This is a genomic window from Methylocystis borbori (genome assembly GCF_036576025.1).
Taxonomy (GTDB): Bacteria; Pseudomonadota; Alphaproteobacteria; order Rhizobiales; family Beijerinckiaceae; genus Methylocystis; species Methylocystis borbori.
In genome coordinates this window covers 56,320-99,338 of the sequence record NZ_JAZHYN010000007.1, presented here as the reverse complement: position 1 = coordinate 99,338, position 43,019 = coordinate 56,320, and the positions used below count along the sequence as shown (strand labels likewise).

The following is a 43,019-nucleotide window of genomic DNA, read 5'->3' as shown; positions in this document are numbered from 1 at the left end:
GCGGCGACGCGCTGGCGCTCCATGACGTCGCCGCGTCGCCTTCCGAGCCGCAGGCGCTCATCGCGCCCTGGCTCGCGCCGAGCGACGCGGCGATCCGCGTGCTGCTCGGGCCCCAGGACGATTATTTTGCGCATGAGGCGATCGAGGCTTTTCTGAACGCCCGCTGGCGCCTCGGCGCGCGCAGCGACCGCATGGCTTACCGCCTCGAAGGCCCGCCAATCGCGCATCGGCGCGGACATGACATCGTCTCCGATGGGGTGGCGATGGGCGCGATCCAGATTCCGGGCGACGGCATGCCGCTCGCGCTCATGGCCGACCGCCAGCCGACTGGCGGCTATCCGAAAATCGCGACGGTGATCGGAGCCGATCTGGGGCGGCTCGCGCAATTGCGGCCGGGGGAATCGCTGCGTTTCGCGTCCGTGACCTGGGAAGAGGCGGTCGCCGCGCGGCGCGCCTATCGCGCCGCGATCGAGGCGGGCGCCGAACGCGCGCCGCTCATGCGCGATCTGACGAGCGAGTCGCTCCTCGCCGAAAATCTCGTCGGCGGCGTCGTCAGCGCCAAAGACTGATGCAGACGGAGCAATTTATCTCGCCGCGTCATTCCCGGCAGGCCGAAGGCCTGACCGGGAATCCAGAGCGACATCCGAGATCTTCGTCATGATTCTGGATTCCCGATCGCGCGCTTTGCGCGCGTCGGGAATGACATTCGGGCAAGTCGGCGCGAGAGACTAATTATTCCGCAGGCTCCTTGACCTCGGCGACGAGCGCCGCGGGTTCGACCGGCCCCGCGAGCGCCAGGGCGGCGGCTTTCGCCTTCGCCGCTTTGCGCCGCTTCCACCATTTGTAGAGCATCATCCACCAGGGATCGCCGACATGCAGGTGATAGCGCAGCGGCGTCTTGATGATGGCGAGCACAAGGCCGATCGAGAAGAGGCACCAGACCGCCGGCCATTCGTTGATGTTGCTCGTCGTCAGGCTCGCGAGGAACGGGCCGGCGACCCAGGAGAACAGGATGAAGCGCCAGCTTCCATAAAGCGAGGGAATGAAGAAGGACATCACCGGATAGCCGAGATAGCCGCGTCCGAGATAGGCGTTGTCGGCCATGGAGTTGCCGATGCCGTTCGTCGGCAGCAGCCAGGCGATATGCCATTCGCCGCGCACCGTGCAGAGCACGTCGCCGCATAGCGGCCGGCCCAAGGCGCAATGGCCCGCCCAGGAGAAGGGATAGAGCTGGATCAGCATGGCGATGGCGACGACAAAACAGCCGAAATAGGCCCAGGGCGCGATGATCCTGGCGCTGTCCTTGGGCATGAAATAGAGCGCGACGGCGTTAATGAAAAAAGGCTGAAAAGTTATATGGAGATAACCGAACATGGTCATCATCTGATTGAGCGGCGAGTCGCATTGGTCCAGGACCGAATAGGCGACCGCCTGCAACGACTCCATGCTGGCGAAATAAAGAAGGCAGATCCACAGCGCGGGCGGCTCGGGATTTTTTTTCAGCGCCGAATAGGCCGCGCCGGCTATTCCCGTCGCCGCCAATACCGTCGACGCCTCTCCGCTCCAGCACATTGGGGTGTTTCCTCATTATTGTCTGCGACCCGATACACTATCCGCCGGGCGGGTCAAAGTCCCGGCGGGTCGCGCCGTCAGGGCTCGAAGGCGCGCTCCACGGGCGCGAAATCCGCTCCGGCGAGTTCGAAGCCCGCGAATTCGAAGGCGGGCGCGACGGTGCAGCCGACAAGCGTCCAGCCTTGCGGATGCGCACTGAGGCTCCGCGCCGACTGCCAGACGCGCGCCGGGACGATCGCCTGCGGCCGCTCGCCCGCCGTAAGATCAGGGCCGAGGCGCAGGATTTGCGCTTCGGCGTCATCCGTCGAGAGCTTCAGTTCAAGGCTTGCGCCGGCGTAGAAATGCCAGATTTCGGCGGCGTCGACCCGGTGCCAGGCGGAAATCCGGCCGACGGGCAAGAGATAATAAATCGCCGTCGAGGCGGCGCGCCGGCGGTCGATCAGCACGGCGTCGCGGAAGGTCTCTCGGTAGAAGCCGCCCTCGGGGTGCGGCGCGAGATTGAGGAGCCGCACGACCTCTTCGGCGGAAAGATCCGGGTTCATGCGGCGAAATTATTCTTGCGTTCGCGCATTTCGGAAAAGACCGCGAGCGGATTGGCGTTTCCCATGCCCATGGCGGCCTTCACGCGCGCGTCGTCGACGCGCAGGAAAGGATTGGTCGCGTTCTCCAGCGCGATGGTCGTCGGCAAGGTGAATCTTCCCTCGCGCCGCAACGCGACGACATTGTCCGCGCGTTCGCGCAGCGCCGGATTGTCGGGATCGACGGTGAGCGCAAATCTGGCGTTGGCCTGCGTATATTCATGGCCGCAATAGATGCGGGTCTCGGGGGGAAGATGAGCGAGCTTTTCGAGCGAGCGCCGCATCATCTCCATCGTGCCCTCGAAGACGCGCCCGCACCCCAGCGAAAACAGCGTATCGCCGACGAAGAGAACGCCGTCCTTCGCGAAATGATAGGCGATATGGCCGAGCGTATGGCCGGGCGTTTCGATGACGCGCGCGCGCGTGGCGCCGACCTCAACGACATCGCCGTCTTCGACGGCCGCATCGAGCGGCGGCAGGCGGTGCGCGTCCTTGGCGGCGCCGATGATCTTCATTTGCGGAAAGCGCTCCTTGAGCGTCCGCGCGCCTTGCACATGGTCGGCGTGATGATGCGTCAGCAGCAGATGCGTCAAGGGCCAGCCGCGCCGGTCCGCCTCGCGCGCGATGGCGTCGCCGTCGGGCGCGTCGACGCTCGCCGTCGCGCCGGTTTCGGAGTCATGCGCGATGAGGCCGAAATTATCGTTGAGGCAGATGAACTGCGCGACGTCCAAACCCATGGGCCCTCCCGGAGCGAGCCTCCATCATAACGCCTGACGCAAGAAGGCGATAGGCGCGCGCGCTTTTGCGCTGGCGTAACGCGGCCGGGCGTCTTGCGCCGCCAACCGATTGCGTCGATGATCGCGCCATGCTGGACGTCGTCGATCTAAGAGCCTTTTACGACACTCCTTTGGGCCAGGTGGCGCGCCGGCTGGTGTCGCGGCTGCTGCGCAGCCGTTGGGAGGACCATGCCGGCCTTTGCGTGCTCGGCCTTGGCTACGCCACGCCCTATCTCGACGATTTTCGCGAGAAAGCGCAGCGGGTTCTCGCCTTCATGCCGGCGACGCAGGGGGTGGTGCATTGGCCGCTCGACGGCCGCTCGGCCTCGGCGCTCGTCGAACCGTCGATGACCCCGCTTCCCGACGCCAGCATGGACCGGATTCTGCTCGTCCATGCGTTGGAGATCGACGAGCATCCGCGCGATCTGATCGAGGAAGTCTGGCGCATTCTGTCGCCTGGCGGGCGCCTTATTATCATCGCGCCGAGCCGCACCGGCCTTTGGGCGCGGGTGGACACGACCCCCTTTGGCCAGGGCCATCCCTATTCGCGCGGCCAGTTGCAGGAGCTTTTGCAGCAGACGCAATTCCTGCCGGTGTTCTGGGGCGAGGCGCTTTATGTGCCGCCGTTCCAACGCGTCTCCTTCTTAAGCTCGGCGCCGGCGTTCGAGCGCATCGCCGGCCGCTTCTCGCTCCCGGGCGGCGGCGTGCATGTGGTGGAGGCGACGAAGCAGCTTTACCGCCCGGTCGCGCGCCGCGCCGTGCGCCGCGTCCCGATCGAGCTCGATCCGGCGCTGGAGCCGGCGGGCGCCGAAGCGGGTCTGGAGGGCGTTTAGGAAATCAGCGCCGGGCGAAGGCGACTTTCACGCCGAAGGATTGCGCCAGGAAAAGGCCGCCATGGACGAGCCCGGTCTCGTCGATGCCATGGCCGATATGCGCCGAGAGATGCCATTGCGCCGGGACGCCCTGTTCGGCGAGGGCGTTGGCGGACATCATCAGCGCCTCGACCGGAATCACCTCATCTTCTTCGCCATGGGCGAGCAAAATCGCCGGCGGCTTTTCGTAAGGGGAGGGCGCTTCGCCGGCGTGCCCCGGCCCTGTGACGAGAATGCCTGAATAGCCGAGAATCGCGCGCGGGGGCCGGTTGCGGCGCAGGCCCGTATGCAACGCCATCATCGTGCCCTGGCTGAAGCCCACGAGAGCGAGCGCGCTGTCGTCGAATCCGCGTTTGGCGAGTTCGGCGTCGAGAAAGGCGTCGAGCGTCGGCTTGGCGGCGACGCAGCCGCGCCAGCGCTCCTCGGTGTCGCGCATGGTGAGGGGAAACCATTGCCGTCCCATGGGCGAGGCGGCGCAGCGGTCGGGCGCGTGGGGCGCGACGAAATCGGCGTCGGGGAGAAAGGCGCGCCATTGGCGGCCGATCTCGATGAGATCGGCGCCGTCGGCGCCGTAGCCGTGCAGAAAGACGACGAGCTGTCTCGGTTTGCCGGATTTCGCCTGAACTCTCGGACCGTCGATCGTCGCCATGCGCATCTTCCTCGTTCGTTTGAGGAAAAGCTTATGCGCGAAGGCTTGCGGCGGCGCAACGGCCCCGGCCGGCTACATTGTTTTGGCGAAAAAGGCGACGATTTTATACGCGTAGATGCAGGCCGCGGCGAGCGTTCCGTGCTTCACCATCGTCATGGCGATATAAATATGGTCCGGCCTCATCAACAACCCTCTTAGTCGCGCGCAAACGCTGCGCGCAGGCGATCGCTTCCGCTGCGACGGTCAAGACGGAGACGTGTGCGTTGAGCATTTTCGCGCGGCCTGCGTCTCGGACAGGCTCCGCAAGAGGCGCGCCATGCGCCGCCAATCCGACGAGATTGCGTCGCTTCGCCGCAGCCTGCAGCGCGTAACGAGCGTTTAATCCAATCGTCGAGCGCAGGTATCCGCGCGGCCGCCGTGGGTCAAGCGCCGCGCCTTGCGAATCCCCGCTTCGCGACAATATGTCGCCTGACGCGCCGGGCGCGAAACGGCGCGCCGTTCGCCCTGGCGGATCCGCGCGAGGGCGCGAAATAACGCCTCGAAGCGCGAGCGCGCCACAAGTCCGCCATGAGATCGGTCTCGACGGAAACGGCGCGCGTTTTTATCTCGAGCGATCCTGTCTAAGGAGTGCGGCAATGGCCAAGATTTTTATTCTCGCCGGCGCGCTGCTCATCGGCGTCGGGCTTGTTTGGATGGTCGGCGAGCGATGGGGGCTGGGACGTTTGCCGGGCGACATCGCCATCGAGCGCGGCAATTTGCGCATCTATCTGCCGCTTGGAACGTCGCTGCTGCTCAGCCTGATCGCGAGCCTGCTGTTCTGGCTGTTCGGCCGATAAGGCGCTTTGACAAATCGACGCAAGCCCCGTTCAAATGCCGCAAAAAAAAGGAGGCGCGCTTGCCGGCGTTTTTTAAACATCTCTCCGTGATGGAAATGGCGGCCTTGTTTTGCGGCGGCTTTCTGGTCCTGACGTGGATCGGGGTCGTTCTGCATCACGGCTTCGTGCGGAACTGGCTCCATGGCCGGCGCAGCGCCAATGAGATGATCGGCCTCACGCTGGCGGCCTTTTCGACGATCTACGGCATTCTGCTCGGTCTGCTCGCGGTCGAGGCCTATCAAGATTTCTCGAACGTCGGGGACATTGTCTCGAAGGAAGCTTCCACCCTCGCGGCGCTCCATCACGACTTCGAGGGCTATCCGCGGCCAACGCGCGACGAGCTGCAGGAGAAGTTGCGCCAATATGCGCGCGAAGCCGTCGACGCCGTGCATCCGGCCCCCGACAAGCCGAAGGAGTCTCTTTCAGTGTCGCCGCGATTGATGGCGCTCTTTGCGCAGGTCATGGAGTTTCAGCCGACGCGAAAGAGCGAGGAGGCCGTTCAGACCGAGACCTTCACTCGGCTGAATACGCTCGTCGAACATCGCCGCTATCTGATCGCCGCCGACGACGCCGGCATACCGCCGCAGCTATGGCATGTCGTCTGTCTCGGCTCTCTCCTGCTGCTCGGATTAATGTGCCTCTTCGACATGGACCTTCATGTCCATCTCATTCTCAGCGGCGCGATGGCGCTGTTTCTGGGCTCGGTCGTCTTTCTCATCGTCGCGCTCGACAATCCCTTCAACGGAGGGATAACGGTCAGTTCGGAGCCCATCGAATCGGCGGTCGGACTATTGACCACGGAACGGTGAGCGAAAGGTCGCTTCTGGCGTTCCGCAGCCCATGAAAATCGCGCTATTCCTTGCTCGTGCGCCGCGCGACTTCGCTTTTGAGCCATTTCCATAGGTCGATGACGCGCGGCTTCGCCCATTCGAAGAAAGCCTTGCCCCATTTCAAGGCGAGGCAAACCGCTGTTTTCGTCAATTCGACCGCGCGGTCGAACCAGGGCAATAGCGCGCTGTCGGGCGGGATTTTCGCCCGCGCCCAGGCGATCCAGTCGCTGAGGATCTGCGAAACCGCGCCGCATAAGACGCCCCAAGGATCTTCAACCGGCGCGTGTTCCGCCGCATCGCGAAAACGGGCCAATTCCGCGGCGATCTCGGCCCTCTTGCGGCGCTCTTCGTCGAGCTGGCGCGAAAGCTCGCTGGCGTGCGTCGCTTCCTGCTCCGCGTGATGCTCGCTCGCCTCCGCCTTCTTGGCGTTGCGCTGCGCCTCCAGCAGATCGGCGGCGATTTCTCGACTCGACTCGTCGACTTGGAGCGCCATGCCTTCAAATTGGGAAAGCAGTTTGTCGCGCTGCTCGGTCACATCCCGCAGGAGAGCGAGCAATTCTTCGCGCCCCAGTTTTTCGCGCTCAAGGTCAGCGCCGGCCTTGAGACGGGGATTGTCGGACAATTTCACCTCCAAGCGATTCTCTCGCCAGTCACACGCCGCGACTTGCGAGAGCAAAGTTACCCGATGCGACCAGAATTGTCAGATAAGGCGACGGAGATTGCCGTCCATGTATGGCGAGCGTGTGTATGGCGGTTCGGCTTGAATTCGCTTTACGTCAGAAGCCGACTTGGGCGCGCCTGTTTTGTGGGGACCTGATCGGACATGGCCCAGGTCCGATCGACTTTCAAGATTCCAGGCGCCGGCAAAAGCGCGCGCCGCCCGCCGCTCTTGCCAGAACGCCGGAAAAAGCGCCAAATTTCTCCCGCTCGGGATTTATCCGGGCGGTCCGGGTTCACATGATCGGGGCGCTTCGGGGGGCTCCATGCGCTACGCGGATTGCTATCCATCGTTTCAAAGCTTGCGCTTATGGTCGAGGCCGCCACGCAATCCCTTGAGCTTGCTCAAGGGGCGTAAGAGGGGTGGCGGATTCTTGAGCCCGATCTTGCATGGCGCGGTCGCCGTATCGATGGCGATCGCGGCCGCGACCGGCGGTTCCGCGGTCGCGGCCGAGCAAAGCGTAACGCCCCTCGCGGCGAATGATTGCGAAGCGATCGCCGGGAAGATCGGCGAGGCTGCAAAAATTCCGGTGACGACGAAGACGGGGCGGCCGGATTTCCTCACCAGCATTCGCGGAAACGCCTGCCTGATATCGGGAACGGCGACCGGCCTGAAGGCGAAATTTCTTGACGATGTTCAGAAGCGCCTCGATGCGACGCTGGCGGACTGGACATATATTCCCGATTTCGACGCCGACGGTCCCGACAGCACGGTCAAGGGCTTCTCCAAGGGATCGCAGCGCCTCGTCTATGCGCTCGAGACCCGTCCCCCCAACGGAACCTGCGGCGACGCGCCGATCGGCGACTGCAAGGTTCCCCGCCAACGCTGGACATGGAGCCTCAAGGTCGCTGCGTTCGTTCAATAGCGGATCGAGCGCGACGCCGCGTTGTTCGACGAGAAAAGGAAGAACGGATGATCGTTGGATCCGAAATCGTGCGGCGTGCGGCCGTCTGTTATTGCTGCGCGGCGATCCTGTCGGGCGCGGCCGGGCCGGCGTCCGCCCAAGAAGACGAAAAGGCGACTCCTAAGGATCGCGCCGCGGTGGCGACATGTCTGAAACTCGCCGTCGAGGCCGACAAGAAGCGCCAGGCCCAGGATACGGCGGCGCGGGAGGCGGCCGTCCCGCCCAAGGAAGAAAAAATAGACGCCGCCGGCTGGATTGCCGCGCTGGCCGCGAAGCCGGCGCGAATCAATCGTTCGAGCTGTATCGGCGTCGTCAGCGACCCCTGCCAGGACGTTCCCGACAACGGGTCGACAATGGGCCTCGCGGAGTGCGCGCGGCGCGAACTGAGAGTCTGGGAAGAACGTCTCAACGCCGCCTACAAAGCGTGGATGGCTAAGTGCGGCGGCGCCTCGATCTGCGCAGGGCGCCGCAAGCTCGAGCGGGCATGGCTCGCCTATCGGGACGAACTCTGCGCAAGGCAAGAGCCGAGCGGGACGATCGCGATCATAGAAGGCAGCGAGTGCATGAAGAGCGCGACCGCGGAGCAAGCGATCTGGCTCGAGCAGCAGATCGCAGACTCGAACGGCGGATGACGCGTCTTGCGGTCGCTCGGAAAGACGTCGCTCGGCGCTCGGGACGAAAATCGGCTTCTCGCTGGCCGGGGCGAGGCGCCCGTCGGCTCGGAATGGCGGTCCCGAAGGGATTCGAACCCCTGACCTTCGGTTTAGGAAACCGCTGCTCTATCCTGCTGAGCTACGGGACCGCGCGCGTCCCTCTCTAGCATAGCGCGCGCATTTGAAAAATTCCGCCGCGCGCCTTTGGGCTGGGGCCGGCGGGGAGGGGCCCATGTTCGAATCCGCGCGGCTGCCGCACGCCATGACCAAGGAGGATTTCGCTCTCTTCGAGACGAAGCTGCGCGAAAGCCTGCTCAACGCCCAATTCGAACTCGCCGAGCAAAAACGCGCGGCGACCGTTGTCCTCATCAACGGCTCGGACGGCGCCGGCAAGGGCGAGGTCGTCAATCGCCTCTATGACTGGCTCGACGATCATTTCGTCGAGACGCTTTCCTATGGGCCGCCGACGGACGAGGAGCGGGCGCGGCCCGGCGCTTGGCGCTATTGGCGCGACGTGCCGCCCAAGGGGCGGATCGGCCTCGTGCTCGGCTCGTGGCATCACCGGGCGCTGCGCAATCGCGCCCTCGGCCGGCTCGATCGGGTCGCCTACGGCAACACGCTGGAGGAGATGAACCGCGTCGAGGAAATGTTGCGCCTCGAGGGCGTGTATCTTTTGAAAATCTGGCTCTATCTCGACGATCGCGAAGCCCGCCGCCGCCTCGCCGGCCTACGGCAGGCCGACGGCGCCATGCGCCGCCCCGTCGTGCTCGAATGGGAGGAGATCGACACCGCCAAGGAGCGCGCGCGCCTCAACGAAGCGGCGCTCGAAATGATCGAAATGACCTCGACAGGGGACGCGCCCTGGGCCGTCGTGCCGGCGGACGACCCGCATTATCGCGACGCGGCGGTCGGCGATCTGCTGTTGCAGACATTGGCCCGCGCCTCTTCGACCGCGCAGGCGATCGCCGCGCGAACCCTCGCCGTGGCCGCGCCCGATCTTGCCCTGCCGCGCCCGAGCGTCGCCTCCGCGCTCGATCTCACGCAAAAGGCCGATCCCGACGCCTATGGCGCGGAATTGCGCGCGCTGCAGCGCCGGCTCACCGCCGCGACGACGGCGAAATCCTTCCGCGACAAGGGGCTCGTGCTCGTTTTCGAGGGCAATGACGCCGCGGGCAAGGGCGGCGCCATCCGCCGCGTGCGCGAGGCGCTCGATCCCCGCCGCTTCCGCGTTCATGGCGTCGCGGCGCCGACCGACGAAGAGCGCGCGCGGCCGTATCTCTGGCGCTTCTGGCGCAATATTCCGCGCCGGGGGGACGTGGCGATTTTCGATCGAAGCTGGTACGGGCGCGTGCTCGTCGAGCGCGTCGAAGGCTTCGCCTCCCGGGACGATTGGATGCGCGCCTATCAGGAGATCAACGATTTCGAGCGGCAGTTGCATGAGGCGGGCTATATCGTCGTGAAGCTCTGGCTCGCCATTTCGCAGGACGAGCAGTTGCGGCGTTTCGAGGATCGCGAGGCGAAACCCTTTAAGCGCTACAAGCTCACGCCGGACGACTGGCGCAATCGCGAGAAATGGGCGCTCTACGAACAGGCGACGACCGACATGGTCGACCGCACGAGTTCGCGTCACGCGCCCTGGACGCTGATCGAGGCGAACGACAAGAAATTCGCGCGGCTGAAAGTCTTGCGCGCCATCGTCGAGCGGCTGGAGAAGTAGCGAGGTGCGCTGGTCGCGGTCATTCCCGATCAGGCCTTCGGCGCGTCGGGAATGACGCGACAAGCAGGCAAATGAACTGCATTGCTCGTCAGGGAATATTCCGCGCCACCTCTTCGAGCTGCGTGATGCATATGCCCCAGCCGTCGAAGAATCCTAGTTCCTCGTGACGCTGGCGCTCGGCGTCGTCCTTGTGCATGACGCGCGCGACATAGCGCGTGCCGGCGCCTTCGTCTTCCATGGTCACGATCGCCGTAAAGGCCATCCAGGGCGACGCAGGACGCCAGCCGCCCTTCAACATCGAAGTAAAGACGATCCGTTCCTGCGGCGCTATGTCGAGAAAGCAGCCCGGATTGTCGCTCTCGCCGCCGTCGGGTCCGCTCATGAAAGTATGAAAGGCGCCGCCGGGCCGGAGTTCGAAAGCGCGCAGTTCAGTCTTCCAGGGTCGCGGGCACCACCATTCCTGGAGCAGCGCCGGATCGGTCCACGCCTTCCAAACGCGGGCGCGCGGGGCGTTCACAAAGCGGGAAATTTCCAGATCGAGCCTTTGATCAGTCATTTTTTTCCTCACCCTTTTGCAAGAAGGCGTCCAATCGATCGAAACGCGCCTCCCAATGGGCGCGTTGCTGGGCGAGCCAAGCCTGCGCGACGTCCAGCCGTTTCGGCTGGATGCGGCAGGTGCGCACGCGCCCAACCTTTCGGCTTGTCACGAGCCCGCTCTGTTCGAGCAACTGCAAATGCTGAACGACCGCGGGCAGCGATCTTTTCAGCGGCTTGGCCAATTCGCTGACGCTCGCCGGCCCATGCGCAAGGCGTTCGACGATCGCCCGCCGCGTCGGATCGGCGAGCGCCGTGAACATGAGATCGAGCTTCGCCGAATGCTTAGGCATTCGTTTAAGTATCGCGACCCGCCGGCGCGCGCAAGAAAAAACTTAAATGATGCCTTAAGCGTTGTGGCGCGGCCCGTAAAAAGCCATGCTGGTCGCGCCGAATATTGAAGAGGCGCTTAAAGAGGGCGCTCCTGGAGACGCCGTTCCCAGGCGAGCGCCTGGCGCACGATCTCGTCGAGATCGTCAAATTGCGGCGTCCAGCCGAGCGCCGCGCGGATGCGGTCGTTGGCGGCGACGATCGCCGCCGGGTCGCCCGGCCGACGCGCCGCATATTCGACCGGGAAATCGACGCCCGAGACGCGCTTCACCGACTCTATGACTTCGAGAACCGAAAAGCCCCGCGCATAGCCGCAATTGGCGGTGAGATTGGCGCCGCCGGCGCGCAGATAGCGCAGGGCGTCGAGATGGGCGCGGGCGAGATCGGTGACCTGGACATAGTCGCGCAGACAAGAGCCGTCCGGCGTCGGATAATCCGTTCCGAAGACTTCCAGCTTGGGGCGCAGCCCGATGGCGGTTTGCGCCGCGACCTTGATGAGATGCGTCGCCCTCGCCGACGATTGTCCGGAGCGTCCCTTCGGATCGGCGCCGGCGACGTTGAAATAGCGCAGCGCCACATAAGAAAGGCCATGCGCGCGCGCCGTATCCTCCAGCATCCATTCGACCATGAGCTTGGAGCGCCCGTAAGGCGAGACGGGTTTTAAAGGCTCATCCTCCGTCACCGGCTGGCGCAGCGGATCGCCATAGACGGCGGCGGTCGAGGAGAATATGAAGCGCGTCACGCCGGTCTTCACCGCGCTCGCGAGCAGCGTGCGCGCTTTCGCCGTATTGTTGAGATAATAGCCGAGCGGATCGGCGACGGAGTCGGGCACGACGATCTTCGCCGCGAAATGGATGATCTCGTCCACGTCATGGCTGGCGATGGTCTCGGCGAGAAGGCTGTCGTCGCCGAAATCGCCGACGACGAGCGGAACGCCGGCGGGAACCGCCCAGCGGAACCCGGTCGAAAGATCGTCGATGACGACGACGCTTTCGCCGGCGTCGAGGAGTTCGAGAACCGTATGACTGCCGATATAGCCCGCGCCGCCCGTCACCAGAACCGTCATCGTCGCCTCGCCCGATCCTCTCCGCGTCCTTACCCGAAATTGACGCCGCAAACCTAAGATTTGCGTCCGTCCCGCTTATCCGCTACCGCCGGGGCGGCGTGGCATGGCGTTTCCGCCGTCCAATCTCCTAAACGGATCCTCAATGAGCAAGCGCATACGCAAGGCTGTGTTTCCCGTCGCCGGTCTCGGCACGCGTTTCCTTCCCGCCACCAAGGCGGTGCCCAAAGAAATGCTCACCGTCGTCGATCGGCCGGTCGTCCAGCATGTCGTGGATGAGGCGCGCGAGGCGGGAATCGAGCATTTCGTTTTCGTCACCGGGCGCGGCAAGGATGCGATCGAAGACCATTTCGACATGGCCTATGAACTCGAGGACACGCTGCGTCGGCGCAACAAGACCAAGGAATATGACGCGCTGATGTCCGATCTCCCGGCGGCGGGCGCGACAAGCTTCACCCGCCAGCAGGCGCCGCTCGGCCTCGGTCACGCGGTGTGGTGCGCGCGCGACATTATCGGCGACGAGCCTTTCGCGGTGCTGCTGCCCGACATGATCACGCTGCCCGCCGCCGGCAAAAGCGCGCGTTGCCTTGCCGAGGCGGTCGCGGCCTATGAGAAGCATGGCGGCAACATCATCGCCGTCGAGGAGGTAAAGCCCGAAGAGACGCATCAATATGGCGTCGTCGCGCGCGGAAAGGATTACGGCGCGACTTTTGAGATCACCGGCATGGTCGAGAAGCCGCCGCAGGGAACGGCGCCGAGCAATTTCATTATCTCCGGCCGCTATATTCTGGAGCCGGAGATTTTCGCGCTGCTCGAAAAGCAAGAGAAGGGCGCCGGCGGCGAGATTCAGCTCACCGACGCGATGATCGCGCTCGCCAAGACGCGGCCCTTTCATGGCGTGCGCTTCGACGGGCGGACCTATGATACGGGCTCGAAGCTTGGATTTCTTACCGCCAATGTCGCCTTCGGCCTTGCGCGCGAGGACGTCGCCGAGGGCTTGCGCGCCGAACTCAAAAAGCTCCTCGGTTAAGGCCGATGTGTATAAATATATGAAAGACAATGATTTGAGAGATCATTTCACAAGCTCTGGCGCGTTGCGGGCGTCGCAGGTTTGACGGCGGCGCGCGCCTCTCATTAAACCATTGAAGGACTTTCGAATCGGCGCGCGGCGGCGCGTGATTTAATTTAAGGAGATTGAACGCTGATGCCGAATCACAACGCCGCGCCCAGAATTGTCATCACCGGCATGGGCGCGGTTTCGGCCGCCGGCGTCGGCGCGCAAGCCTTATGGCGCGCGGCGCGCGACGGCGTTTCTTGCGTGCGGCCGTTAAAGCTCGAGCGGCCTTACGCCGGACGCATCAAAATCGCCGCGCAGGTTCCCGACTTCGATCCGGCGGCGCATATCGAAGCCGAATGGCTGCCCTATTGCGATCCCTTCACGCAATTCTCCATAGTCGCCGCCGACGAAGCGCTGGCGCAGGCAGGATTTGCGCGCAAGGAGGCGGGCGGGCCGCGCACGGCGGTCGTCATCGGCACCGGCATTGGCGGCGCGATGACGATCGATAACAACGCCTATCAGGAATATAAGCTCAACCGCCGGCCGGAAACGCTAACCGTTCCGCGCCTCATTCCGAGCGCTGCGCCGACGACGCTCGGCATGCGCTATGGCGCCAAGGGGCCGACTTTCGCGCTCGCCTCCGCCTGCTCCTCGGCGACGCAGGCGATCGGCGAGGCCTTCGAGATGCTGCGCGCCGGCCGCGCCGATCGCGCCATCGCCGGCGGCGCCGAGGCTTGCGTCATCAATGGCTCCATCCACGCTTGGGAGGCGCTGCGCGTGCTTACTCCCGATTTCTGCCGGCCGTTTTCGCAAAAGCGCAATGGCATGACGCTCGGCGAGGGCGCCGCGGTCTTCATGCTGGAGACTTTGGAGAGCGCGACGGCGCGCGGCGCGACGCCGCTATGCGAACTCGCGGGCTATGGCACGACGAGCGACGCTTTCGATCCGCTGCGCGCCGATGTCGAAGGGCCGACGCGCTGCATGCGCCTTGCCTTGGAGAGCGCCGGGGTGAAGCCGGAAGACGTCGATTATCTCAACGCTCACGGCACGGCGACCTACGCCAATGACATCACCGAGTCCGAGGCGATGCGTCAGGTCTTCGGCGACGCGCCGCCGCCGGTTTCTTCGACGAAGCCCGTGCATGGCCATGCGCTCGGGGCGAGCGGCGGGCTCGAACTTGCGATCGTCATCAGCGCGCTCAGGGAGCAGATCGCGCCGCCGACGATCAATTTTCTCGAAGCCGATCCCAAATGCCCGGTCGATCCCATTCCCAACCAAGCGCGCAAAATGCCGATCCGCGTCGCGCTGTCGAACTCCTTCGCCTTCGGCGGCATCAACGCGACGCTCGCGGTTCGCGCGATCTGATCCGTCACGCCCCGCGCAATTCCTTATTGAGCCCGTCGACGCCGTCCGAAATGGCGGTTTCTATGAGAGCGATCAATTCGTCGCGATGTTCGGCGTCGACGTCGAAGCGCACCGTCCAGGACAGCACGCTGTGCGACGCGCCGTCTTCGCGAATCTCGACGACGCCCGCATAGTCCTTCGCCGGAAAGGGATGTTGCGAACGCTCATAGCGCAGACGACGCGCGTCGGCGTCGATTTCGACGATGCGGTCGCGCATTTCTTCGCCAGTCGTCAATGTCATGATGCGCGCGGCGCCGACGCCGGCGCCTTCGACGCGGCAGGCGGAGATGATCGGAAACCAGCGATCGAGTCCGCCGATCCCGGCGATCGCCGCCCAGGCGCGTTCGGCGGAGGCGTCAAGCCGCTTGGTTATATTGACCGTCGCATTCATTTCGCCCGCTCCCTTCTCGCGCTTTCCGCAATCTGTCGCGCCAGATATTGTTCGGCGCGCCGCCAGGATTCGTCGTCGTCGCCGCGAAAGGTGAGCGTGCGGTCGTCGATGAGGAGATTTTTTTCCACATCCACCATTTGCGCCTGCGCCCATTGCACGAGCGTGCTCATCTTATGCACGCCGCCGTAAAGAATGAATTGCGCGCCCGCCTTTTTCGCCGCTTCGAAAAGCGCTTGCGGCGTCATGCGTCCCGCCGAGCAGGGAACGGGACCGCAATCGAGCGTCACGACCCTGTAAGCGCCGTCGGCGCCAAGATCCTGGCGCAGCGCCGCGCCGAAGGCGCGCAGCCGCGCTTCATGCTGATCCTTCTGGTCTCTTTCCTCGCCGGAAGTGTCGACGTAATCGAAATCGAGGACGGCGATCGTCGCCGGCGCGGCGGCTTGAGCCCATGCGCCGGCAAGCGTTGCGATGATGAGCGTCGTTGCGGCGATCGCGGTCTTCCGTGCGTGCGGCATATGCGATTCCTTCCTGCGCCGACCCTCGTCAGCTCGAAACGGGCCAGAAGGCCCCGGTGAGCAGCGCCAGCGCGATCCAGAAGCCGATCTCCAGCGTCTCGATAATAGGCTGAACGCGCTGGATCGCGCCGACGATATGCACGACGATCATCGTTCCCCACACCATCGCCATGAATTGGAATGTCGGCGTTAAGGCTTCTCCCGTCAATGCGGCGCGAAGCATGAAGAAATTCAAGATGAGCGCGAAGGCGCCGAGACAGCGGCCAAAATAGACCGCGAGATCGCGCTCCAGCGGAATTGTCCAGCCGACGAGTCGCGCCCAAAAGAGCGGCGCGAGGGCGATGGGGATCGAGAAAAGAACAAGGGTCAAGGCGCCGAGCGCGAGCAGGAATGTTTGCGCATGGGGCGCGAGAGAGCCGATCATGGCCCGCCTCCTTTCGAAAAGTCAGTCGCGCCGAGGTTAGGCGCCGCAGAGCGGAAAACTTGCCATTTCGCGCCAGCGGTGGAAGTTTCGCGCGAGACGCATTTTTCGCCGGAGCAGGAGAGGTCGTGGGCGCTCTCGGATTCACCAAGGCGCGGTCGATGGGGCCGGTCGCGGAAGCGGTCGCGCGGGCCGGCGGCTCGGTCGCGCGCGTCTTTCGCAAGGCCGAACTCCCCCTGCGCCTCATCGACGAGCCCGAACAGCTCATTCTGCTCCGCGACCAGCTCGCGCTTGTCGAACATGCCGCGCGCGAACTCGACGACGAAGCCTTGCCATTACGCCTCTCCATGCAGGCGGGGATGGAGGGGCTCGGCCTCTTCGGCTTGCGCGTGAAGAAAGCGCCGACGCTTTTCGACGCCATCGAAAGATGCAACTGCGGCATGGAATCGATGCTGCAATCCATGACGCATATGAGCCTGACGCGATGCGGCGCGCGCCTTGCGGCATGGACCTATGAAGTCTGCGACGACGTTCCCGTCGGACGCCAGAAGAATGAATTGCTCGCCTTCGGCTATATGGTCGAGGCGCTCAAGCGTTTCGGCGCCGGCGCGCCGCTGCGCGCGACGTTGCCGCAAAAGCCCCCGGCGCGCGCCGCCCTTGAAGACATTCTGGGCTGCGAGGTCGTCGCCGGAGAAAAAGCCGCGCTGATCTTTTCCGCCGAACTCTTGCGCAATCAAAATCCGACGGGCGCCGATCCGATCGACCGCCGCGTCGACGACCTCCCGGCGCCTGACGATTTTTCGGCGAGCGTCGAACATCTCATCCGCCTCGCGCTCCTCGAGCGGCGTCCCACGATCGATTATGTGCGCCGGCGGCTTGCTCTCTCCGCGCGCAGCCTGCAACGCCGTCTTTCGTCAGAAGGCGAAAGCTTCGAGGCTATTCGCCGGCGCGTGCTTCTCGCCAAAGCCAGGACGCTGCTCGCCGCGCGGGACGCGCCCATTACGCGCATCGCCTATGAGCTCGGCTATTCGGACGCCGCGCATTTCTCCCGCGCCTTCTCGGCCTGGACCGGCGAGAGCCCGCGCGCCTGGCGGCGCGGCGCGCTCGGCGCCGTGCGGGAGATGTGAGGCGGCCTTGTTTCGCTTAACGTAAAGCTCTAGGAAAAGTGAATATTTACGGGCGACGATCAAAATGACGGGCGAAAGCGAGGAGCGGGGGCGAGGCGCCCCAAAAGCGGCGGATTCTGGCCCGAAACCTAAAGGCCAAGTTGCGGGCAAGAAAGTCGCGGGCAAGAAAAACGCGGAGGCGCTCGCCGCCGCATTGCGCGCGAATCTCGCCCGCCGCAAGGCGCGCGAGCGGGCGCTGCGCGAAGATGCGCAAAGGGCGGGCGGCTCTGACGGGAAAACCGACAGCGAGGGGTAATGGACAAAATCAAGATCGTCGGCGGATCGAAGCTCAATGGCGTCATTCCGATTTCCGGCGCCAAGAACGCCGCCTTGCCGTTGATGATCGCTTCGCTGCTGACGCGCGAGACGCTCACGCTCGAAAACATGCCGCTGCTCGCGGATGTAATGCTTCTGGAGCGCATTCTCGGCAATCACGGCGTCGATTACGCCATCGCCGGCAAACGTCCGGGCGAGACCGTCGATTCCGCCCGCACCGTGCATCTCACGGCGCGCGAGATCGTCGACACCACCGCGCCCTATGAACTCGTGTCGCGCATGCGCGCAAGCTTTTGGGTGCTCGCGCCGCTCGTCGCGCGCATGGGCGAGGCGCGCGTATCGCTGCCCGGCGGCTGCGCCATCGGCACCCGTCCCGTCGATCTGTTGCTCATGGCGCTCGAAAGACTCGGCGCCAAGATCGAGATTGAGAATGGCTATGTCGTCGCCTCCGCGAAAGATGGGCTTATCGGCGCCGAGATCGAATTTCCCAAAGTCACCGTCGGCGGCACGCATACCGCCCTGATGGGCGCGGCGCTCGCGCGCGGCGCGACCGTTCTGCGCAACGCCGCGCGGGAGCCGGAAATCGTCGATCTCGCCGATTGCCTTGTGAAGATGGGCGCGCGCATCACCGGCGCGGGTCAGTCGACGATCGAGATCGAAGGCGTCGGCTCGCTTCATGGCGCGCGCCATGCGGTGATGCCCGACCGTATCGAGGCCGGCACTTACGCCATGGCGGTGGCCATGACGGGCGGCGACGTTCTGCTCGCCGGCGCGCGCGCCGATCTCTTGCAGGCGGCGCTCGATTCGCTTGCGCGCGCGGGCGCGAGCGTGAGCGAGACGAATGAGGGCCTGCGGGTGACTCGCAATGGCGCGGGACTGTCGCCTGTCGATGTCGAGACCGCGCCCTTCCCGCATTTCCCGACGGATTTGCAGGCGCAATTCATGGCGCTGATGACGCGCGCCAAGGGCGTTTCGCGCATCACCGAGACGATTTTCGAGAACCGTTTCATGCATGTGCAGGAGCTTGCGCGGCTCGGCGCGCATATCAAGCTCGAAGGCGATACGGCGATCGTGACGGGCGCCGACCATCTCGAAGGCGCGCCGGTGATGGCGACCGATTTGCGCGCCTCGGTGTCGCTCGTCATCGCCGCGCTCGCCGCGCGCGGCGAAACGACGATCAACCGCGTTTACCATCTCGACCGCGGCTTCGAGCGGCTGGAGAAGAAACTGCGCGGCTGCGGCGCCGAGATCGAGCGCATCAGCGGGCAGGGGTAAGATCAGGCTTCTCGCTCAGGCGCGAAAATCTTGCGGATTTCTGGCGGCGTTCCACATGCGCAGGACACGAACCATGCGGGACTCTTCGTCGATCCTGTAAGCGTCGATGTTCCGTTGCGCGCGGGCGGCGATCACGACGCGATAGTTCATACGCGATCAGATCGCCATGAACCGCGCCTTGAAACTTTTCTTGTCGAACGACGTGACGCGGCCCGCCGCGACATCGGCTTCCGCTTCCTTCAGGGAGGCGATCAGCTCTTCGCGTTCCTCATCGCCAAGAATCGAGTTTTCTGCCATGGCGGCCATGGAAGAAAAACCCGGCTCGGGCTTTGACGCAGGCGTTTTCATGTTTCGATCATAGCAGGAATCGCAGTCGCGTCGACCCTCACGAAATGCGGCCTATTCCACCACGATCTTCACCGGCCGCGACGCGCCCGGCGCCAGCGCGAGCCGCGCCTGAATGCGATGCGCGCCGGGCGTCATCGGCCAGAACACGGTCTCGTCTGCCTGCGCCGTTGCGAAGGGCGCGCCGTCGATCGTCCAAAGGATTTGCGTATCGTTTCCGATCGGCGCGAGCTTCAACGCGAGCGTGTTGAATTTCGCCGGCTGTTCCGGATTGCGCCAGATATGCGTATTATGTTCGGGCGTCGCGATGACGAGCGGCGCTGAGGCTAATTGCGTCTCGAGGGCTGTCGGCGCAGGGGGCGCTTCGCTTGCGGCTTGCGCTGCCTCTTCGGGCTTCACCCATTCGCGCAGCGTTTGCGCGCAATCGGCGCCCGCGTCGCTGCGGCAAAGGTCGATGGCGACGCGCCCGGGCGGCGGCGCGAAATTTTCCGGCGCGATCTCGCCTGGCTTGGCGTCATGAAGCTTGACGAGCGCGGCATGCGCGAGCCGCGCGGCGGAGGCGACGCCGGTCAGGGCGCGCGTCGCGCCGGCGTCGCCGCGTCCGAGCCACACGCCGACGATATATTTATGCGAAAAGGCGAGCGTCCAGGCGTCTCTATAGCCCTGGCTTGTGCCCGTCTTCGCCGCGACGGCGAAGGGATATTCGAGCGGTCCGTAACGCGCAAAAGAAGGGAGTCGCGCCTGCGGATCGGCAAGCATCGACGTAACGAGCCGCGCGCTATCGACCGAGAGCATGCGGCGCGGCGCGCCCTTGGCGTCATTGCGCGTGAAAGCGAGATCGCGCATGACGCCGTCGTCCGCAAGCATGGCGTAAGCGCGCATCAGATCTTCAAGCCGCGTCGGCAGCGCGCCGATCGCCATCGAGACCCCAAAGCTCTCCGCCGGCGTTTCGAGATCATGCAACCCGAGTTCGCGCAGGAAATGGAAATTCGCCTCAAGCCCGACCCGGCGCAGGAGATTCGTCGCCGGCACATTGCGCGAATTGGCGAGCGCCTGGCGCGGCGTTAAGGGCCCGAGGAAAAGCCCGTCGGCGTTGCCGACGCCCGACGCCCCTTCGGGAATGTCGTTTAAGAGATCCGTCGCCTTGAGAAGGCCGCGCTCGAAAGCGAGCGCATAGATGAAGGGTTTCAACGTGGAGCCGGGCGAACGGCGCACGCGCGTGAAGTCGAAAGCGCCGGCCTGCGGATCGCGATAATCGGACGAGCCGACATCGGCAATCACGGCGTTCGTTCCCCGTTCGACGACCATGACGGCGACCTGCCGCGCGCCGCGCGCGCGAAAGGCCGAAAGATAGCGGCGCGCGAGATGCGCGATGTCACGCTCGACATTCAAGTCGATCGCGGCGTTTATGCGCGGATCGTCGTCGGAGAGCGGACGCGCGCGGCCCTCGCGCGCGAGCTTTTCGTAGCGCAGCGCGAGATGCAGCGTCTCGGGACGGCGCTTGGCGTCGAGCGGCCGTAAGCGACCCAGTTCGCGGCGCGCCAGCGCCGCTTGCGCCGCGTCGAGCGCGCCTTCTTCTTCGAGACGCGCCAGCGCGTAACGCGCGCGCGCGACGGCGAGCGACAGGCCGCTCTCGCGCGTGACGTTCATGCGCCCCGGCGATTGCGGAATGGCGGCGAGCAGCGCCGCCTGCGCCCAGGAAAGATCGTCCACCGGTTTGTCGAAATAAAAGCGCGCCGCATGGGCGACGCCATGTCCGTTGAGGCCATAGGGCGCGAGGCGCAGATAATGCGCGAGCGTCGCCTCATGGCCGTTGCGCGCGACAATGGCGAGCGCCGTCGCGGCCTGCATTAGTTTATCAACGAGGGAGCGGGGCCGTTCGCCCTGCATGCGCGCGACCTGCATGGCGATTGTCGAGGCGCCTTCGCGCCTGCCGCGCGTCGTCAGATTGCGCCAGGCGGCTCTGAGCAGCGCGCGGGCGTCGACGCCGGGATGATCGTAGAAGCGGCGATCCTCCAGCGCGAGCGTCGCGCGCGCGACGCGCGCCGGAATCGATTTGATCGGCCAATAGCCATAGTCGACGCGCGGCTTTCCCGTCGCGGGATCGTGGGTCTTCTCGCCGATCTGCGTGAGGAATGCGCCGTTGCGATCATAGACGATGGCGCTGGCGCGGGGCGCGACGAGATCGGCGCGCGCCAGCGCCTCATGCGAGAGCCAGGCGATCGTGGCGATGAACGTAGCCGCAAAGGCAAGAGAGATTCCGCGCGCAAACCCTCTCCCATAGGGAGAGGGCGCCTGCGAAGCAGCCGGATGAGGGGTTGCGACATCTGTTGGCATGCGATTGCGTCGAACCTACAAAGATTTTTTCCCCTCACCCGACCCGGCTTCGCCGGGCCACCCTCTCCCAAAGGGAGAGGGTTTGCGCACAATTCTCTAGATCAGGGCATTATTCACTTCCCGATCTCCACGCGCGTGCCCGCGCTCGTCGCGCGCAGGCCCTTCTTATACATCGCCTCGACAAGCGCCGGCGGCTGCGTATAGGCGCCCGCCGTTTGCGCGCGTAGGCGAAAAGCGAAGCGATAGGTCCCCTTCGGCAGCGAGTCATAGGCGTAGAATACGCGGTCGTCGCCATAGGAGACCCATGTGGGCTGAAGCGTCGGCGCGCTCGAAGGCTGCGCTTCGGCGGGCGCCGTGGCGATATTGGGATTGAGGGGCTCGAAGCCGGCGGCGAGCGGGATCGAGATCGCGATATGCGTGCGATCCTCCGGATTGACGATCTCCGCCGTCTCTTCGATCACGTCGCCCTGCTTCACCCGCAAGGCGCCGTCGCTCAACTCGATCTTCTCCGGCGCCTTCCCGCTCTCGACGCGCCAGCTCTGCCGCGTGATCGCGAAGCCGTCGCTCGACGGCTGCGCCTTGGCGCCCGGCTCGGCGGGCATGTAGCGCGTCTCGACCATCGCGACGAGCGGCGCATTGGAAGCGTTGGCGATCGTCAGCGCGCCATCGCTTTGCGTCACATGGCGCGCGACAGGATTATTGGCGTCAATCGTCAGCGCATGTTTCTCGCCATCGTTGAGCGTTATGGCGATCGGCGCGACGGGCCGGCGCCAGCCTTCGGCGAGCGCCTCGATCGCCGCCGCGTCGGCGTTGGTCGTTCCCCAGCCGTCGCCTTCGCCAAGCCGCAACAGCGCCGCGCGCAGAACATTGGCGCGCGGATCGCCGGAGGCCGCGAGCGCCGCCGCGCGCACCATCTCGGCGAGGCTGCGCGTTTCCGACGGCAGGATGATCGGCGACGCGCTTTCCGCAGCCTGTCCGGCATAGACCTGAACGCCGTTGCGGCTGGCGAATTTCACGCGGCTCCACATGGCGTCGATGAGCGAAGCAAGAGCGCGCTGATCGACATTGGGGAGGCGCACGGCGGCCGAGGCCATTTGCGCGACGCTTGCGTTCGGCAGGAAATCCGCCTGGCGCGCGAATTCGGCGACGTAAGATTCATCGAGCTTTCCGCCTTCGGCGAGCGCCGCAAGCGCCTCGACGCGTTCGCGCATCTCCTCGCCGGATAAAAGGCGCGGATAGTCGGAGCGCAGCGACAATTTAAGAATATTGGCGAGACGATCCGCGAGGCTCTTGTCGATCGGCTCGCCCGCCCGCTCGGCCCGCGCCAGGAAATCATAGGCCCAGGCGGTGAGCGAGACCGTGCCGCGCGAGCGCGGCCAGAAGGCGACGAGCCCGTCGGAGTCGATGGACTGATCGATGATCTGCGCCGTCGACTTCACATTGGCGGAGACGCGGTCCTCGAGTCCCGCGGCCGCGAGAATCGGCGCGAAGCCCTTTAGCGCCAGCCCGCCGCGCGCGAGCGACAGCCGCTGCTCCGTGCAGCCGTAGGGATATTCGACAAGGGCGTTGAGGCCGGCGACGAGCTTCACGAGCGAGGGATCGGCGGCGATGATCGTCTCGCGCGAAAAACTCCCTGGCCGCGCCTTTTCGCCCGATGCGGCGAGCGTCTTTGTCTCGCCCGGCGCGATCTCGATGAGTTCGAAACGCCGCGTCGCTTCGCGATCTTCCTTCACCGGCAGCGCGACCTCGACGGCGTCTTTCGCGCGGTCGGCGTCGCGGTCGATGCGGAAGGAGAGCGTCGCGTCACCCGCGAGTTCGGCGGGCGCCTGCGCGCGCAGATCGACGCGCACAGGCCTGTTTTGCGTCCACTCAATCTTGCGGGTCGCGTCGCCCGAGAGCGTCAGCGCCGGCGCGGCGATCGACGCCTTGCCGGCGCCGCCCGGGCCCTCGACGACGCGGGCGACGAGGCCGATGTCGAAAGCGTCGCCCGGCCTGATGAAGCGCGGCAGGGCCGGCTGCGCGACGAGCTCCTGGCGGATCAGCATTTCACCGCCCGCCGCGCCGAAGCGATCCGGTCCGCTCACCGCCTTGGCGCGAAGCTTGAAGACGGTCAGCGTGTCCGGGAGCCGCACCTTGATCTTCGCGACCCCGTCGGCGCCGATCTTCACGCTCGGCAGATAGATCGGCACGGGCGTGAAATTCTTGCGCACGGAAATATTATTTTCAGCGCCCCATTCCTGCAGCTCATCGCCGTCGCCGCCGGCGATCTCTTCGAGCGGGATGACGCCGAAAGCCATGTTACGCGTGTCGCGCGCCGCCATTTGCGTCGGGCGCTCGACGATGAAATCGGGAAGCGGATCGAGCGGACGCTCTTTCGCCAGCGACAGCACCGCCTGATCGACCATCCAGAAGGTCGCTTCGCCCGAGAGCGGGCGTCCCGTGTCGTCGGAAAGCCGCAGAGCCACTTCGATCTCCTGAGCGGGGCGCGCTTTGGCGGGATGTTCGATCTTCACATTGACGATATTCTTGACCGGCGTGACCTCGATCCATTTCGTCGCGGCGATGGTGACGGGCTTGCCCTGATCGAATGTCGCGGTGGGCTGCGGCGGCGCGTCTTTCAGACGCCCGCGCATGATGAGGAAATGCACGGCGAGCTTGGGCGTCTGCTCCTTTCTGACGGGCAGCGCATAGCGCCCGAAGCCATTGGCGATGTCGACGAAATTATAGTCGTAGACGCCGTTCGGCTGTTCGACGATGGCGAGCGCGCGCGCGTTCTGAAACGGCGACTGGATGATGAGCGTCGCCGTTTCGCCGGGCGCGTATTTGTCCTTGTCGGTCGTGATCGTCGCGGATTCGGCGGGCGGGCGCGCGAAGGTGACGGGCGTGTCGCCGCCGACGAAGAAATCGACGCTCACCTGCTGACGGCGCTTCAGCCTGTCATAAGCTTCCAATTGCACGATATAGACGCCGGCTTCGCGGGTCTCCAATTCGATCTTCTGCGCCTCCTTGGCGCTCGCCACCTTGCGCTCGATGAGCGTCTCGTCATGCGCCTGCGTCACATATTTCGCCGCGCCTTGCGCGAAATCGCTCGCCTGCAGCGTCGAAATCCAGTTCCGCCGGATGAGCCGCAGCGTCATCTCAAGCCCGACCACGGTCTCGCCCTTGCCGTCGATGGCGATGAGCTCCGGCGTCACCGCGCCGGGACGCTCGACGTAGCGCGGCGTCTTTACGCCGAGCACGAAAGGCGGCAGCGCGATGACATTCTGCACATTGCGCACCTCTATGCCGTCGTCGCCCGTCACCGTCGCTTCGATGGAGTAGCGGCGCGGCTGCGCCGTCGGCTCGATCGTCGTGTCGAAGGTCATGCGCGCGGCGCCGCCGGCGTCGGTGCGCTGGTCGCGCTCCAGCACGGCGGTGGATTTGAACTTGCCGTCGCCGGAAAAACGCGCGTCGGTCGAGAAGAGAAAGCCTTCGCGCCCCGGCGGCTGGAACACATGCGGAAATTGCGCCGCGCGCCATTTGACCGGGCGCTCCGCCGCGAGCCCGCCGGCGAAATAACGCGCGAGAAGATCGACGTCGAAAGTTCCGTCGAGCGCGACGGTCTGCGGCGCATTGAGCACGACCTCGAACGTCGGCAGGCGGTAAGCCTCCTTCTTGAAGGAGAACTGCCCGCAGGAAACGTCCTGCGCCGCCTCGGCGCCTTCGCCTTCTTCCCCGGCCTCTTCGGCCTCGTCCTTCGGCGCGTCGGGCTTCTTGGATTTTTTCGGCGCGTCCGGCTCGAATTTCACGAAATAATCGCCAGTCGCCTGCGTCTGCGCGTCGAATTTATGATAGAAGCCGCCGCTCGCGTCGAGCTTCGTGGGAATGCGCCATTCCTGATTGCCGGGGCCCGAGACGACGAGCGTGCCGCCCGTCTTTGTTAGACTCAACGCGCCGCCGCGATAGCTGCGCACGAAGCCCTTGATATGCGCGCTCTCTTCCGGCCGATAGATCGGGCGCTCGGAGAAAAGATGGCAGAGCGTGCGCGGCTTTTCCGCGCGTGGCTGATCGGCTTCGCTTGTCCAAGCGAGCCATTCGGATTCTGGCTTCGACCATATTTCTCGCGAATATTCCGAAGGCGCGCTGTCGGGGTCGATGACGAGCGTATCGAGGCCCTTGCTCGCGACGATGCGGCGCGCTTCGCCGCCCCCGCGCTTGTCCGGCGTCCAGGAGAAGAAGCCCGACGAATCCGTCACGCCGCTGACGAGCGTGACGAATTTTTCGTCCTTGACGCCCTCGACGCGAATCTGCGCGCCGCTCACCGGCTGCGCCGTCGAAAGCGAGGTGACCGCGAAGCGCACGCGCGTCGGCTCTTCGATCGCCGAGAGCGTGAGATCGGTGACTTGCACGCGCAGCCAGCGCCGCTTGTCCCCATCGACCGCGCGCAGGCCGACGAGATAGGTTCCGGGCTGGCCGCGGCCTCCGATGCGGGCGAAATCTTCTTTCAGATCGATTCCGAATTTGGCGTCGGCGCCGTCACGGCGGATCGGCAGATCGACAAGCCGCGACACGGCGGGCGAGCCGAGAAATTTGATGCGTTCCTTGATGGCTTCCGCTTCGATATTGGCGCTTTCGTCCCAATGTTTCGGCTCATTGCCTGAGAGCGGCGGCGCATCGGAGTCATTCGTCTCGACTCCATGCGCCGGGAAGGGGAAGAAATCGCGCGACAGCGGGTCGATCGCATGAACGCGAATGTCGGCGCGGTCATAGCCGCGTCCGCGCGCCGGCAGAAGCTGCGGACCGAAGCGCTCGGCGACGCCGTAGCCCGCGTCCCATTGCAGCGCCGGCGCGTCGCGCGTGAAGGCGAAACGCTGCGTGAAAGCGCTCGCGAGCGGGCGTCCCTGCGCATCCTTCAGCGCGCCGGCGGCGATAGAGAGCTCATAGACGCGGTCCGACAGGAATTTCGCGGCGATGCGCAGGCGCTTGCCCTCGGCTTCGACGCTGAGATCGTCGACCGGCGGCGTAATCCGCAGCGCTTCGCGCGCGCGCAAAATATCGAGCGTCTCCGGCGCCGCGTTGAAGGAGAGCGAGAGCCGCCTTTTGGCCGTCGGCGAATAGGTCGAAGCGGCGTCGCCGCCTTCCTCTTCGCCGCTCTCAGCCGCCGGCTCCATGAGATAGGAGGCGCAACGCAGCGCGCCGTCGAGGGGATCGTCGTTCCAGCCGCGTCCGCAGCTCGCTTCCGTCGCGGCGAAGGGCGGCGCGGTGCGCAGCCGCAATTCGTAGGTCTCGTCGTCGAGGCCAGGCTCATCGGAAAGACGCAGCCGCAGGATCGCGACGCGGCCGTCTCCGATCTTTTCGCGGAAGCGGATGACGTAAGTCTGCTCGTCGGCGCGTTCGCCGCGCTCCAGCGCGCGTATCTCATAGGCCGAGGGGCTGAGAATCTGCCCGCCCTGCGGAGAGACGCCGGGCGAAGGACGCAATTCGATCGTCATGAGCCGCGTGAGCGCCGCGACATCGACAGGTTCGGAAAAGACGAGCGCGATTTGCGTCAGTTCGAGCTCCGGCTCGGCGCCATCCGCGGGGCGCGTCGAGCGCGGCGTCGGCAGAAGCGCGATAAGCCGCGTCTCCGCGCCGCCGAGCTTCACATTCACGCGCGACAGCGGCTTCCAGGCTTCGGCGGGGCGAAACTGCAGAGCGCGCGGGCCAAGCCAGCGCCATTCGCCGGCGGGCTGCGGCGTCAGTGTCGCATATTTCTGCGGCGAATCCTCCGGCCCGCCATTCTTGGGGCCCGCGTCCGAGGCGAAGAAAATCGTCACCGGATCATAGGCGCGCAAAAATCTGTCGGGCGCGACGCGCGCGCCGTCGGCGCGTTGCGCCTGATCGAAGACGGGCGGCGTCTCCGCGCGAAGCGGCTGCGCGACGCTAACGAATGCGCAAAGAGCGAGGAGCAGAACTTTTTTCATGGCCGCGCCTTTCAAAATCATCTCGTCTTGCTTTTCTTCAAACCGGCCTTGTCGAGCAGTTCCGCGACGACGTCCGCCGGCGGCGCCGCGGCGGGCGGCGACAGCCCGACGATCGCGGCGCGGATCGTGGTCGCGGTCGAATCCGCCGGCGTGCGCGCTTCGATGAAGTAGCGGCCGGGCTGGAGTTTCATCGTCTGCGCGACCCCTTCGCCAAGCGTCTTGCCTTCCGCGTCGAGGAGCAGCGCGCTTACGCGATCGGGCTCGGCGCGCACGCCAATGCCGATGTCGCGCGCTTCCTTCACCTCAAAGGTAAAGAGCGCGCTCGCGCCGGGCGAAATCGCGACCGCCTCGTTGACGCCTTCATGCGCCTCGATCGCCGGCTGCGCCGAGACGTCGAGAACGCCGGAGAGCTGGCCGTCATAAGGCGCGTAAATATCGAGCGTCGCGTCGCCCGGCGCCATGTAGCGGCTGAGATCGACGCCATTGGCGAAAGCGCGTGTCTCGCGCCTGCCGTTTTGCGTGAAGCTGACGATCGCCGGCGCGGCGCTCGTCGCTTTGAGAAGCGCGGGCCTGTCGCTTTTGAGCGCGAACCGCGCGGCCGCGCCATCGAGCGTCACGCGCTGCGGCAAATCGAGCGCGCGCGCGGCGGGCGCCGGCCAGGGCGTCGCGCCCGCGCGTTCGATCCAGAAGGCGACGAGGCCGGGCCCATGCTCGATGACGGCTTCGCCCGCGCTGTCGAGCGCGATGTCTTTGCCGCGCGCGACTCGGCCGCTGTTGGAGACGACCGTCGCCCGCGCGCCGCTGACGATCAGCCGATCATTGTTCTGGGCCTCAAGCGGGATCGAGATTTGTCCGGCGGCGGGGAAGAAGCGGGTGAAGGCGTGGCTTCCGTCGAGCTTTTTGCTCTCGCCGGCTTCGCGGGCGATGCGCGCGGGAAGCGGCGTCTGCGTAAGATTGACGAGCAGCGCGCGCGACGCCGCGCCATGCAAGACGCGCGAGGTCGCGGCGCCGTCGCCAAAGGCCGCGCGGGGTCCCGCGAAGGCGGCGAGGCCGCCGGCGAGATCGAGCGCGAGCGGGCCGGCCGCTTCGTCCATATCGACGGGCTGCGCGCTCATCGGCGGAATGACGCCGCTAAACAGGGCGCCGCCTTTCATCGCCGGGCGCGTTTCGAGATCGATCGCGCTCACCGCGACGCGCATCGGCGCGCTTCCTTCCGCGTTCCACAGCGCGAGCGGCTTTTCGCCCGCAAGCGCCAGCGCCGCGCCGGGCGAAACGCCCATCCCGCTTCCGCCGTCGAGCGCGGGCTGCGCGAAAGCCGAACGCGCGAGCCAAGCCCTTGTCTTGCCGGCCGCCGGCGCGAGCGGCGCAAGATGCGCGCGTTCGCCTTCGCCGATGTCGAGCGAAATCTCTTCGCCCTTCCAGTCGAAGGAGGCGACGCCGACGCCCGCCCTGCAGTCGCCGCGCGCGACGAGCCACATATCCTGGGCTTGCGGCGCGAGCGGGCCTGAGCGCGCCGCGCGCAGCAGATGTCCCGGCGTCGAGCCGGCGGCGATCTCCTCTTGCGATGCAAGCGTTACGAGCGCGGCGTCCGGCGTCGCGACTTTGGCGGCGCAGACTCCCGCGACGCCGTCGACGGGGTCGAGGGCGATCTCGCCGAGCCTGCGGGCGCGTCGCTCGACCGCGCGCGCGATGAGCGTCATAGGCGCGTCGCCTGCGCCGATCGGCCAGGCGACGACGCGATATTCTTCGGCCGCGGCCGGCCAGGCGGCGAGGGGCGCGCGGCCGCGCTCGACGCCGATGGCGCGCCATGTTCCGTCGGATTCGCGCTTTTCGATCGAGAGCGCCGCGTCGGCGTCTGCGCGCGCCGCGACGAGGGCGAGGCTTCCCGCCGGGGCAGGCGGCAGCGCAAGAAGATGCGCGCCCGCGCCCGTCAGCCGCGTCTCGCCTCCGAAGGCGAGCGCGCCATCGTCCTTTTCGGCGAGCAGAGACAGGCGTAGCTCGACGCCGGTTTCGGGCGCTTCCTCTTCCGCGCCCTCTTCTTCGTTCGAGGCTTCTTCTGGCGCGTCGCTTGCGCCTTCCTCTTCCGAATTGGCGCTCTCCTCCCGGCTCGCCTCTTCCTCCTGCCGATTGGCGTTCGGATCGGCGCCAAGCTCCTCGAGTTCGAGGCGATAATTTCCGGCGGGCAGGCGGCGCGAGAGCGCGACGTTCCAATCGTCGGCGCGCGGCTGCAGACGTTCGATCACATCGCCCTTGGCGTCCTTCAATACGCCGATCGTCTCCTGATCGCCGAAGCTTGCAAGATCGACGACGCCATCTTTCGCGAGCGAGAAATCGACGCGCGCGGGGAGATCGACATTGCGCGAGGCGTCGGGTTGCAGCTCTGTCGAATCGAGCGTCACCTCATAGTCGAGACGGTCGTCATGGGCGAGGCTTCGCGCTTCGAGACGATAGTCGCCGGCCGCAAGCTTCGATTTGAACGGCCTGTCGGGCGCGACCTTGCCGACGCTTTCATTCTCGCCTTTGAAAATCTCGCCGACCATACCGTCGCCGATCGAGAGGTCGATCTCGGCGTCGCCGTAAAGCGAAAAGCGCCAGACGTCTGGCGCGCGCGGCGCGTCGCGCGCCTGTGGCTCGCGCCATTGCAGCTTTTGCGTCTTGCCGAAGGGCAGCGTATGCGGCCCATGGCCTTCGAGCCTCGGCTCTGGGACGATCGGCGTCAGCCGCGCGACCATGCGCGCGTCGACATCCCTCGGCAGAACGACGAGCCTATATTGGCCTTTCTCGAATCGCCGCGTCATGCGCCGCAATTCGCCGGGCGCCGCGAGCGGCCAGCCGTCAGCGTCTTCTAACCGCGCGCGCCATTGCTGCTTGAGGCCGAGAAGGTCGAGGCGATAGTCACCCTCGCGCGTAATCTCGATCGGAACGATGGCGCCCTTGCCGGGCGCGAGCGTCGCGCGCGCGATTCCGGAGTCGGCGAGCTTCACTGTGGGCGCGAGCGACGCCGGCGAAATCGCGAGGCCGAGATGGCCGGCGGACTCCTTCGCGGTGACGGCCGCGCGATAGGCGCCCGCGCGCAGAAAACCCGTCACCAGCGCATTGTCGCCGGGCCCGTTCGCTTCGCCTTCGCCAAGACGCGGCGAGACATTGGCGCCGATGCGCAGCGCCGTCTTCAACCGCCCCAATGTCTCGATGCGATAGAGGCCGCCCTCCGCCACGTCGAAGCGTAGCCTCTTGGTTTCGTCGCGCGCGAGATCGAAAAAGGCCGGACGCGCGGCGGAAGCGGCAAGCGGACTTTGCGTCGGCTTGCCTGGCTCATCCGGCTTTTTCGGCTCGGCGCCCGGAAGGAAGATGAGGCCGAGCGCGCGCGGCTTGTCAGAGGGCGCGACCTTGATCGTGACGAGACGCTGTTCGTTCTCCTCGCGTTCGTCGGCGAGCGTGAGCTTGATGTCGGCGCCCTTGGAGTCGCGCGCAATCACTTTGCCTGTCTTGGGAAGACGCGCCGGCAAGGCGATCTCCTTGCCCGCCTCCTGCCACAGCGCCAGCGGCGCCTTGCCCAGTTCGGCGGGGAGCGCGACGACGCGCGGGCCAGTGAGCAGGCTCGGCGCGACATTGGCGAGTATAAGATAGGAGCTGTCGCTTTGAAGTGTCTGCGCGCCAAAGGAGATGGTGCTGCGCGACGGCGCGGGGGTTGGCGCGGGCGCGGCGAGGCCGGGCGGCCCGAGCGTCACGTCGATGACGCCGCCGGCGTCGCCCTTGGGCTCCAGATTGAGAAAATAATAGCCCGCCTGCAGATCATAGCGCCCGGGATTCTTCCCGTCCGCGCGCGGCGCGAGCGCGCCGAGCGCCGGTTCGATCGTGGCCTCGACCTTCACCCCCTTGGCGTCGATCGCGACGGGGCCGTCGCGCGTCGCCTCGAACAAGATCGAGACGGGGCCGAAGAGATTGAACTTGCCGCGCCAGGCTTTTCCGGCGCCGATGCGCGGCGCGTCGGAGGCGATGACGCGCGTCGCGCCGTCCTTTTCGATGCGCGCGAAAAGCGCCGTCGCCGGCGCGTCGTCGCCGCCATCGCCGGCGAGATCGACGCCGACGAGATAGGGTCCCGATCCTTCGAAGGTCTCGCGGTTCGACTGGCGAAGGCCGCGCAGCGTGAACTTCTCTCCCTCATAGCCGGAGATTTCGACGCGGGCGTCGGTCTTGCCGTCCGAGGAAAGCCGCAGCGTCGCCACGGGCGCGCGGCTCGCCTTGGAGATCGTCTCGACGGCGCGCTGATCGCCGCGCCGCGCCTCAAGCCGCGCCGGCGTCTGCTGCGCGAGGTCGAGACGGAAGGCGTCATAGCTCGCCGGCGCGTCGTAGCGCGCAGCGCCGAAGGGGCCGATCACGCCTTCCGCGACGCCCGCCGCGAGCGTCTCCGGTTCGTTGAGCCGCAACATGAAGGGCTGCGCGTTTCCCCCCTGCGCCCAGACGAGCTTCTCGCCGCCATAGGCGGTGACGATATAGCGCCCCGGCTCCAGCGCGCCTTCGAGGCGCAGCCTGCTCATGGCGCGGCCGGGCTTGGTTTCGACGGTCTCCTGCTCGAAGGAAAGCTCGACGAGCTCGCCGTCATTGCGCCAGACGCGCAGATCGCTGAGCGCGCGGCCGATCGCCTCAAGACTGACGCGGCCTTCGGCGCCGACCTCGAAGGCATAGGAGCGCTGTTGAAGATCGCCGAGTTCGCCGCTTTCAATGCGCCCCGGCGCGAGCGTCGGCCGTGTCGGGTCGGCTTCGACGAAAGCCTGCGCGGAAAGCGTCGTCTTGCCGCTTGCGCCCTTGGCGCCAGAGACGCGCAGCTTATAGACGCCCTTATCGAGCAGCGCGTCGATGCGGCCGTCGCGCAGGCCCGGCGCGCCGCTCGAATCGAGCGGGCCGGCGATCATGTCCACGAGTTCGATGCGCGCGCCCGAGGGGCTTTGCGCCCGGATCGAATAGCGGCCGGGCGCCGGAATGGCGATGAGACTCGCGCCATCGCGGTCCGCCGGAAGCGATGGGGGCGAGAACTGGCCTTGCCCGGGTTTCGCGGCCGCTGCGCTCTTCGCCGATTCCGCCGCGGCGCGAAGGGCGGGCGGCGGCGCGAACGCCAAGGCGCAAGCCGCCGCGAGTAAGGCGAGGGGCCGGGACTTCATGCGACCTCCGGAACGCGCGGCGGGTCCGTAACGCCGCGCCGCATTGGGGAAAAGGATAGCGTCATTTGTTGCGCCGCCACGACGGCGCGGGCGGATTTTCCCGGAACCTTTCCTAGTTCCTCTCCGCAGCCGCATGAAAATCCGATAAAATTGATATGGAAAAGGCGGCGCAAGCGCCTAATTCCGGTCGGGGGAGGTCTGATATGAGACATATGAAACATCCCATTCATCCGACGACCGGGGCGCTGACATTGTGTCTCGTCCTCGCGGCGGCGCCGGCGGCTATGGCGCGTCCGGCCTGCGTCTATCAGGACGCTTTTCTCTTCGACAGCACGACCTACAACGCCTATCTCGTCGGAACGATTCCCGCGCCCGCGCCGGTCGAACTTGTGCGCCTCGGCAAGAAATGGAGCTTCATTTCCTATGACGGCGAGTCGGGCTATGTGGCGACGCGCCATCTTATCAGCAATTCCGGCGCGCGGCCCGATCCGCCTCCGGGCGTGTGGGAGCAGGAGGCGGAGAGCCAGACGCTGAGGCGGGAGATAGATCCCCTGACGAGCCCTTATTTTCCTGGCGGCGCGCGCTTCGGTTTGCGGGGGCGCGGGATCGGCTTTGGCGGCAATTACGTGGGCGACCCCTATTTTGCGGGCTTTCGGCGCACGCCCTGGACCAACCGGGTCAATTGGGGGCGCGCAAGCTATCTTCCGCCCGATTCGCCGAAATGGGCGGTTTGCGGCCTCGCCGGCGACTCCGCGCGTCGCGCGGTCAGGCGGGCGCGATAGGCGAAGCGCTCTCCCTCGGCGCGGGGCGATCAAGATTGGCGTTGGAGCGGACATGGCCGCAAGATAGATTGTCAGGCAAAGCGTCGTCGTGCGCCAACGCACGCGCATGGGCGCAGGGGCTCATAGGGGAAGCGGGATATGCGTCTCTTTATTTTGATCTTGATGTTCGCTGCGGCGATGTCGGGCGCCGCCTCGGCGATGAAGCTTCAGCTCGCCTATCCCGTCACGCTGCATGCGGGACCGGAGCGTCATTACGAGCCGATCGGCGCGGCCGCGGTGGGCGAATGGATCAGGATTTTGCGCGACGATCCGCGCTGGACACGCATCGCCATGGATGACGGCCGCCGCTTTTTCGTCGCGACAGTGGATCTCATGACCGTTTCGGCGCAGCCGACCCTGACCTCGGGCTGCGATTTCTTTTATCCCTATTCCGGCTCCAACCATTATTTTTACGGCGGTCTGACGGAGGCGCGCCACAGCGAGCCGCTCGGCGCGCTGCTTGGCTATCATCGCACCTACCCGTGCTGACCCGGAAACCGTGAGCGCGTCACATCACAGGCTGTCGCCGGCGCGAGCGAGATCCATCTGCGGCGCGCGCGTCTGCGTGTCGGCGAATTTCGCGCGATAGACGACGAAATTCTCCATCACCCGCTGCACGTAGTTGCGCGTCTCGGTGATGGGAATGCGTTCGACCCAGTCGATCGGATCGACATTGGCCTTGCGCGGATCGCCATAGGCGTCGATCCACTGCTTCACGCGGCCGCCGCCGGCGTTGTAAGCGGCGAAGGTGAGGAGATAAGCGCCTCTATATTCGCCGAGCAGAATGCCGAGATGCGCCGCGCCCAGCTGGGCGTTGAACGGCGGATCGCTCAGCATGCGCGAAAGATCGAAGCTCACTCCGCGCATATAGGCGGTGTGGCGGGCCGTCGAGGCGATCATCTGCATCAGCCCCATGGCGCCGGCGGAAGAAACCGCTTTCGCGTCGAAGGCGCTCTCCTGCCGCGCGATGGCGAAGACGATGGAGCGCGGCGCCGAGCCCGGCAGGACGTCGAATTGCGGCACGCCATACGTCGGAAAGGCGAGATCGTCGAGCGCGATCCCGCGATAGGATGCGGCCTTGCCATAGACGAGGGAGAGCTTGGCGTCGCCCTGGCGCGCAATGACCGCGCCGAGCGCGGCGACCTGCGTCGGGTCTTGCAGATATTTCGCGCCGTCGAGCGCGAGCGGCGCGGCGATGTCCTTTTCTCCGACGGCGAAGAGAAGCTCCGCGATGCGGATGGCTTCGTCCCGGTTCTCTCCCTGGGCGGGCGCGGGCGCCGGACGCAGCGGGCGATCCTCGGCGCCGAGCCGCGCATTGGCGAGCTGGCCGTAGAAGGTCGTCGAATGTGTCGCCGCCTGCAGATAGAAATTGCGCGCCCTGACGTCGTCGTCGCTCGTGCGCGCGGCCTCGACCGCGCGCCCCAGCCAATAATGCGCGCGCGACTTTTGCAGCGGCGTCTCCGCGATATCGGCGATGCGCTGGAAATGGCGCTCCGCCTTCGCGGGGTCGGAGAGGAAGCGCAGGGCGATCCAGCCGGCGTTGAACTCGGCGTCGACCTTATTGCTGGTTTTTACGGCGGCGTGCTCGGCGCAAAGAATATATGCGGTCTGGGCGTCGCCCTGGTCGAGCAGCTTGCGGGCGACGATGCGCCGCTCCTCCCACCAGAGGTCGCCGGCGACGACCTGCCGGGGATCGCTCGGCGTCCTGCGCAACAGCGCGCCGGCCTCGACGAATTTCTTGGCGTCGCGCAGCTTGCGAATGCGTCCGTAGAGCAGGCCGGGGTCGTTTTGCAAGGAAGCGGGCAGGGCGCCGATCAGCTTGTCGCCGCCGAGGATACGGGCGCGGGCGAGCGCCGTCACATCCTTGCCGGCCCAGGCCGCTGCGCGCAAAGCGAGCGTATTCTTGCCGAAATAGAGCAGCCGGTCGGCGCGATATTTGTGATCGGCGGGCGTCAGAAGCTCGCCGAGCTCCTTATAGAAGGTCTGGTCGAACGCCGGTCCGAGCTCCTCTTCCCGCCAAGCCTCGCGGGCGAGCGCCGCCGCATTCTCGAAATCGCCCTCGCGGGCGAGGATGCGGGCGAGCGCATATTTGCCGTAGCCGGTAAGCGGCTTGGTTTCGGAAAACCACGCCCGCACCGTCCTGTCGGGATGGCGCTCGGCGACGAGCGCCTCTTCGGCGCGCCGGCGCAGCCAGTCGGCGGCCGGCCAGTTGGGGTGGTCGTCGAGAAAGGCGGCGAGACGCTTGAAGCCGGCTTCGCGCGGATGAAGACGCAGGGCCGCCCAGCGCGCGGCGGCGGCCGCCCGCGTCGATTGCAGCCGCGCCGCGACGTCGTCGCCAGAGGCGAAATCGCCGCCCCGATAGGCGGCGACGGCTTGCGCGAAGGCTTCAGCGTCCTCGCCGAGCAGCGCCTCGGCGGGGCTGGCGAGAAGGCCTTGGCCCTTGAGCCAGCTTTCCGCGGGGGCGTAAGAAGCGAGCGGCGACAGCGCGCCGTCCTCGGCGCTAAAGAGCGGATTGTCTACCGGGTGGGCGGCCTCGCCGTCCGCCGGCGCGCGTTCGACGAAGTCGCGCAGGGCTTCCTGGGCCGTGCCGACGCGAGCGCGCCAGGCGTGAAGGCTGAAAGGAATGGCGCGCGCCCAGCGCGATTCCGCCTTGCGCTTCGCCTCGCCGTCGCCGAGGCGGTCGAGGCCGGTGAAAGCGGGAACGGCGATCGCGAAGGCCGCAAGGCCGATCGTCAGCTTGAAGCGCGCGGCAACGCGTGGAGGCATGATCATTGGAGCGCGTGTCCCTAAAGCCGTAAAAAGTCTGCTCTCATTTGGTTTACGAAGGGTCAATCGCATGGCGCGCCCTTGAAACTTGCGCCGCACAAGCATGGGGCTTTCCTCGCCGCCGCCCAGCAGCTATGTAGGGCGCTTCCATCATAGCGGCGCGATTGCGGCGGCTGTGAGGCGTGGGGAAAGCTTTGATTCTATGAGCAGAAAGCCGATTTTTCACGGGTCCGTGACGGCCCTCGTCACGCCGTTTAAAAATGGAGAAGTCGACTTTGACGCTTTGCGGGCGCTGATCGATTGGCAAATCGAAAATGGGACGCATGGGCTGGTGCCGGTCGGCACCACCGGCGAAAGCCCGACGCTCAGCCATGAGGAGCACGGACGGGTCATTACCGAGACGATTCGCGCGGCGCGCGGGCGCGTGCCGGTCATCGCCGGCGCGGGCTCCAACAATACGCGCGAGGCGATCGCCCTCGCCGGCCATGCGGAGCGGGCCGGCGCCGACGGGCTGCTGATCGTCACGCCCTATTATAATAAGCCCAATCAGGAAGGGCTTTATCTGCATTTCAAGGCGATCAACGACGCGGTCTCGATCCCCATCGTCATCTATAATATTCCGCCGCGCTCGGTGGTCGACATGAGCGTCGAGACGATGAAGCGCCTGTCCGAATTGAAGAATATCGTCGGCGTCAAGGACGCGACCGGCCAGATCGGCCGCATCTCGCTGCAGCGCGAGGCGATGGGGCCTGATTTCATTCAGCTTTCCGGCGACGACCTCACCGCGCTCGCCTGCATGGCGGCGGGCGCGCATGGCTGCATCTCGGTCGTCGCCAATATCGCGCCAAGACTCTGCGCCGATCTGCAGAACGCTTGCCTTGCCGGGGACTTCGCCAAGGCGCTCGAGATTCAGGACAGGCTCACGCCGCTCCACGTCGCGACCTTTCTCGAAGCTGGCGTCACCGGCGCGAAATATGGCCTGTCGCTCCTCGGCAAGGTCGAAGAGGAGGTGCGGCTCCCGCTCGTGCCAGGCACGCAGCCGACGAAGGACCGCATCCGGGCCGCCATGGTTCACGCGGGCGTGTTGACTGCTTAAATTCATATAGAAGAGGCGTTTTTCCCGCGGAGCGATTTTGTTTCGCGCAAGAACGCTTCGGGGATAGTTCGTGGCCGCAAAGCAGGAGCCGAATTCCAAGGTCGTCGCCGACAACCGCAAGGCGCGCTACAACTATGAAATCGGCGAGACTTTCGAAGCCGGGCTGGCGCTGACGGGGACCGAGGTCAAATCGCTGCGCTCCGGCAAGGCGACGATCGCCGAAAGCTACGCCCATGTCGACCGCAGCGGCGAGGCCTGGCTCGTCAACGCCAATATTCCCGAATATCTCGCCGGCAACCGCTTCAACCATGCGCCCAAACGTCCGCGCAAGCTCCTTTTGAAATCGCGCGAGCTCGCCAAGCTCGCTCAGGCTGTGGAGCGCGAGGGCATGACCATCGTGCCCCTGAAGCTCTATTTCAACGCGAAGGGCCGCGCCAAGCTGCAGATCGCGCTCGGCCGTGGCAAGAAACTGCATGACAAGCGGGAAACCGAAAAGAAGCGCGACTGGGGCCGCGAAAAGGGGCGCTTGCTGCGCGAGCGCGGCTAAAGCACCCGAAGTCAAAAGTCCATAACGCAAGCCTCTTTCCGAAACCGCGCTAGCTCTTAAACGACAAACGGCGCGCCGTTGATTGCGACGCGCCGGTTGGGCGATGACTATTTCTATATTGCCGCCGTCTATTCTAGACTTAAGCTTACTCGCCTTCGTCTTCGGCGTTGGCGGCTTGCGGGGCGGGGCGACGCTCCTGATAGCGCTGCATCCGCTCGGCGCGCTCGCCAGGATCGCGGCCGATTTTGCCGACGAGATGGATGAGATCGATGAATTCATCGGCCTGGCGGCGCAATTCGTCGGCGATCATCGGCGGCTGGGTGGTGATGGTCGAGATCACCGACACGCGAACGCCCTTGCGCTGCACGGCCTCGACCAGCGAGCGGAAGTCGCCGTCGCCCGAGAACAGCACCATATGATCGACATGCTCGGCCATCTCCATCGCGTCGACGGCGAGTTCTATGTCCATATTGCCTTTGACCTTTCGGCGGCCGAGCGAGTCGACGAACTCCTTCGTCGGCTTGGTGACGACAGCGTATCCATTGTAGTCAAGCCAGTCGATCAACGGCCGGATGGACGAATATTCCTGGTCTTCGATAAGGGCGGTGTAATAAAAAGCGCGGATCAGCCGACCCTTGCTCTGAAACTCGCGGAGCAGGCGCTTATAGTCGATATCGAATCCCAAGGATTTCGCGGTCGCGTAAAGATTCGCGCCGTCAATGAATAACGCAATTCGTTCGATATCAGCCATTTCAGTCTCACGGTCGGGTCAAGGGGTTTATGCGCGACGGTTTCGCTCAACGCCGTCAACCCGAGGTCGGCGTTCGCTTCGATCTCTCAAATTCACTGCTCCGGCGTAGGACGCGCGCAGCCGTAAGGATCGCCGCCATTCTCGCCACTTCCGCTGGAGACTCCGGCGGCAGTTCTCAAAAAAGCGCCGCCGCGCGTCTACCGCGATACATCGCCCTTCGGTGCGGCACCGTCAAGAGGAACGGCGCATTTTTGCGAACAATTCATTTCAGGATTTATGGAAAATCACATTAAAACTTCTTAATATTTGTTGCGCGGAACCGCGCGGTCTCGTCTAGAGCCAAGAGATTCTTGCCTTATTCTCGTAATTGGCGTATCAGCGCAGCTTCCCATCCCGATAGGAGCTAGGCCGCAGATGGCGCGCGTCACCGTCGAAGATTGCATCGACAAAATTGAGAATCGTTTTGATCTAGTGCTTCTGGCTGCGCATCGGGCGCGCAACATTTCTTCGGGCCAACCGATTCTCGTCGATCGCGACCGCGATAAGAACCCGGTCGTCGCCCTGCGCGAGATCGCCGAGTCCGCGCTCGCGCCCGAGGATCTGTCCGAGGACTTCATCCATTCGCTGCAGCGTCATGTCGAGGTCGACGAGCCCGAGACCGAGGCCGCGCCTGCTCTGACGCCCGCGGCCGCCGGCGATTTCGTCGAGGGCGAGGGACAGTTCGACCGCATGACCGAGGAAGATCTGCTGCGCGGACTCGAGGGCCTGGTGCCGCCCGCCGAAGTCGAAGACGACGCCGAATAGGCCGCCAAATTTTTCGTTCGGCCGAGTTTTGGCCAAACGCCTTGCCGGCCGTTAGCGCGCGCCGCTCGGAACCCGCGGCGCGATAGAAATCGCGCCGCGTTTCCTCTCCAGTTGGAGCCCGCGGCCGGGCTGCGCTATTCTTCCCGAACTCTATCGGCGGCTCCGGCGCCGTCCGTCGCCTCTCGCCCATACGTCTTGCGCGGGGAGCGCGGCGCGCCGGCGCATCAACCTATCCGTGGCGCCAAGCGCATGATGCGTCAGTATGAATTGGTCGAACGCGTGCGCAAGTATAATCCGCGCGTCGACGAAGATTTGCTCAATCGCGCCTATGTTTACGCGATGAAGGCGCATGGCGCGCAGACCCGCGCCTCGGGCGATCCTTATTTCTCGCATCCGCTCGAAGTGGCGGCGATCCTCACCGATCTCAAGCTCGACGACGCGACCATCGTCGCCGCGGTCCTGCATGACACGCTCGAAGACACCAACGCCACCCGCGAGGAGATCGACCGTCTCTTCGGCGAGCAGATCGGCAAGCTCGTCGAGGGTCTGACCAAGATCGAAAAGCTCGATCTCGTCACCAAACAGGCGCGCCAGGGCGAGAATTTCCGCAAGCTTCTGCTCGCCGTCGCCGAGGACGTGCGGGTGCTGCTCGTCAAGCTCGCCGACCGGCTGCACAATATGCGCACGCTGCATTACGTGCCGGCGGAGAAGCGCGCCCGCATCGCCCAGGAGACGCTCGATATTTACGCGCCGCTCGCCGGCCGCATGGGCATGCAGCGCCTGCGCGAGGAGCTCGAGGGACTCGCCTTCCGCCATCTGATGCCCGAGGCGCATCAGACGATCGAGCAGCGCCTGCATGATCTGCGCGCCAAGAACGGCCGCATCATCAAGCGCATCGAGGACGAACTGACCAAGGAGTTTTCGGCGCGCGGCATTACCGCGGCCGTGACCGGACGGCAGAAGTCGCCTTATTCCGTCTGGCGCAAGATGGAGCGCAAATCCATCTCCTTCGAGCAGCTCTCCGACATCTTCGGCTTTCGCATTATCGTCGCCACGGTCGATGACTGCTATCGCGCGCTGGGAATCATTCATACGAAGTGGCCGAATGTTCCCGGCCGCTTTAAGGATTACATCTCGACGCCCAAGCAAAACGACTATCGCTCGATCCATACGACGGTGATCGGCCCCGGCCATCAGCGCGTCGAATTGCAGATCCGCACCGCCGAAATGCATGAGATCGCGCGCTTCGGCATCGCCGCCCACGCCCTTTATAAGGATGCGATCGACATGCAGGGGCGCGAGGAGCTGGCGAAGGAAAGCCGCGCCTTCCGCTGGCTGCAGGAGACGCTCGACCTGCTCGCCCATGGCGACAGTCCCGAGGAGTTCCTGGAGCACACAAGGCTCGAACTCTTTCAGGATCAGGTGTTCTGCTTCACGCCCAAAGGCGCGCTGATCGCGCTGCCGCGCGGCGCGACGCCGATCGATTTCGCCTATGCGGTGCATACCAAGCTCGGCGACTCCGCGGTCGGCGCCAAGATCAACGGGCGCGTCGCGCCGGTCTTGTCGCAATTGCAGAATGGCGACGAGGTCGAGATCATCCGCGCCATCGGCCATATTCCCCCCGCCGCCTGGGAGGCCGCGGTCGCGACCGGCAAGGCGCGCGCCGCCATCCGCCGCGCGACGCGCGAGGCGGTGCGCCAGCAATACGCCGGGCTCGGCCGCCAGATCGTCGAGCGCGCCTTCGAGCGCGCCGGACGCCCGCTGAGCGAGGACAAGTTGAAGGCGGCCTTGAAGCGGCTGGCGCGCCCCTCGGTCGAGGACGCGCTCGCGGCGGTCGGACGCGGCGAGATTTATTCGGGCGACGTCGTCAAGGCCGTCTATCCCGATTTCAGCGAGGAGCGCGTCGCCGCGCCGCGGGCGATCGGTCCCGGCGAGCCGGGCTGGTTCGGCGTCAAGACCAACGCCAATGTGGTCTTCAAGGCGCCGGACGCCGAGAAGGGCGCGGGCGCCATTCCGATCCGCGGCCTGCAGGGCGACGCGCCGGTGCGTTTCGCCGCAGAAGGGGGCGCCGTGCCCGGCGACCGCATCGTCGGCATCTTCACGCCCGGCGAAGGCATCACCATCTATCCGATCCAGTCGCCCTCGCTCACCGCCTTCGACGACCAGCCCGAGCGCTGGCTCGACGTGCGCTGGGATATCGAGGCGGGCTCCTCCGCGCTCTTTCCCGCCCGCCTCGTCGTCACCGCGCTCAATGAGCCGGGTTCCCTCGGCGCGCTCGCGACGGTCATCGGCGAGACCGGCGCCAATATCGACAACATCAGCTTCAAGGCGCATTCGCCGGATTTTCGCGAAATGACCTTCGATCTCGAAGTCGTCGACCTCAAACATCTGACCGACATCATCGGCCGTTTGCGCGCGAGCCCGCTGGTGAGCAAGGTCGAGCGGATGATTGGGTGAGAGCGGCCATTCTCGGCGGGGGCAAGGCCGAGGGACGCTGTTGAACGCCCATTCGGACCCCCATTGCCAGAGTCTTATTCCTGTGTTCAAGCTGCGGACATGACCATTGAAGCGATTGGAATAAATCGAGGGGCATACTATGCGCTGCGTCGTCGCAACGATCACTGTGCTTTTTGGAGCCATAGCGGTCGCCGCAGAGCCTTCTAAGTCCGACCCGCAGACAATATTTTATAGCGACAAAGTTTTACGCAACGCGCTCGCCGACATCGGGCAGATGCCGGAAGCAGAGCTTCGCGCGTTTACTCATTATCTCGCCGAATGTCAGAGCAATTCGTTGGACGCGTCCAATATGCATCCCTGCGCGGCGGCGCAGACCACTTATGAGATCGAATACCGCAACAATCGCGCGCTCGACGACCTTATTATCGCCAGGTCGACCCTGTCCGCGCTTTCGCTAGACGTGCAGGGCAAGAATGTTATGCAGCTCGCGGACGCCGCGGCGAAATACGCGAAGATTATCTCTGCTCTCGAAGATGCGGCGCATGATCGGTTTCGCAGTCTAAAAGCGTCACAGAAATGAACCCGCGCGGCGGCCCGCTAGCCGATCCTATTTGAGCGGCAGATAGATCTCGGTCAAATGGCGATGTTCGGGCGTGTCGTGATCGAGGTTCAAATAGTGGAAATAGACCGGGAAATCCCGCAGTTCCTCTCCTGAGTCCGGCAGCCAGTCGCGATAGAGCGCATAGACGCTTTCGTCGATCCGGTCGCGAGAACCGGCGTGGATCGTCATGGCGCAACGGCCGCCGGGGATCGTCTTTGTCACGACGCCATGGTCATTGGCGGGAACCGGCGCCGGCGTTGATCCGCAAATGTCGAAGCGAAACTCCTCCGGCGGCGTCGCATTCGGATCGTTATAAGGCACGCCGTAAGTCTCGCATTGGCTGACCGGAGAAAGCCGGGACGACTTTCGCCAGGCGATAAAGCGCTGCACTGACTCGTTGAGCAGCGCCGGCGCGCCGCGATGTTCGAGCGCCGCGACCAGCGCTGGTTCGACAACGACAATCTTTACGTCCATTTCTTCGGTCCTTTCACTGGATGGAAGGCTCATGCGACATCGCTCGCTCCATGACGACCAGTCGGGGGTTTTGCGGAACCCGCTGGGCGTCTGGCCAAAGGCGGCTTTGAAGGCGCGAGAAAAGGATTCTGGATTTTCGAATCCTGAATCCATGGCGATGTCGATAATCGGCGCGGTCGGATTGAACGCGAGCCGGTAAGAGGCTCTCTTGAGCCGCATGAATTGAATATAGCGTGAGAGGCTAATCCCGCAGTGTTGGGAAAATTGCCGATGGAAATGGAAT

At 65.2% G+C, this 43,019-nt stretch carries 37 protein-coding genes, 1 tRNA gene and 1 pseudogene (1 of these 39 running past the window's edge); 19 read left to right on the top strand and 20 right to left on the bottom strand.

All coding sequences use genetic code 11. The annotated features are described in order from the left end of the window. Positions 1-569 (top strand): annotated as a pseudogene (locus tag V3H18_RS04115) (biotin-dependent carboxyltransferase family protein); the annotation flags it as partial. Positions 570-732: 163 nt separating this feature from the next. Here the strand turns inward: V3H18_RS04115 and V3H18_RS04110 are convergent. The 3 genes from V3H18_RS04110 to gloB form a co-directional block, all read right to left on the bottom strand. Next, positions 733-1,572 carry a DUF5765 domain-containing protein gene (locus tag V3H18_RS04110; protein ID WP_332080641.1) on the bottom strand — a complete coding sequence of 280 codons (840 nt, stop codon included), beginning with the start codon at positions 1,570-1,572 and terminating at the stop codon, positions 733-735. Positions 1,573-1,649: 77 nt separating this feature from the next. Next, a complete protein-coding gene (locus V3H18_RS04105; protein ID WP_332080640.1) occupies positions 1,650-2,114 on the bottom strand; it encodes a cupin domain-containing protein in 465 nt (154 codons plus the stop codon). Then, positions 2,111-2,887 (bottom strand): hydroxyacylglutathione hydrolase, encoded by a 777-nt coding sequence (gene gloB / locus V3H18_RS04100; RefSeq protein ID WP_332080639.1) that lies wholly within the window; start codon positions 2,885-2,887, stop codon positions 2,111-2,113. Before gloB ends, V3H18_RS04105 begins: the two co-directional genes overlap by 4 nt. 128 nt (positions 2,888-3,015) lie before the next feature. Between gloB and V3H18_RS04095 the strand changes: the two genes are divergently transcribed. After that, on the top strand, positions 3,016-3,759 hold the full coding sequence (locus V3H18_RS04095) for a class I SAM-dependent methyltransferase (protein WP_332080638.1): 744 nt from the start codon (positions 3,016-3,018) through the stop codon (positions 3,757-3,759). A 4-nt stretch (positions 3,760-3,763) separates the two neighbouring features. Here V3H18_RS04095 and V3H18_RS04090 read toward each other — a convergent pair whose 3' ends face one another. Further along, complete coding sequence (locus V3H18_RS04090) at positions 3,764-4,447, bottom strand: alpha/beta hydrolase (RefSeq protein WP_332080637.1); 684 nt, start codon at positions 4,445-4,447, stop codon at positions 3,764-3,766. A gap of 635 nt (positions 4,448-5,082) precedes the next feature. Here V3H18_RS04090 and V3H18_RS04085 point away from each other — a divergent pair. Next, on the top strand, positions 5,083-5,283 hold the full coding sequence (locus tag V3H18_RS04085; RefSeq protein WP_332080636.1) for a DUF2905 domain-containing protein: 201 nt from the start codon (positions 5,083-5,085) through the stop codon (positions 5,281-5,283). Between the two features lie 59 nt (positions 5,284-5,342). Continuing rightward, positions 5,343-6,131, top strand: a complete 789-nt coding sequence (locus tag V3H18_RS04080; protein WP_332080635.1) for a bestrophin-like domain — start codon at positions 5,343-5,345, stop codon at positions 6,129-6,131. A gap of 43 nt (positions 6,132-6,174) precedes the next feature. On the opposite strand, the gene V3H18_RS04075 is transcribed toward V3H18_RS04080, so the two are convergent. Continuing rightward, entirely contained in the window at positions 6,175-6,774 is a 600-nt protein-coding gene (locus V3H18_RS04075) for a hypothetical protein (RefSeq protein ID WP_332080634.1), read from the bottom strand. Positions 6,775-7,243: 469 nt separating this feature from the next. On the opposite strand from V3H18_RS04075, the gene V3H18_RS04070 reads away from it, so the two are divergent. Both V3H18_RS04070 and V3H18_RS04065 read left to right on the top strand, forming a co-directional pair. After that, positions 7,244-7,735: a hypothetical protein gene (locus V3H18_RS04070; protein WP_332080633.1), complete on the top strand. Its 492-nt coding sequence runs from the start codon at positions 7,244-7,246 to the stop codon at positions 7,733-7,735. 47 nt (positions 7,736-7,782) lie between these two features. Next, on the top strand, positions 7,783-8,406 hold the full coding sequence (locus tag V3H18_RS04065; RefSeq protein ID WP_332080632.1) for a lysozyme inhibitor LprI family protein: 624 nt from the start codon (positions 7,783-7,785) through the stop codon (positions 8,404-8,406). A 93-nt stretch (positions 8,407-8,499) separates the two neighbouring features. Here the strand turns inward: V3H18_RS04065 and V3H18_RS04060 are convergent. Then, positions 8,500-8,576: transfer RNA gene (locus tag V3H18_RS04060), tRNA-Arg, on the bottom strand. Between the two features lie 83 nt (positions 8,577-8,659). Here V3H18_RS04060 and pap point away from each other — a divergent pair. Further along, complete coding sequence (gene pap, locus V3H18_RS04055; protein WP_332080631.1) at positions 8,660-10,144, top strand: polyphosphate:AMP phosphotransferase; 1,485 nt, start codon at positions 8,660-8,662, stop codon at positions 10,142-10,144. 88 nt (positions 10,145-10,232) lie between these two features. Here pap and V3H18_RS04050 read toward each other — a convergent pair whose 3' ends face one another. The 3 genes from V3H18_RS04050 to galE form a co-directional block, all read right to left on the bottom strand. Continuing rightward, positions 10,233-10,700 (bottom strand): SRPBCC family protein, encoded by a 468-nt coding sequence (locus V3H18_RS04050; protein WP_332080630.1) that lies wholly within the window; start codon positions 10,698-10,700, stop codon positions 10,233-10,235. Next, the gene (locus V3H18_RS04045) at positions 10,693-11,031 is read right to left on the bottom strand and encodes an ArsR/SmtB family transcription factor (protein ID WP_332080629.1); all 339 of its coding nucleotides are present in this window, start codon (positions 11,029-11,031) and stop codon (positions 10,693-10,695) included. Before V3H18_RS04045 ends, V3H18_RS04050 begins: the two co-directional genes overlap by 8 nt. 116 nt (positions 11,032-11,147) lie before the next feature. Further along, positions 11,148-12,134 carry a UDP-glucose 4-epimerase GalE gene (gene galE, locus V3H18_RS04040; RefSeq protein WP_332080628.1) on the bottom strand — a complete coding sequence of 329 codons (987 nt, stop codon included), beginning with the start codon at positions 12,132-12,134 and terminating at the stop codon, positions 11,148-11,150. A gap of 142 nt (positions 12,135-12,276) precedes the next feature. On the opposite strand from galE, the gene galU reads away from it, so the two are divergent. Both galU and V3H18_RS04030 read left to right on the top strand, forming a co-directional pair. After that, on the top strand, positions 12,277-13,161 hold the full coding sequence (gene galU / locus V3H18_RS04035) for a UTP--glucose-1-phosphate uridylyltransferase GalU (protein ID WP_332080627.1): 885 nt from the start codon (positions 12,277-12,279) through the stop codon (positions 13,159-13,161). 174 nt (positions 13,162-13,335) lie between these two features. Beyond that, on the top strand, positions 13,336-14,553 hold the full coding sequence (locus V3H18_RS04030; RefSeq protein WP_332080626.1) for a beta-ketoacyl-[acyl-carrier-protein] synthase family protein: 1,218 nt from the start codon (positions 13,336-13,338) through the stop codon (positions 14,551-14,553). 4 nt (positions 14,554-14,557) lie between these two features. On the opposite strand, the gene V3H18_RS04025 is transcribed toward V3H18_RS04030, so the two are convergent. From V3H18_RS04025 to V3H18_RS04015, 3 genes are read right to left on the bottom strand one after another with little or no spacing between them, the layout of a single operon-like run. After that, a complete protein-coding gene (locus V3H18_RS04025; RefSeq protein WP_332080625.1) occupies positions 14,558-14,983 on the bottom strand; it encodes an SRPBCC family protein in 426 nt (141 codons plus the stop codon). Continuing rightward, positions 14,980-15,498: a DUF2380 domain-containing protein gene (locus V3H18_RS04020; RefSeq protein WP_332080624.1), complete on the bottom strand. Its 519-nt coding sequence runs from the start codon at positions 15,496-15,498 to the stop codon at positions 14,980-14,982. Before V3H18_RS04020 ends, V3H18_RS04025 begins: the two co-directional genes overlap by 4 nt. Before the next feature lie 28 nt (positions 15,499-15,526). Continuing rightward, positions 15,527-15,922: a hypothetical protein gene (locus V3H18_RS04015; protein WP_332080623.1), complete on the bottom strand. Its 396-nt coding sequence runs from the start codon at positions 15,920-15,922 to the stop codon at positions 15,527-15,529. Between the two features lie 125 nt (positions 15,923-16,047). Between V3H18_RS04015 and V3H18_RS04010 the strand changes: the two genes are divergently transcribed. The 3 genes from V3H18_RS04010 to murA all read left to right on the top strand — a co-directional run bounded on the left by V3H18_RS04010 (position 16,048) and on the right by murA (position 18,636). Continuing rightward, complete coding sequence (locus V3H18_RS04010; protein ID WP_332080621.1) at positions 16,048-17,046, top strand: AraC family transcriptional regulator; 999 nt, start codon at positions 16,048-16,050, stop codon at positions 17,044-17,046. Between the two features lie 64 nt (positions 17,047-17,110). Further along, entirely contained in the window at positions 17,111-17,341 is a 231-nt protein-coding gene (locus V3H18_RS04005; RefSeq protein WP_332080620.1) for a hypothetical protein, read from the top strand. After that, on the top strand, positions 17,341-18,636 hold the full coding sequence (murA, locus tag V3H18_RS04000; protein WP_332080619.1) for a UDP-N-acetylglucosamine 1-carboxyvinyltransferase: 1,296 nt from the start codon (positions 17,341-17,343) through the stop codon (positions 18,634-18,636). Before V3H18_RS04005 ends, murA begins: the two co-directional genes overlap by 1 nt. A 15-nt stretch (positions 18,637-18,651) precedes the next feature. Here murA and V3H18_RS03995 read toward each other — a convergent pair whose 3' ends face one another. From V3H18_RS03995 to V3H18_RS03975, 5 genes are all read right to left on the bottom strand, one after another. Beyond that, positions 18,652-18,786 (bottom strand): hypothetical protein, encoded by a 135-nt coding sequence (locus tag V3H18_RS03995; RefSeq protein WP_332080618.1) that lies wholly within the window; start codon positions 18,784-18,786, stop codon positions 18,652-18,654. A 6-nt stretch (positions 18,787-18,792) separates the two neighbouring features. Next, positions 18,793-18,984, bottom strand: a complete 192-nt coding sequence (locus tag V3H18_RS03990) for a hypothetical protein (RefSeq protein ID WP_332080616.1) — start codon at positions 18,982-18,984, stop codon at positions 18,793-18,795. Positions 18,985-19,035: 51 nt separating this feature from the next. After that, complete coding sequence (locus V3H18_RS03985; RefSeq protein WP_332080615.1) at positions 19,036-21,318, bottom strand: transglycosylase domain-containing protein; 2,283 nt, start codon at positions 21,316-21,318, stop codon at positions 19,036-19,038. Between the two features lie 113 nt (positions 21,319-21,431). Further along, the gene (locus V3H18_RS03980; protein WP_456299373.1) at positions 21,432-27,281 is read right to left on the bottom strand and encodes an alpha-2-macroglobulin family protein; all 5,850 of its coding nucleotides are present in this window, start codon (positions 27,279-27,281) and stop codon (positions 21,432-21,434) included. Next, on the bottom strand, positions 27,278-32,419 hold the full coding sequence (locus V3H18_RS03975) for a hypothetical protein (protein ID WP_332080613.1): 5,142 nt from the start codon (positions 32,417-32,419) through the stop codon (positions 27,278-27,280). The genes V3H18_RS03980 and V3H18_RS03975 overlap by 4 nt, the downstream gene beginning before the upstream one ends. Before the next feature lie 203 nt (positions 32,420-32,622). Between V3H18_RS03975 and V3H18_RS03970 the strand changes: the two genes are divergently transcribed. Continuing rightward, positions 32,623-33,201 (top strand): SH3 domain-containing protein, encoded by a 579-nt coding sequence (locus V3H18_RS03970; RefSeq protein ID WP_332080612.1) that lies wholly within the window; start codon positions 32,623-32,625, stop codon positions 33,199-33,201. A 138-nt stretch (positions 33,202-33,339) separates the two neighbouring features. After that, the gene (locus tag V3H18_RS03965; RefSeq protein ID WP_332080611.1) at positions 33,340-33,729 is read left to right on the top strand and encodes an SH3 domain-containing protein; all 390 of its coding nucleotides are present in this window, start codon (positions 33,340-33,342) and stop codon (positions 33,727-33,729) included. A gap of 24 nt (positions 33,730-33,753) precedes the next feature. On the opposite strand, the gene V3H18_RS03960 is transcribed toward V3H18_RS03965, so the two are convergent. Continuing rightward, on the bottom strand, positions 33,754-36,006 hold the full coding sequence (locus V3H18_RS03960; protein WP_332080610.1) for a lytic transglycosylase domain-containing protein: 2,253 nt from the start codon (positions 36,004-36,006) through the stop codon (positions 33,754-33,756). Positions 36,007-36,208: 202 nt separating this feature from the next. Here V3H18_RS03960 and dapA point away from each other — a divergent pair, with 202 nt between their 5' ends. After that, a complete protein-coding gene (dapA, locus tag V3H18_RS03955; protein WP_332080609.1) occupies positions 36,209-37,102 on the top strand; it encodes a 4-hydroxy-tetrahydrodipicolinate synthase in 894 nt (297 codons plus the stop codon). 70 nt (positions 37,103-37,172) lie between these two features. Beyond that, a complete protein-coding gene (gene smpB, locus V3H18_RS03950; protein ID WP_332080608.1) occupies positions 37,173-37,649 on the top strand; it encodes an SsrA-binding protein SmpB in 477 nt (158 codons plus the stop codon). A gap of 145 nt (positions 37,650-37,794) precedes the next feature. Here the strand turns inward: smpB and V3H18_RS03945 are convergent, their stop codons facing one another. Next, complete coding sequence (locus V3H18_RS03945; protein ID WP_332080606.1) at positions 37,795-38,400, bottom strand: LabA-like NYN domain-containing protein; 606 nt, start codon at positions 38,398-38,400, stop codon at positions 37,795-37,797. Between the two features lie 414 nt (positions 38,401-38,814). Between V3H18_RS03945 and rpoZ the strand changes: the two genes are divergently transcribed. The 3 genes from rpoZ (at position 38,815) to V3H18_RS03930 (ending at position 42,241) form a co-directional block, all read left to right on the top strand. Then, complete coding sequence (gene rpoZ / locus V3H18_RS03940) at positions 38,815-39,204, top strand: DNA-directed RNA polymerase subunit omega (RefSeq protein ID WP_332080605.1); 390 nt, start codon at positions 38,815-38,817, stop codon at positions 39,202-39,204. Between the two features lie 249 nt (positions 39,205-39,453). Next, entirely contained in the window at positions 39,454-41,661 is a 2,208-nt protein-coding gene (locus V3H18_RS03935; protein ID WP_332080604.1) for a RelA/SpoT family protein, read from the top strand. A gap of 139 nt (positions 41,662-41,800) precedes the next feature. Beyond that, the gene (locus V3H18_RS03930) at positions 41,801-42,241 is read left to right on the top strand and encodes a hypothetical protein (RefSeq protein ID WP_332080603.1); all 441 of its coding nucleotides are present in this window, start codon (positions 41,801-41,803) and stop codon (positions 42,239-42,241) included. A gap of 27 nt (positions 42,242-42,268) precedes the next feature. On the opposite strand, the gene V3H18_RS03925 is transcribed toward V3H18_RS03930, so the two are convergent. Further along, positions 42,269-43,019 carry the 3' portion of an AraC family transcriptional regulator gene (locus V3H18_RS03925; protein WP_332080602.1) on the bottom strand. Its footprint extends 131 nt past the window's final position, so the window shows 751 of its 882 coding nt (coding positions 132-882); its start codon lies off the right edge, out of view — the gene reads right to left on this strand; the stop codon is at positions 42,269-42,271.

Bases quoted from the DNA above. Each gene is read 5' to 3' on its own strand.
- murA (WP_332080619.1), top strand. From the start codon at position 17,341: ATGGACAAAATCAAGATCGTCGGCGGATCGAAGCTCAATGGCGTCATT.
- galE (WP_332080628.1), bottom strand. From the start codon at position 12,134: ATGACGGTTCTGGTGACGGGCGGCGCGGGCTATATCGGCAGTCATACG.
- V3H18_RS04030 (WP_332080626.1), top strand. From the start codon at position 13,336: ATGCCGAATCACAACGCCGCGCCCAGAATTGTCATCACCGGCATGGGC.
- pap (WP_332080631.1), top strand. From the start codon at position 8,660: ATGTTCGAATCCGCGCGGCTGCCGCACGCCATGACCAAGGAGGATTTC.
- V3H18_RS04085 (WP_332080636.1), top strand. From the start codon at position 5,083: ATGGCCAAGATTTTTATTCTCGCCGGCGCGCTGCTCATCGGCGTCGGG.
- V3H18_RS04045 (WP_332080629.1), bottom strand. From the start codon at position 11,031: ATGCCTAAGCATTCGGCGAAGCTCGATCTCATGTTCACGGCGCTCGCC.
- V3H18_RS04025 (WP_332080625.1), bottom strand. From the start codon at position 14,983: ATGAATGCGACGGTCAATATAACCAAGCGGCTTGACGCCTCCGCCGAA.
- V3H18_RS04090 (WP_332080637.1), bottom strand. From the start codon at position 4,447: ATGGCGACGATCGACGGTCCGAGAGTTCAGGCGAAATCCGGCAAACCG.
- V3H18_RS04020 (WP_332080624.1), bottom strand. From the start codon at position 15,498: ATGCCGCACGCACGGAAGACCGCGATCGCCGCAACGACGCTCATCATC.
- rpoZ (WP_332080605.1), top strand. From the start codon at position 38,815: ATGGCGCGCGTCACCGTCGAAGATTGCATCGACAAAATTGAGAATCGT.
- dapA (WP_332080609.1), top strand. From the start codon at position 36,209: ATGAGCAGAAAGCCGATTTTTCACGGGTCCGTGACGGCCCTCGTCACG.
- V3H18_RS03965 (WP_332080611.1), top strand. From the start codon at position 33,340: ATGCGTCTCTTTATTTTGATCTTGATGTTCGCTGCGGCGATGTCGGGC.
- V3H18_RS03970 (WP_332080612.1), top strand. From the start codon at position 32,623: ATGAGACATATGAAACATCCCATTCATCCGACGACCGGGGCGCTGACA.
- V3H18_RS03980 (WP_456299373.1), bottom strand. From the start codon at position 27,281: ATGATTTTGAAAGGCGCGGCCATGAAAAAAGTTCTGCTCCTCGCTCTT.
- V3H18_RS03930 (WP_332080603.1), top strand. From the start codon at position 41,801: ATGCGCTGCGTCGTCGCAACGATCACTGTGCTTTTTGGAGCCATAGCG.
- V3H18_RS03995 (WP_332080618.1), bottom strand. From the start codon at position 18,786: ATGAACTATCGCGTCGTGATCGCCGCCCGCGCGCAACGGAACATCGAC.
- V3H18_RS03935 (WP_332080604.1), top strand. From the start codon at position 39,454: ATGATGCGTCAGTATGAATTGGTCGAACGCGTGCGCAAGTATAATCCG.
- V3H18_RS04065 (WP_332080632.1), top strand. From the start codon at position 7,783: ATGATCGTTGGATCCGAAATCGTGCGGCGTGCGGCCGTCTGTTATTGC.
- gloB (WP_332080639.1), bottom strand. From the start codon at position 2,887: ATGGGTTTGGACGTCGCGCAGTTCATCTGCCTCAACGATAATTTCGGC.
- V3H18_RS04095 (WP_332080638.1), top strand. From the start codon at position 3,016: ATGCTGGACGTCGTCGATCTAAGAGCCTTTTACGACACTCCTTTGGGC.
- V3H18_RS04050 (WP_332080630.1), bottom strand. From the start codon at position 10,700: ATGACTGATCAAAGGCTCGATCTGGAAATTTCCCGCTTTGTGAACGCC.
- V3H18_RS04015 (WP_332080623.1), bottom strand. From the start codon at position 15,922: ATGATCGGCTCTCTCGCGCCCCATGCGCAAACATTCCTGCTCGCGCTC.
- V3H18_RS03990 (WP_332080616.1), bottom strand. From the start codon at position 18,984: ATGAAAACGCCTGCGTCAAAGCCCGAGCCGGGTTTTTCTTCCATGGCC.
- V3H18_RS04005 (WP_332080620.1), top strand. From the start codon at position 17,111: ATGACGGGCGAAAGCGAGGAGCGGGGGCGAGGCGCCCCAAAAGCGGCG.
- galU (WP_332080627.1), top strand. From the start codon at position 12,277: ATGAGCAAGCGCATACGCAAGGCTGTGTTTCCCGTCGCCGGTCTCGGC.
- V3H18_RS03960 (WP_332080610.1), bottom strand. From the start codon at position 36,006: ATGCCTCCACGCGTTGCCGCGCGCTTCAAGCTGACGATCGGCCTTGCG.
- V3H18_RS04105 (WP_332080640.1), bottom strand. From the start codon at position 2,114: ATGAACCCGGATCTTTCCGCCGAAGAGGTCGTGCGGCTCCTCAATCTC.
- V3H18_RS03945 (WP_332080606.1), bottom strand. From the start codon at position 38,400: ATGGCTGATATCGAACGAATTGCGTTATTCATTGACGGCGCGAATCTT.
- V3H18_RS03985 (WP_332080615.1), bottom strand. From the start codon at position 21,318: ATGCCAACAGATGTCGCAACCCCTCATCCGGCTGCTTCGCAGGCGCCC.
- V3H18_RS04110 (WP_332080641.1), bottom strand. From the start codon at position 1,572: ATGTGCTGGAGCGGAGAGGCGTCGACGGTATTGGCGGCGACGGGAATA.
- V3H18_RS03975 (WP_332080613.1), bottom strand. From the start codon at position 32,419: ATGAAGTCCCGGCCCCTCGCCTTACTCGCGGCGGCTTGCGCCTTGGCG.